Raw genomic sequence first — 57,671 nt, forward strand, 5'->3', positions numbered from 1 at the left:
GTACTAAAAAATGGGACTGGGCCATATCCGGGGATTTAACCGGTGGGCCTCAATCCCATTTTGGTGTCATTTAGAAGAGCACGATGCGTTCATCAATCTTTGGTAATTACTTTTATTAGTAACGACTATCTTGGAATTAACCAATCGTTTGCCACTATTCTTTTTTAGATTTAAATAAGGGGGGAAGAAATCGATACACGACATATTTTAAAATAGGTCGTGTCATCTTTTTGAGGGTAACCGTTTGTAAAAAGTTTTCCGAAATTCAGTCCACGAGGCTAATATAAAAAATAACCTCACTCTTGATGAAAGAATGAGGTTGCTTTTGAAGATTAAGTTCCCCTATGGATAATTCATGGGGTCCTGTATAATTGTTAATGTAGGAAGTTAGTGACGGTTGGCAAATCTAAGTAAGAAGGTGATGCCTATGGGATAACAACTCGTAGAACACAGTCTGATGAAAGGAAAAGCCATTTTGAGTGATCTTGGATCAGTCATTGTAATCGTTAGTGGATTGACGGCATTGATTCTGGCAGTTTCGACACTGCTAAATGCGGTTGCTAAACTAATGATTGCATGGCGAAAATTCAGGAAGCACAAAAAATAAAGACCATTCCACTAACTTTGACGAGTTTGGAATGATCTTATAGTTCCACACAATGTCACCATCTTTAACGGTTCTACATCGGAGCGCTGTTCCAGCAGTGCTCCTTTTTCATACTCAAATTATAGCATGTTTAATGCATAACAACTACCAAGACTATTTATTTTTGTAATTTTCATATTGGCGTTTGGTGGTTAATATTATTATTTTGTAAACTATGGTGCGGGCGATGATAACGTGGTGGGTCCTAAGAGATTTGCTGCACTGCTGAACCTAACTAGATAAAACTGGATACGCTTAGTTTGATAGATTCAATTGCTCTTATCATAAATGACATTTAAACAACTAGGTTAAAGTCATTTAGCAGCCCTCTTAATCGTGCTATAATTAAAAAAGGGATTGGAGGATTTCAAATGAAAACTTTGAATGTACCGACTACAAATATGACGACGTTAAAGAAGTCACCAACTAAAGCCTTTGAAGAAGCTCGGAAGCGTAAAACGGGGCTTTATGTTTTCAACAGGGATACTCCTGCAGGGGTCGTTTTGTCTGTGGAAGACTATGAACAACTGGTTAATGATAATAATGCATTGCAAGATAAGTTATATGGTTTAGAAATTAAAAGCCGCCTTGATGAGAAAAATCCCGATTTAATTGATGAGGACAAAGTTGATGGTAATACTTTAAAAAAGATTGATTTTGATGATAATGACGGGTGGGAATGATGGTGCCTACTGACTACCACCTAAAATACTTTCGACAAGCTGCCAAAGAAAAACGTCATCTTGATGGTTCACAGCTGAAAATTGTTAATAAGGGGCTTAAGCGAATTAAAGTTCAAGGTATGAAAGCAGGGAAGCCTTTGAATAGTGATTTAAAAGATTGCCGCGAAATTAAACATCGTGAATTGGACCTTAGAATTATTTTTCGTCAAAATCCTAACAATAAGAAGCATATTGATATCGTTGGGATTGGGAAACGGGAAGCCAAGCTGGCCTATAAACAGGCCAGTTATCGTTTGAGCTATCATAATGCTTCTTTAAATGTTGATGATATAAGCCAAGACTAGTACTGTACGTTTACATTAATAGGACACCCCTCAATACTACCTAGTTAGGCATTGAGGGGTGTTTTAGTGTGGTAAATTTTATATAAAGATTTGCTGCTAGCTATTTTAATCTTGTGAAATTAAGTTAGGATAGTTGCATCACTTATTAAGAAATTGGAGGTATTCGGTTTGAATAAAGCCACCTCAAGTAGTCATCAGTATTTTTTGAAATGGGTTCTCGTTGCGAGCTTTAGCCTGGCGATCCTTTTTGCAATCTTTTTGGCGCCATCTGCTGGGGCGAAAAAGTTGCCAGCTTTTCAGGCTAAGGAAGCCTATGTAATGGACGCCAAGACGGGCCAAGTGTTGTATCAGAAAAACGCGGACACAAAACGCCCTATTGCGAGTCTGTCGAAATTGATGACGTTATATCTAACTAAAAAAGCGATCGATCATCACAAAATAAAGTGGAACCAAAAAGTTCCAGTTGATGATGAATTAATTAAGATGAGTAAGGATCCGACACTGGGCGGGTTTAAGATTAAGCGCTCTGGCGAATTTACCGTTAGGCAGCTGTATCAAGCAGCCTTAATTGCCTCTTCAAACTCAGCGGCAATTGCTCTTGGCAAATTGGTAGGTGGCGGCAATAACACTCAGTTTATTAACATGATGAATCGACAAGCTGAAAAGTGGGGGATCGAAGCCACCTTTGTCAGTAGTTCTGGCCTCGATAATACCGACTTAAGCAAATATCACTATCAAGTGCCGCATACAACTAGCAAAGCCCAGAACATGGTGAGCGCGTCAGCAATTTCTAAGGTCGCCGCGAAGGTTCTTGGCATTTTTCCAACGATCACTCAGTGGAGCAATCAGTCGACAATGAAGGTTGGCAAGCAGTGGTTGGTTAACTCCAATAACTTATTGAAAAATAAGGTCTACTACCGGAAAAGTAATCATGTAGATGGCTTAAAGACTGGTTACACAATTAACGCTGGCCTGTGTTTAACCGTGACGTTCTGGCATAATGGCCGCCACTTGATTGCCACGATTATTGATAGTGACTCGGTCTTTACGTCAATGGATCGGTTGATTCAACAAATTGATAAAAATTATAATAAGGTCAATGTGTCCTTAAACACCCATCGATTTAGGCTAGATGACCAGTCAGTAACGGCCACCCCCGAAGAACCAAAGACCGCCATTTGGCGCCAGAATTCAGCACAAAAGCCGCAAGCTGTTAAGTATGTCTTAACTAAAAAAGCGACGCCGGTTACCAAGGGACAACCAATTGGTTACGCGGAAATTAAACTAACAAATAGCCGTGGGATGGCAAAAGTTCCGATGCTGGCAACTAAGGATGTGGGTGCAAAGCAGCAGTCTAAACAAAAGAAATCACCCCAACACAAATCTCTGTTAGCTTCAATTGGCAGCGTCCTACTAGGCTTTTTTGACGGGATCTATCACCTAATGGTTAATTTTGCTAAGTTTATGGCAAGGTGAGGGTAGAAATGATGTTATATTCTTACACTTGCCTTTCCTGGTGACCGGATGTGTTTTTAATGTAAGGAATAGTAGGGGGGTTCATTGATATGGTAGGACGTCCAAATAGTAGCGCTTTTTGGCTAGTTGTTGATGAACAAGAGAAAAAATATGGCAGTGTTAATACACCAGAAGTTGATTGGGACTCAGATGTTGGTTCGGAGGATTTTGACTAATGCCATTACATCAAGCTGATATCCTCTTTCAAAACTTAATAAAACGAAGTGATCAATCATGCAATCATTCTGTATAGGAATGATTGTTTTTTTGTTAAATACAGGCGATTAAGCATCGAATATGATCTCAATCAAGCTAGAAAAGCTTTTAAACGGAACAATTGAAGATGAGTGTATTAACTGTCTTGGATTGTGCATTGAAGCGAACTGGAAATGGTGGCAGCTCCTCGTTACTTTGACTATTTACAATTTTTACACTTTCGAAACAAAAAATTTGCCGTCGTTTTACATCACCTTGTTATCCTAAAATTAATCGCAAACAGGGAGGATTATTTCATGATGAACTTTAGACACGGTTTCAAGAGGTTAATCGGTCTGCTGTCAATTGCTGGGGTGGCACTTTTATTTGCTGGGTGTTCCAAATCAGCGGCTACCAAGACAACGCATATTACATACTGGCACGTTAACGCGGAAACCCAAGGTGGGGCGTCCGTTAATAAGCTGGTGAAGGAATTTAACAAGACCCACAAACACATCAAGGTGACTGCCAAGTTTAACCCCAACATGTATCAAGGGTTAATGCAGAATTTGCAGTCTGCTCAAGCTTCAGGCAAAGTTCCTGATATCGTTCAAGTCGGTTGGGCGTTTACCAACTACTTCTCTGATAACTTCAAATACATGACACCAACCGATGCCGCTCAGAAATTTGATAAGAGTAAGCGTGCCATTACTAATAACTTCTCAACGCAATCGCTGTCGTTTGCAAAAAACGCCAAGGGAAAATTAGTTGGCCTGCCATATTCACTCAGTACGCCAATCCTATTTACCAATGACAGCATGCTTGCTAAATACGGGATTAAGAAGAGCAGCTTAGGTACCTGGGAAGGGGTTCAAGCCGCTGCTAAGACGATTAAACAAAAGAGTGGCAATTACGGGCTCTATATTCAAGAACCAGCCGATACATGGGCCCAACAAGCCATGATGTTAAGCAACGGCGCCCAGATTAAGAATGCTGCCGGTAAGGCTGCATTTGCCAGTGCACAAGGCGTTAAAGCTTACCAACTTTATCAAAACATGGTGCTTAAGGATAAGACCGCCATTCACACACCCTGGGCTCAGGGGATGGATGACTTTACCAACGGCAAGGTTGCCATGGCGTTCACCACGGTTGCCCAAGCATCACATATTAAACAAAGTGTCAGTTTTAAAGCTTCGTCACAGATTGCACCAACCTTTAAGGGCAATAAATTAACCGTTCCAGTTGGTGGTTCAATGTTGGCCTTGACTTCTCAAGATAGTGCTAAGCAAAAAGCTGCTTGGACATTTGAAAAGTGGTTGTACAAAAATGACTCGCTGTTAACTTGGGATAAAGGGACAGGTTACTTACCGCCAACTAAGACTGCTCTGGATTCACCACAATTTAAGAAATACTTGGCCGCCAACCCAATGATTAAGCCAGCTACCGAAGAATTGGCGAATGCCGTTCCTTGGACCTCATTCCCTAAGAATGGGTTGGATGCAGAACAGGATATGATTGATGCCCGTGACAAGATATTAACTGGTAGTAACGTATCCCAGACACTAAAGGCCGCTCAGGAGAAAATCAATGCTCAACAATAACTCACAAATTGAAGAAGCTGTTAATAGCCGTTATGGCCCGCGGGCTTCCCGCAAGCCGAGAAGACGGCTTTTGCCGTTTTTATACCTATTACCATCCGCACTACTACTATTGGTGTTTATGATTATTCCAATTGGCTACACCTTTTATCTGAGTTTCTTTAACTGGAACCTGATCGCGCCAACCAAGGAATTTGTCGGGCTTGCCAATTACGTCAACGTGTTTACCGACCCAACAAACCAGAAAGTTATTTTGAATACCCTGGTATACATTGTGCTGTTGGTTATCTTAAACTTCATTTTGCCCTATTTCATTTCCCTAATCGTTAATTTCTTCATTGGCAAAATGAAGGGGCCTTACAAAATCCTGTTCTTCATTCCCAGTTTGTTTTCATTGGTAGTTGGGGCAATGCTATTTTCTTGGATTTTAAACCCGGTTTCTGGCCCACTGGCGCTGTTCCTAAGAGACTTCGGAATGAAAGTGCCGCAATGGACCAATTCTGGGGCCATGGCGATTGTGGTGATTTGCCTAATTACCAACTGGAAAGTCTTTGGGTACAACTTTATCCTGCTGCTAACAGGATTAGGAGCGGTTCCTAAGAACATTTTAGACGCGGCTGCCCTGGATGGTGTTCCCAAGTGGCGGGTCATTTGGAATATTGTATTGCCGCTTAACCGTGGGGTTGCTATTTACGTCTTCATCTTAACGATCGTCCAAGGACTCCAGTATGTCTTCACGCCCATCAACGTGATTACGCAGGGTGGACCATACTATGGGTCTTCAAACCTGTTGTATCATACCTATTTAAATGCCTTCGTCTTGTATAAAACCGGGAATGCATCGGCGTTGGCAACCGTCACGTTTGTCATTTTCTTGATTCTGTTATTCATTGAAATCAAGTTTGTTGAGGGGAGGCACAAGGATGCTGACTGAAAAACGGAACTGGGGCTGGCACGTCTTGTTGATCCTGATTGTCATGGCCATTATGCTGCCGGTGTTGTTCATGATTTCAAATTCGTTTAAGACGCTCCAGGAATCCTATCACGCCATTTTACAGCTCATACCTGCCAAGCCAACCTTTAGCAACTACCTAACCTTGAATAAGCAGATCAATTTATTACGGATGGTGTCAAATACCTTCTTGATGGCAATGATCGTCACGTTGGGAAAGGTGGCAACCGGGCTCCTGGCGGCCTACGCGTTTCAAAATTTTCATTTTAAAGGGAAACGGTTGGTTTACTTTATCTTTGTTGCCACCATTTTTGTCCCCTTTACGACCGTCATGATTCCCAATTACTTGGTTATCGCAAAGATGAATTTACTGAACAACGTGATCGGGGTTGCATTGCCACAAATGGCTGATGCGACGGGGATTATGCTGTTTATTAAAGCAATGGGGAAAATTCCAGCGAGCCTGACTGAATCGGCAAAGGTGGATGGCATTCCGAACCGGAAAATATTTATGAACCTGATTATTCCGCTACTGAAGCCCAGTATCATCAGTGTTGGTGCGATCTTTTTCATCAATAGCTGGAATGAATACGTTTGGCCGACGCTGGTTCTTAAAGATAAGAGTAGTTTCACGCTGCCACTAGCCTTACAAAACTATATTTCCAGTGAGGGTGGCACTAATTTCCCACTGGCAATGGCGCTAGCGGTAATTATGATTGTGCCACCGTTGTTAATTTACATGATCTTTCAGCGGTATATTTTGAATAGTATCAGTACTTCAGGATTAAAGTGAGGATGATTCGATGGCAAATACAGGCTTTTCAATTGAATTGGCAAAAATGTCTAAAAGCTACAACCAAAAAAACAACGTGATTGATAAGATGGATCTGTCAATTGTTCCGGGTGAATTTTTGGTACTGTTGGGACCTTCTGGGTGTGGTAAGTCGACGACACTCCGGCTCATTGCCGGGCTAGAAGCGCCCACTGGTGGTAAAGTTTTGATCAACGGTAAGGATGCTTCTAAGATGAACGCAATCCAGCGAAGCATTGCGATGGTATTTCAAGATTATGCACTTTACCCCAACATGACCGTTTATCAAAACTTGGAATACGCACTGCGGGTTCACAAAGTGCCCAAACAAGTTCGCCAGCAGCGGCTTACAGCAATCTTAGCGTCTCTCAATTTGAGTAACTATAAAGATCGTTACCCGAGTCAATTATCCGGTGGTCAAAAACAACGGGTAGCGCTTGGTCGGGGAATGGCGAAAAAAAGCCAGATCTTTTTACTAGATGAACCGTTATCAAACATTGATGTTCAACTACGGGAAAAGGCCCGGGATGAAATTCAGAAGCTGCATGAGCAAAATGGCCAAACAATTATCTACGTCACTCATGACCAACAAGAAGCCATGGCACTAGGTGATCGCATCGCCGTGATGAATAATGGCAAAATTCAAATGATTGATACGCCGGAGAACCTTTACCATAATCCAACCAATTTGTTCGTGGCCCAGTTCGTGGGTACACCACAGATTAACGTGTTCAAGGCGAACTACTTTAATCACCAGCTGCTAGACGAGAGCGGTGCGGTGATTGCTAATCTGACGGCTTATCAAGATGATGGGCTACAGGAAGATACCGACTATTTAGTCGGAATTCGGCCAGAAAACGTTCAATTAACCACGGATGCAACCAAGGGGGACTTCCAGGTTGAAATTGAGAGCATTGTCGATTATGGCCGCTATAAGCAGTTAACGTTGAAAGTGTTCGACCGATTGGAAATTAAAGCGGTGGTCAGTGACTGGCAAAGGCATGGTAATCAGGCGGTTTACGCGAAGTTGACGTCTAAAGCAATTTTATTATTCGATGCGCGAACCCATGAACGGATTCAGCCCAGTCGTAAATTGGAGCCAGTACTGGAGTGATAAAAAATGACCTATAAAATTGTGCAAATTACAGATACGCCCCTCACCCCGGCTGGTGCTGAACCAGCCAATAATCAACAAGTTGACCCTGCCGATAAATTGCAGGCGGTGTTTGACGACATTTATACAACTAATGTAGCGCCTGATTTGATTGTGATTACCGGCGATTTGATTCACGAAGGCCATGCTGAGGATTACCAACGCTTTCACGATGTTTTAATGGCCCAACAGGAACGGTTAAAGGCACCAATTAAGGTTATCCTTGGCAATCATGACCGAACCAAAGCGTTTTATGAAGGTTACTTAAAGCGACCATATCAGAGCCGGTATTACGACAAGCTCGCAACTGCTGGGTGGGATTTTTACTTTTTGGATACAACTTGTGGTAACTTAGAGCCCGGCTACCTTGATCAGGATCAGCTGACCTGGTTGCAGACTAATCTCAAGCAATCGGCTAAACCAGCTCTGTTATTCATGCATCATCCACTGGCTGGACCGCCCCTAAGAAATATGGCCTATAGTATTTTACAGAATGGTGATGATTTAGCGAAGGTGATTCAAGGTAGTACCGTGAAAGCAATTTTTTCTGGTCACGTTCACTTTGCAAATATGTATCAGGTTGGTGGTATATTAAACGTCGTTGCTGACTCAACGGCTTACCACATTAATTGCACCAACCCCCATCAGCATTTTGTGGCCGATGCAACTGCGTATAACGTTATTTATTTAGACAATCAGGCAGTTGGGGTTGAGCAGCGGCCATTAAGGCTTGGAACCAAAACGATTAACGCCTTTAAAATTCCCAATACCGATTTTTGGGATCCTAAATTGATTGTGAATGAGATGAATCAGGTGTTGAGTTAGAAACTAATTATTAAATAGACGGCTCGCCGTTATCTGTATGTTACTTAGTCAGTTGCAGATAATGGCGGCTGTTTTATTGGCAATCTTAGCAGTAATCGTTTATTATATTCAGGTATCAAAAGACTGAGATGGGTCCAAAAGTAGGGATTCTCACGTAAGCACGCCGTTTTAGGACAGCAAAGGGCTACGGCTACATATAAGCATTATAGTTACAAATCGCCTGTTAAAGGCTTTCTGATTTATAGGCGCTTATAGCTTTGCTCTTGAGATGCTTGCTGCGGACACTAATATAAAGAAGGCTGATTATGGAAGAGAAACAAATTGGGGCTTATGAGCGCCTTTTAAGTGGTGCTTTGTTGGCAATGGCCGCTGGGGCGTTAGATTCATATACTTATCTCGAAGACGGGGGCGTTTTTGCAGGGTTGCAGACTGGTAACTTAATCCTAACTGGGTTAAGGGTCGGCCGCGGTGATTACGGGGATATCTTGCAAGCCATCGTTTCGCTATTGATGTTCATGGTGGGTGTCGCAATTATTCGGACCATTCAGTATCATTACCCGGTTGAACGAATCGTGAGGCGGCGGGTGATCACTTTGGCCTTTGAAATATTGCTGTTCATTGGCGTTAGTGTGATTGCTAACCGGGTATCAGAACTTGTGACGACGGGGATGTTGGCGTTAGCGGCGGCTTCTCAATTGCAAGAGTTCCGAACCATGAAGAACGGACCGTTTACGTCGTTAATGATGACTGGCAACGTGCGAACACTTGCTGAAAGTGTGCTGGATTTCTTTGCCCAAAATGATAAGCAGGCACTCAAAAAGGCCGGTGATATTGCAACAATCATCGGCGCTTTCTTTGTAGGGGCATTGTTAAATGGGTACCTCGTTCAATATTTCCACGGGCAAACCATTTTGCTTTCGGCGGTCATTTTATTAGTCGTGATCGTGGTTGGAAAGTGATGATGGTTTCAACTTTGAGTAGAGAACCATATCCCTGAAGCCACCGTTATAAAATGCATATTGCTTCAAGAGACCATCTTGATGGAAGTCACAGCGTTCCGCAACGTTGCGGCTTTTTTGGTTTTCGACGTCGGCCAGAATTTCTAACCGGTTAATCTGGAGGTCGTCAAACGCAATTGTTTCTAGTTTTGCTACTGTCAGGTGCATAATTCCTTGTCCCTGAAATCGGCTGGCCAGCCAATAGCCAATTTGACAGCGGAAATGATCATGGTGAAATTCATGAAGATCGACCATCCCAGCAGGCTCGCCATTTACCAGAATGATTGCAAACCAGAAATCACCGCTTGCCATCTTTTCAATCCCATATTGGAGGAATTGTCTTTCATCACTAGCAGAAAGAGTGGTCTTCGCCCATGGCAGCCACTTGCCGAGCTCTTGGCGGTCTTCGTCAATTAAAGCGAGTAAGTCAGCCGCGTCACTTTTACTTGGAAGCTTCAAGGCAATTTTGTCGTTAATTTGGTCAATGAACATGGTTTAGCCTCCGTTCTAACTGTTAAAATAAGTATATACTATTTGATTATGGCGGAGGAAGTTAAATGTTTGAATTAGTTGGTGATAAAGAAAATAAACCGTTTATGGAACGGTATATGCGTAATCAGTTTTCCTTTTTAGGTCTCAAAACGCCAGCTAGAAAGAGGCAATCAAAAGCGCTTATTCAGGCATCAAAAAGATTGCCATTAAATGATGTGCTAGCTGAAATTGAAGCACTTTATCGCCGTGATAATCGGGAGTACCAGTACGTTGCGATTGATATGGCTTATGCAAACGTAACCCGGCTTAGAATGGTAGAAATTGAGAAGCTGTCTGCCTACATCCAGATTAAGTCTTGGTGGGATACCGTGGACACTTGGCGGAAAGTATTTGGGAAGTACGTTAGCCTGCATCCAACAGAAAAGGGGAAGGTATTTGACTTGTTTTACCGCCATCCCAATTTTTGGATGCGACGGGTTGCCATTACGTTGCAACTATTGGAAAAAGAAACGTTAGATAAAAAATTGCTGGCTCAGGCAATTGACTATGATAGCCAAACAGACGAATTCTTCATTCAAAAAGCAATTGGCTGGGCGCTTCGAAACTATAGTAAGTATGATCCCGAGTGGGTAAAGACGTTCATAGCGCAGCGGTCACTGTCGAAGCTAGCGGTTAGAGAGGGCGCTAAGATTATTAATAAGTTGACCCTCTAATCCATTATGAGGAGGAAACGGATCTTCCATGAACGATGTTGAACTTAAAGAAGCTACCGTTAAAATCCAGAAATGAGATTTTAACGGTAGCTTCTTTAGATCAAGACTAATGCCTTGGGGTCATTCGATGACCACCACGACGGTGATCGCTAAGTCTAAAGCCAATCACCACAATAACAGCTGCAATGAGGAATGATATCAGTCCAGGAATAACATCAGTAAAGCCAAAGCTGGCAATAATTGATGCAAAGATAGTTCCAATAAATAATGTTAACAAACCGATTAAGGTGATTTTTAAGTTCTCATCCATAAAATCGCTCCCCCATAACTATCAATCAACAAAATTGCAAACAATTTGCGGCATTTTAAGGACTAATAAGCCTTTCGTTGGCACAAATTGGTTGCGCTTTCTTTACGTCTTCATTGTAACGCATTTGGCTTGTAAATGCCTTAATTACGGGGAGGTAATGAGTTGAAACTAAAAACTAAAGAAGTTATTGGCCGTTGTTTATTTAAACGTATAAGGGATTATAAAATTATGGGGCATGATAACCGTTGATAACCGATTTTCCCTGAGGTTTTCTTATGATATGACGATCGTTTATTGGAACGACTTACGCTTGAGAATGTTGAAAAATCAAATAAACAATGTAGCCGATAGTTAAGATTACCAGCGGCAAAAAGAAAATAGCTGAAAATGACAGCACAACCAATAGAATGGTCGCGATGATGCCAACAGCCAACTTGAGTAAGAACCAACTTGTTTTAAAGATGAGCGTGCCAAATAAGATGAGCAGTAGTAATAAAAGAATCATTTGTGATGTCCCTTCGAATGGTTATTGTTGGTCTAATGATTTAACAATGCCACCCCACCAGCAAGGTAGGGTGCAAACAGTAGCCAGGCCAGATAAGGGCCAAGCAGCCAAGTGGTAATCTTATTGGTTGGCAGCAAACGATACATTAAACTGGCAACCATGATGTCCATGACGATAATGATGATCAGACCAATTACAAATAGACTACCGTTAAAGAAAACGATTGTCCAGACAAAGTTTAACAATAATTGGCCTAAAAAGAAACTAAGGTTAACTAAAATGAACGGCGTGGCTAATCTGAAGTTGGGCTGAAATGATCAGTTATTAATTTAGGGTTCGAGACTACTGTTTTATAAAATTAACGTAAAAAGTAAATTAATTAAATTATTGCATTATAAAGTTAATGTGTTACGATAATTTTATGAGGAGATGAAAGATGATGAACCAAAAATATGAAGGCTGGTTTATTCAGCTACTGTCAATTGGAAGCCTATTAGCTTCTATTGTCCAAGCCTTACTAGCACTTTTTGTGGGTTTCGGTACAATTGCAACGCTGATTATCGGCAATAACCCAAATTTTCCGCTTATTGCTAAGCTAGCGGTGCGCGCTCATTCAGCGTTTACTGAGTCGTTGGTGACAATCTTGATTGTGATTGGGGTGTTAATTTTCCGAACGATCATCATTTTTGCTTTGTATAAGCTGTTGCGGCAATTTCACGCCAATGATATCTTCAATGACCGGAACCTTAGTTATATCCGTTGGTGCTCGTACTCGTTTGGGGGCTTGGTGATTTTTGATGGTATGTTGGCGTTAATTTGGAAATTTCTCCATTTTGAGGCTGCCGTTTCCTATGGCCAGTCATTGTTTGTGGAAATTCTAGCGTGGTTTACTGTCTACGTGATTTACATCATCTTCAAACGGGGCTTGGCACTTAAAAAAGAAAATGAAGACTTTGTCTGAGAGGGGCTGGTGGAAATATGATACAAGTCAATCTGGACCGGGTCCTAGTGGAACGAAAAATGACGTCAAAAGAATTGGCCGCCAAGATTGGAATTACGACGGTGAATTTATCAAAATTAAAAACTGGTAAAGCCAAGGGAGTTCGTTTCGAGACCCTTGGAAAATTATGTGCAGTTTTGGATTGCCAGCCAGGCGATCTGTTGGAATATGTTCCTGACAAGCCGACTAAATGAGAGAAGGAGAATCGATCATGGTAACAACATCAAGTAAGCGAGTGGATCTGCAGTTTGGGATTGAATGTTTGGTGTGCATTGGGTTAACAATTTTGTTTCATTTTCTGCAAGTATCATATTTAAGCAGTTCAGGGCTTTTTATCTGGACATTGGTTGGCGGGCTTACCTGCTGGCTGATCTGGCTGACGAATTTTTGGCGGGCTCGCAATACTTTCCGGTCAGTTATTAAGGTCAGTCTAAAATTAGTCAGCTATGCCTTATATTCGTTGGTATTAATTATGGTCGTTAATGCCCTGTTGGCGATTGTCTGGCAGGGGACCCATTTCTGGGCTCAAGGATTGCTATCATTAGGGACCATCCTCATTATTGGCCTGTCATTGCCAGGCTTTTTCAAGTTGGTCGTAAATGAAACTAATCCCATTTTGAGAATGGTTTCAATCTTCTTTTATTATCTTGGCTTCGGGCTTTTCCCCCAAAGTTTGGGCTTTGGTAACCACTATGTTAACGACTATGGCGCCCCATATTGGCTTGCATTTATCTCAGCGACACTTCTGGTGATCTACGCCATGGTTCATTGGGGGTACCAATTACCCCAATTGAAATTCAATCATCATTTAAACTATTGGTGGCTGGCGTTGCTGGTTATACCCAGATTTTTAGTCATGGGCTTTTCTGCTGGTAGTTGGTCCCGGTTTTTTTCCTTACCACTTCAAATTAGGTTGGTCATTCCTAACAATTCCTTAACGACTGCAACTATCTATGCGGTCTTCACAATTGTTACCGTCTGTTTCAAGGAAGAATTGATCTTTAGATACCTGTTTCTTGCCCAGATTTTAAACGCGGTGAAGGGATCTGTGAGAACTCGGATATTAAAGACCACATTGATTACTGCGACGCTGTTTGCTGCTTGGCACTTGCATCACATTTTTTATCAGCCATTTACAACAACTTGTTTGCAGATATTGGCCGCCTTTGGGATGGGGGTGGTATTCGCAATCATCTATTTATATACCGGAACAATTTGGGTAACGGTTATCATGCATAGCATTTTTGACTTATTTTCGGTGGATATGGCTGGGAGTGTAACCCCATTTGTGAGCCAGCCGACATCGTTTTTGGTTGAATTTATATTGATCACCACGACAGCTCAGGTTGCCATTGGCCTGATTGCGATTTACACCATGAAAACGGGTCCATTTGAGCAAACCATTCGCGCAAATCAACGCAAACAAGTCTTGCGAAGACCGGCTCTTAATCGGTTAGAAAACTAAAGGAGATATTGATGATTAAATTAAAACTAATTGGCCTCACAGTGTTACTGTTGACACTAACCGGTTGTATGTCACAACGGGCTTCAATGCATCAATTTATCAAACATTCTCACGATTGGATTGATGTTTACAGTCCATCAGGTAAAAAGATTAAGACTTTGACCAGTAAAAAGACGATTGATTATTTTTCTGATAAGATTGGTGATGGTGCCGGAAACGCAACCAAGCACCACGTTTCCCGAAATTCTAAATTGAAATTCAAATATGTGATTCACCAGAAACGGAGGAACCACAAATTTTCTTGTTATGTCTATACTAATCGTCAGGCTAAGGCGGTTATGGGGACGACCTTTCCCGCTCAAGCCTGGAAACTGACGAACCGGGAATTCGCGGTCTTTGACAAACCCCAGAAATTGCAATAAATAGTTAATTGTTTATTAAAGGCTTATAAAAAACAAGAATAAAGTTCATCGATTTAATTGAACTTTATCTTGAACGACATTTGAAGCAAGCAATTATTTGTCTAATATGCAAGACAAATTCAGGTGCATGGAAGCAATTGATGGCTCAATTGCGACTGATTAAAAGCCTTTCTTTTTTATTTTTTTCAACGCGCCGACAGTTCTCATGGGGAGTCGCACTAAGGCAAGCGTTAATCAGGAGCCCGACCAATGGCCACCTAATTACCACGGGTAGTCAAGGGTCGCAAAAATTTTTCTAGAAACGTGCCAACGATACCAAAAAGTTTTTGGCTCACGAGCACCAGTGCCCCTTGACCGCCTCACAATTCCCGTGAGAATGACTTGAGCGTTTTCAAAAAACAAAAAAAGTTTTGAAGCAGCGGTGCTCCTTCAAAAACTAAAAAAAGAAAAGGAAGTCCTAAGCATGAGCCAAAAAGAATGTTTTAGAATTGGACAACGTGTACAAGTTGTTAATTTAGATGAGGAATATCAAGGATTAGTTGGAACTGTTACTGATTACATTCCTATTGGTTCAAAGTTGCATGATTCTGGGAATTTAACTGACGACGTTGTAATTGATTTTGATGAATGGCAAAAAAGGGCGTTACTAAGAAAACCAACTTATAGAGATCTTGTGGAATCTTATAGTGAGATAAACGATGTAAATTTGGAGCAATTATTAATTGCTCCAGAGGATTTAAAGGTTATTGAATCTGAATAAATTCCGCTATAACTAAGGGATCTCATAGAATGGTTAAACAATATAGACAAAGAGGGTTTCGTCATGAAATGGGTACAAGAATATTTAAACGAAGTTGAAAAAGAGAATTATGCGCCGCAGAAATATTATGTTGATGAGTATCATCGGACAATTGTTAACTTTAGTAATTGAAATCACAAAGTATATTGGAAAGCAGAAGTAATAGAGGATAGTAAACTATCTGGGAAGTTCATCACTTATGTGGAGATGGGAGATATTTATAATGCTGGAATCAAACTATAAGTTGATAACAATCCATTCAGGATAGCTTTCCAAAAGATTGTTCATATATAACAAAGAAAAATATGATCCAACACATGAAATAAAAAATGTTGGCTTTATGTTCGCCCTGCATCACAGCAAATATTTTTTGATCAACATGGCGATTTAAAATCTGAATCCGATGTAACATGTTTCTCGGACAAAGAAGTGTATCAATTGCTGTTAAACAACTTAAGAAAATTGAATATTAAACTATAGATCTTAAAGATTTTCGATGTTAAAAACGCAATCCGAGATTGCAAAACATCGAATTTTTTAAATGATAGAATAACTGGACAAAAACGAGCTTTTATGAAAAGATGTTAGGGAACACTAGGTATATTAATTATTAATCGAAATAATAAGGGATGTGGATCGCATTGAAAATTGCTAATCGTTAATTCAGAATTTGATAGAAATCACTGCTTCATTAGCAGGGGTTATTCTGTGCGATTTAGTAATTTTTGTGTGATCTAGAAAATGGGATGGTTGGATAGTTCAGCTAAGTGGTGTGATGACGCCGCCAAACAACTACTGCATTCTAAATCTCAAATGTGTTTGTCTAAACAGACGGCGGCTTAATTGGTGTCTGTTTAAAACACGGCTATCACAAAAGAATTAGCTCAGAAGGCCTGCTGGCGGAAATTACTCCGCTTAGCAGCTTTTTGTTCTCTGAATAACCCCAACTTTTGAGTATTTCAAATGATGAGGTGATCAAATGGGAACAATTAAAATTCATAATCTGTCATTTAGATACGATGGGATGCCGTCAGCTCTTTTTGACCAATTTAGTCTCAATATTGATGAAAGTTGGAAACTAGGATTGATCGGTCGCAATGGTCGGGGCAAGACGACATTTCTGCGACTCTTATTAGGGCAGTTGGCTTATCAGGGGCAAATCACGGCGAACGTTAAGTTTACGTATTTTCCCCAAGCTGTTACCGATTCAAGAGCGTCAACCGCGACTGTTTTACGACAGATCGCTGGCCTGGATGAAAGTGAATTTTGGCAGATTCAGATTGAAATGGATCAACTGCAACTTGATGATGAGGTACTCGACCGACCGTTTATCACCCTAAGTCCTGGTGAACAGACCAAGGCCTTGCTAGCGGTCATGTTCAGTGAGGCAGGGACGTTTAAGCTGATTGACGAGCCGACTAATCATTTGGATGGGGCTGCCAGGGACGTTGTAGCTGACTATCTGAGAAGCAAGACCGGTTTCATTGTCGTGAGTCATGACCGCCACTTCATTGACCAAATCATCGATCATGTGTTATCGATTGATCGGGCTAAAATTCAGTTGTTTAGTGGTAATTATGAAACTTGGAAGGCGGAATTTGATAGGGCCAATGTGGCTGAGCAGGCCAATAAAAAACAGTTACAAACTGAAATTAAACGGCTAGACACCTCTGCTGGCAAAATTAAGCAGTGGGCTGGAAACGCAGAAGCCAAGAAGTCTCAAAAACATTATCAGCATCAGGGACATGTAAACATGGACAAGGGCTACTTGGGCCACAAGGCTGCCAAAATGATGAAGCGGTCAAAAAATACGTTGAAGCGGACTGAGACAGCAATTACCGAAAAGAGGACCCTCTTAAAAAACATTGATGAGAAGCCCCAATTGACGATGAATTATCAGCGACCCCATCAGCAATGGCTTCTCCAGGTAACCGATTTGCAGGTCATCCAAAATGGCGTGATTCTCAATCAACCCATTACATTTGAGTTAAAACCTGGCCAACGACAAGTCTTGATAGGCCCAAATGGGTTTGGCAAAACGACTATTTTTGAGGCGATTTTAGGAAAATCTGATTTGATCGCTGGTGGCGGGGTGGCACTTAATCCAACCCTAAAAATTTCCTACCTAACGCAAAATTTTGAACACTTACAGGGGGCAATTGAAAGCTATGCCCAAGAATCTGGGATTGAGTTAGCTGACTTATTAAATATGTTAAGAAAACTTGGCTTTGAGCGGTCAGCGTTTTCTGAAAATCTGAGTAATCTTAGTATGGGCCAAAAGCGCAAAGTGTCCCTTGCCAAAACGTTGTGTGAACCAGCGAATTTGTATGTTTGGGATGAACCATTGAATTATTTAGACGTCATTACCCGCCAACAGGTAGAAGATTTGATTATAAAGGAGCAGCCACCAATGCTGGTCATTGATCATGATCAGGATTTCGTTCAGGCAATTGCGAACGTTCCGATGATTGAAATCAAACGTCCTTAGGGCAACTCTGACGGCTTGTTAGTGCTTGGCTTAGGGTGTAAGATACATCTTATAGTTTTATTTAGGATAGCTGTACAAGGCAGTGATCTGCACGTAAGCACCTGTAACCAAAATCCCAAAACCAGGATTTCCGTTACAGGCGACTTACGCTCCGATCCCTAAGCGCTTTGTTCCGCTCACTGCTTGAAGGGATGCGTGAAAAGATGATTAAACCAAAACGGTTACTAGTATTGGCTGGGTTGTTACTGACTGTAATTGTTTCGAATCCAGTGAATGCTAAGTCGGTAACCAAAGAAGTTCATGGCAATACGACGACCACCGTTTCAACGACGTATAATGCAAAGTTAAAAAACGTTGGTGCTCAGAAATTAGTGACTAATAAACGGGTGCGGCTATATGCTTTTGTAAACGGAACTCCCAATTATGACGCGTATATTGCCGTACCAAAGAACACTGTGTTGACAATAAAGGCTAAATTACAGAACCACCAAGGGTATGTCGTGACGAAAGCTGGTAGTCAGGGCGATTTTGAGTTTGTTAACCCCGAAAAGGCTACCTATTCAACGGTCGGATTGAAAAATAACAAGCAGGTCAGCCAGCGCTTGAAATTGGCTTCTAAGAAATGGGCGAAGGGTTTAAGCAAATCGGATATTAAAGCGATCCGGTATTACACCAACAAGGGTTATGACCAGATCAATACGACGTTACGAACGCCAACCACTAAGGCAACGAAGAAAGTTATGACCAGTATCGCCCAAATTAATTCAAGTATTGCGCGCTTCAATTTAACCAAGCCGCTAACCGTTTATCGAGGGACATCTTTGACTGGATTAAAGAAATCATTGGCTAATCAATCGATTAAGGTTGGCCGTTCATATCGTGATCCCGCTTATTCTTCCTGTACGCTGAGCCAAATGATTGCGTTAGGCTTCTCTAAACAGTATGTGGTTTTGAAGATTAATTTACCAGCAGGAAAGCACGGTGCTTACATTGACCCAATTTCTACTAATATTGGGGAGAAAGAATATTTGCTCAAAAGTGGTACAAAAATGATCGTCACCAAAGTTCAAAAGGGAAAGTCAACAACCAAAACGGTGACGAAGGTGAAGCAAAAGGGAAAGAAAGCAAAGAGCCAGGTTACGAATACCAGGATTAATTACACGTTGGTAACGCTAAACTTAAAGTGAGCGGAGCAAAGCGGTTAGAAACTGGAACATAAGTCTCCTCTAACAGAAATCCCCGGTTTTGGGATTTTTGTTAGAGGTGCTTATGTGGAAGTTTCTGCTTTGCGGAGCGGTCCTAGGAAAAGTGAGCATAACAAAGCGGTTAGAAAGCGGAGCCTAAGCTACTCCTGCCGAAAGCCATGGGCTTGGGCTTTTGGCAGGAGTAGCTTAGGTGCAGCTTTCTGCTTTGTGGAGCGATCCTACTCTATATAACAGAGGACAGCCACTAAGTAACTGGGATTGAATCGAAAATTTCTTAAGTATAGCTTTATTGCTTTGCGGAGCGATCTCACTCTATGTAAGAGATATTAAGCACCGATAAAAGCGGTTAGAGACTCATGTTCCTGTCTCTAACCGCTTTTTTGATCCTTATTTTTGATCCTTATTGGATTACCATTTCTGCTCCTCATACGCCATTTCCCAGAAATGTAATTCAAAGTAGCTACTTCGGACAAAGGCCGTAATCATTGCCGCCTTTTCGTCTGGATCAGCATCCTTGCCTAGTTGGTCGACGATCGCAATCATCGTATTGGTGGCCTCAGTAAATTCAGGGCTATTGTAGGTTTCAATAAATTCTTGATAGAGCTTAACTGGTGATCCATTGCTAATTAACTGTTTACCCAAGTCGTTATACAGCCAGTAACATGGAAGTAAGGCAGCGCAGGCCCGCCTCGGTGAACCAACGTATAGTTCGTGATACATATGGCTCACGTAGTTGTAAGCATTCGGCGCAATTTGGGTTTGCTTAATCTCAGCTGGGGTAATTGCCAACTGCTGGAAAAATTCAATTCTGACTTCCTTTTCGCTGTCATCTAAGCCGGTTGCCCCGGCATATAGGAATTGTTTGATTGCGGGATCCGTAAGCTGCTCAGCGATCTTGCCATGTAATGTGGCGAAATTTTGCAGGTAGAAACGGTCCTGTTTTAAGTAATACCGAAATTCTGTCATTGGTAATTTCCCGGTGACTAATTCTTTGATGAAGGGATGATTGAAGCTGGCTTGCCATAACGGTTCAGCCTGATGACGCATTTGTTGGGTGATTGTCGACATGATAATAGAGGCTCCTTTGGTTGATAATGACGGTAACTGATATTATTTTAGCATGAGCAAGGTTAGCAAGGCGCACAAAATATTTGTGAAGTTAAGAGCAAATCAATTGCTATTAAAAATGCCACTCTGTAAAATTAACTTGTAATGACAAATAAGAAGGGGAGCGGTTAATGATGGATCGATTAAAGGATAAGGTTGCGTTAATTACTGGTGGCGTTGCTGGTATTGGTTTGGGAATTGCCGAGTGTTATGTTCGCGAAGGGGCAAAGGTTGTCCTGACCGCCAATCATAATGTTGAAGGCGGCAAGAAGGCCGTTGAAAAATTTGGGGCCGATAAAGCACTATTCGTCCAACAAAACGTTGCCGATGAAAAGTCCTGGCAAGATACGATGGCTAAAACCATTGATAAATTTGGTAGGCTTGATATTTTAGTTAATAATGCCGGGGTTGGTGGTGTCAATGGCCCGCTTGATGAGTTAAGCCTTGAAGACTGGCAACAGGTGATCGATATTAACTTAACTGGTAATTTTCTTGGTGAAAAATACGCGATTAAAGCAATGAAAAAATACGCCAACGGGAAAGGATCAATCATTAACATTTCTTCGGTTGCCGGGTTAGTTGGCCTTCCACTGAGCCCTGCATATTCTGCAAGTAAGGGTGGCACCCGGTTGTTAACCCACGCAACGGCTCTTTCATTGGCGCAACAGAAACTTAATATCCGGGTTAATAATGTTCATCCGGGCTGGATTAACACTGATATTGTCCCGAAAGAATACGAACAACAGCTTATCAGTACGATTCCAGTTGGGCATATGGGAGAACCAGTTGATATTGGTGAAGTTTGTGTTTACCTTGGCAGTGACGAATCTAAGTTTGCCAATGGGGCTGATTTTGTAATTGACGGTGCCCAGCGAGCTTAGCAATAAAAGTTTGATTGCTAACTGGAAAACAATTTCTCTATTTTTTAAGCCAGTTACATTTTAAAAATAGATGGGCTCGATTAGAAACGGTTATTAGTTTTTAATTGAGCTTTTTTGATGCACCAGAGATTAGAACAAAATTTATTCTTCTGGTTACAAAATTCTAATGTAGGCAGTAACTATTATTGCACTACGGTTTTAGTAAATGGATGATTTTTGATTTGAAGAAATAGCTCAATCATCGATGTGAAATGAATTTCACTTTTTAGAAAAACGATGTTATGATGTGAAGTGAACTTCACAGTAGATAGAAGATGATCATTATTTTCATTAACAACAATGTACTAGAACGACGTAAACGATTAGGACTAACGCAGGCACAATTAGCTTCCTCTGTTAATGTAACGCGAAGAACGATTATTTCAATGGAGAAGGGGAAATATACGCCATCATTGCTTCTGGCCCTGCAACTCGCTAAGGTACTTGAAACTGATATTAATAACTTATTTTGGTTAGGAGGTGGTGAGAGTGAAAAAAGTAATCATTGAACAAATTGGTAATGGTATTTTGGTTGGCCTTGGAACGTGCATGCTGGTATTCATGGTGGCTAATTCTCATTGGGATGTCAATGGAACGTCATCCTTTCAATTTGGCCCGTTTGGAATCTTATTCCTTGCTTGGTTGATTGTCTTTGGCATTATCAGGTTAGGGTTGTCAAAGCTAGATCAGTCGTATCATACTGGCGAGGGTGAATTGAGTGCGGGCGATGAACGTGAAAGGAAGATTTCTCAGCGGGCACTGGGATGGACTTATCGAGTGGTTTTTACTTTGCTGATCATTGAATTGTTTGGTGTACCCGTTATGAGTATTGGTTTTGGGTCACGACTGGTTTTGTTTCGGCAAGCGGTTGTGGTTGTGATTGGTAGTACTTTGATCATTGGCTTTTTGACCTACTTAGTTGGCTGGATTTACTATGATATAACGGAATAGATTTTTTGGTTACATAACTAAAAGGAACTGTTAATAATGGATGGTCAAATTCATTATTAATAGTTCCTTTTAGTTTCTAATGTTATGGTTCCGGAACCTTCATCCCCCGATCAATGGTAGATCGGCCAGTTGCGTAGTCGAATTTGACGTTCGGCTGGACATTAAACAAGTACACGTTAAAATTTAAGGACTTATCAGTGCTGATTGCCTCTAAATGAATCCCTCGCGCCATCAGTTCGCTGCCGCGAAAGATTGGCCTAGAAAAGAAGATGACCCGTTTGCCATCCTTCAGGGCATCGCGAATCTTTTGCTCAAAGATGGTTTGGATCCGTTGATTGGAGAAAGCCGTTTGGGTGAACAAATTTTTGGGGTTATTTTGGTCACCAGAAGTATCGTGAGGATTATAAGAGCCATCAGTGTTAATTCCCTTTGAGATTGAATAGGCAATTAAATGCCCGCGGTTGATGATTGGTTGGCGGTCAATGAATTTCTGGTGCCAACCAGTTGGCTCTACGTACTGGCGAACTCGATTTTCATCAGAAGCCAGATTGCGAGATTCCAGATAGGCAATGTTACCCCGACTTGTTCGGTTAGCGTTATCTAGGTCGGAATAGACGACATGGTTGGATTGCCATTTTGTTGGGTTGAGAGTGGCCTTATTATGATTAATTTCAATAAAGCTTTGTTCGCCAGAGTGATAGTCAAGCTTAGCGAGTTCACTCGTGGCGTTGACATTTTTGGTCTGGTTCAACGTTGATCGCGAAATATTTTGAATCAATGATGTGATGTCGTTTGGTTGGCTGCCAGTGAAAAACCAGCCACCAACTAATATTATTATTGCGACCACTAAGCTAGAAAATGTGTATGATTGACGACGCTTGCGTCTGCGTTTAGACATAGTATCACCTCGATTATGTTAGGAATGTCCGCTATCAAAGATACCAGAAAATGATAATAAACGGCAAGTAGTTACGATTGTTTTGTTGACATTGAGTAGAAGAGGAAATAGTATGTAGTTGTTCAAAAGATAGTAACCACTCACTACTTAGGAAGTAATTACTACCTTTCATGAACAGAAAGAGGGTAATATGATGTTTGCAGGGACATTTTGGGTTTTAGCAGTTTGGTTTATTGTTAACGTTATTTGGATGTGGTTTGCACTTGATAATCAGACTCTGCAGAAGACATTTGCCTGGATCAACGTTGTTGCGGTTATCGTTGGCTTTTGGGTATACTTCGCTTCATCTTCAGTAGGTGGAATTTCAACTTGGTTTAATGTACTGAATTATGTCAACATTGTCTTGGCTTGCGTTCAGTTCTACTACGGCTATCGTAAGCTTGGTCACCCAAGTGCTCAACACTAATTAGCAGGTTAGGTTTAAGTGAGATTTACTAATTGCCAAAAATGACTGGAGCTTTTGCGCCAGTCATTTTTTTGTAGGCGAACACTGAGTTATCGACTATAATTAATAGAAGGAGGTGGCACAATGCAGCGCGATTTGACGAGTTTATATGCTAAGTCCCCAGAGACTAAGAATCTAACTGAAAAACAAATGAAGGTATTAAATGCCGCAATTGATTTATTTGCCAAGAAAGGGTATGCCAATACCAGCACTAAAGAAATTGCGACAGCCGCCGCGGTGTCTGAAGGAAGTATTTTTAAGCATTTTACAAGTAAGCGGGGTCTCCTGAGCACGATCTTAAGGCCATTGACTGATTCGTTACTGCCAGACATTCTTCATGAATTTTCTCGTAAAACGTTGCTGACTGCCTATCCGTCACTCCATGATTTTATTCAGACGATTATTTTAGACCGGATTCGTTTTCTTGAAGATAATATCTTAGTTGTTAAGATATTTTTAAATGAGGTTTTATATGATTCAAATGTCCGGGCTGATCTTATTAAGGCGTTTCCAGCGGAATTTATTCAGGATTTTAATAACGAAATTTCGCAAATGAAGGAACGCAAAATTATCGTTAATTGGCCGAATCAGCAGGTGATTCGCTTTTTGGCATCAAGCCTCGCTGGATACGTTGTGGAACACTATATCTTTTTTCCAGAGCAACAATGGAATAGGAAGCTAGAATTGGCTCACTTGATTGATTTTATAGAGAAGGGGTTAAGCCCTCGATAAACAAAATTGGTCAACGGCAATGGAATTGTGGTTATTTAAAATGGAGGTATCTTTCAACACAGTAGTTTAATGGTAAAAAACTTTTGCTAAAATGACGCTTATTAGGCAACTGCATGGAATGGTATTCCGAGAAGCGTCTAACAATATAAGAACAACCCCTTCAAAATCCAAACCAGGATTTTAAAGGGGTTGCTCTTATATTACCGCAGTTAACCGCTTCTCTTCGCACACTATTTTATGGTAGATCATTACCCGCTGCAAAGTACAGATCATACCACTCTTGCTTAGTTAGCTCGACATCAGCACCGGCAGCGCTGTCCTTGATGTGATCAGGGTTCATCGTTCCCAAGAGAACTTGAACGTGAGCTGGGTGGCGGAGAATCCAAGCGACTGCAATGGCATTCTTAGAAACACCATACTTCTTAGCTAATTCCGCCAGTTTGTCATTTAATTTACCAAATTTAGGATCATTAATATACATGCCGTCGAACAGGCCGTAGTTAAATGGTGACCAAGCTTGAATTGTCATGTGTTTGCGGCGTGAATATTCAATGATTTGGTCGTTATGGTCGTTGCTATCATCACCGGCTTTATTGACGTGCAGGCCAGCTTTGATCATTCCTGAATGAACCACGTTAAATTGTAATTGGTTAATGAGCAGACGTTGGCTTACCCATGATTGAACCAGTTCAACCTGTTCTGGATCAAAGTTAGATACCCCGAAATGACGAACTTTGCCTTCCCGTTGCAGGGTGTCAAACGCATCGGCAATCTCGTCTCCTTCCATCAATGGATCTGGACGGTGAAGTAGGAATGAGTCTAGGTAATCAACCCCCATTCGTTCCAAAATACCATCAACTGATTCAATTAAATGCTGTTTTGAAAAATCATATCTGGCACCAAAAACCAACCCATCATGGCTGCGGCTTGGGTCAAGGACAATCCCGCCCTTTGATTGGATAAATAATTTATCCCGCGAGATTCCGGAGGCTTTTAAGGCTTCCTTAAATGTCTTTTCAGAACCGCCTTCACCATAGATGTCGGCTGAATCAATATAATTAATACCAGAATCGACAGCAGTTTGGAGCGTCTTTGCAGCTGCGGCGGTGTCCATACCAGCCATCCGCATGATCCCTAAAGCGACTGCAGAAGCTTCAAAGTTGGTGTCACCAATTTTTAATGTCTTCATGTTCATCCTCCTTTGATAATTACTTTTATTATAATCCTAATGAACTGGTATGTCAGGAAAAGTGAGCGGATCAAAGCGGTTAGAAGTCGGAGCATAAGTCTCCTCTGGTAGAAATTCCTGGTTCTGGAATTTTTACCAGAGGTGCTTATGTGTAGACTTCTGCTTTGAGGAGCTGTCCTAAAAAGTGAGCAGACCAAAGAGGTTAGAATTAGGAATCTGAGGCAGATAGTATCAAAAACACACCATCAAGTTTAAGGTGGCAGGCTCCTAGAAATATTAGCCGCTTTTATTTTGTGAAGTGGCTGAGAAACCGAATATGGTATAATCATCTTACTAAAAATGAGAAATGAGGAAATTAATTGAGCGAAAGTACAATTACTGAATTAATTAATCAATATGGTTATTGGGGAATTGCCTTTTTAATTGCCTTTGAAAACATTTTCCCACCAATTCCCTCGGAAGTTGTTTTGGTGTTTACTGGGTACCTTACAATTTCGAGTAAAGTGACTATCTTCGGCGCAATTTTAGCGGCGACGGCTGGCGCATATATCGGTGCTGTCGCTTTGTATGGCATTGGCCGGCTATTAAGCGTGGCGCAATTAGAACGGCTGACGGCAGGAAAGGTTGGGAAAGTCTTGCGTTTAAAACCAACTGATGTTGAAAAAGCCGGTGCCTATTTTAATAAACACGGTGGGGTGGCCATTTTAATCGGCCGCTGTATCCCAGTGGTCCGCAGTCTGATTTCGATTCCAGCAGGGATGACGGGATATTCGTTTGGAAAATTCAGTGGCCTGACCATCATTGGTACTTTGATCTGGAATACGGTACTGATTATGGTTGGTCACTTTGCAGGGCAAGCTTGGGAACGGCTGCTTAGTCAACTGGATCAATGGCTGATGGTTATCCTAGTGGTTGTGGTCGTGCTTGTGGCCTGCTATGTTTACTATAAATTTTCAACTAGAGCTCGAAATGATAAATGAAATGAGTGGGGCCAATTTGATGGTTCCACTCATTTTTTGAAACGATTTGTGAGGTAAGGGTTTCTACAATATGAGGAATTATATTATTTTTGTAAATTGTGAAAGTTGCTGTTCTGAGCAGCAGAGTGGGAACGGTTGAAATAAGTAAGGATCTGTGTATGAGCGCGATAACCGGAAAACTAATTTTGCTAAGTGGTTTTTCTACTTTTATATAGATTAGGACCGCTCCGCAAAGCAGAGACTTGCATCTAAGGAACTTCCGACTTAAGCCCAAGCCCGGGACTTAAGCCGAAAGCACCTTAGACTCCAGTCTCTAACCGCTTTGCTCCGCTCACTTTATTTTCTTAAAAAAGCATAAACATTTCCCAAATATTCTTATAATAGTCACAAATCCCAAACACAGCTTTGTTATACTTGTTATAAGTAATTTTTACGAAACAGATTCCAACTTACAAGGAGGAACCCGATGAAATGGTATAGTCAAAGTGAAAAATCAGTTTTAGAAACGCTCGAAACTAGCCGGATTTCTGGGCTTAATGAAGAAAAAGTCCAACTACGTCACCAGGAGTATGGACCAAATAAGTTACAGACGGCCAAGCAAGAACCGGCCTGGAAACTATTTATTAAGAGCTTTAAAGAGCCGTTAATTATTATTTTACTGGTAGCGACGGCATTAGCTTTAGCCAGTGCAACGTATGATTTTAAGGTGACCGGTGATCAGCAACACGCAATGGCTTCAGTTTATGAGGCGGTTGCAATTTTATTGATCGTCATGATTAATAGTGGCCTGACCTTTCATCAGACGAGGTCGGCTCAAAAGTCGCTTGAGGCTCTGTCAAATATGCGTCAGCACCACATGCATGTCCTGCGGGATAGCAATTGGATTTCCGTGGCAGCCAGTGAGCTTGTTCCCGGGGATATTGTGAGTGTGAAATCCGGTGACTTTATTGATGGCGATTTGCGATGGTTAAAAACCGCTGAATTACAGATCAACGAATCTCATTTAACTGGTGAATCTGATGCAATTAACAAGGATACAACGGTCGTTGCTGACGATACGGAATTAGGCGATCGGACCAACATGGGCTATTCCGGATCAACGGTGGTCAATGGGAACGGAATTGGCGTTGTGGTTGCCACTGGCATGAACACTGAGTTAGGGAAAATCTCTAACTTGATGCAGGGAATTGATGATCAAAAAACACCAATCGAAAAATCAGTTCATGGTCTAAGTAAAAAATTAATGATTATTGCCGGTCTAATTATTCTATTGACGATTGGTTATGATATTGCCAAGCAACTACTCCAAGTTGGGGCGATTTCAATCGATAGTTTGGCGGGAATTTCATCGACGTCAATTGCAATTGCGGTTGCCTCTATTCCAGATGCCATGCCAGTTGTTCTTTCAATTGTGCTGACCATTGGTGCGAAAATGATGGCTGACCAAAAGGGGCTGGTGAAGTCGCTTAGTAGCGTTGAAACCCTGGGGGCAACTACCTACATCGCGTCTGATAAAACCGGGACGCTGACCAAGAATGAAATGACGGTTACCCGGTTCTGGGCAAATGGAAAGGTTTATGATATCGAGGGCAATGGCTATACGCCAGTGGGCGACTTTATCCGTGAAGATGGTCAAACAGTTAATAATAAGGACTATCAGCGTTTCTTAGAAGTGGCTGTACTAAATAATGAAGCCGAAATTAAGCCAGATGATAAACAAAATTGGCGGCCGTTTGGAAATCCAACCGATGTGTCACTGGTGGTGCTCGCCGCCAAACAGGGGATTAAACGGGACGCGTTACTTGAGGATCAGGGCAGCCGGGATATTGACATCGTCAGAATCTTGCCATTTGACAGTACCAGAAAGATGATGACGGTGGTTATCAAGGAAAATGGTGACTATTATAGCTTAACCAAGGGGGCTCCAGACGTTGTGAAGGGCCTAACGACTTCGGCAATGATTGATGGCAATGCCCAACCGATTTCTGAGGTTGCCGATAATATTGAAGAAACGATGTTAAATTTTGCCAACAATGCGCTGCGGACAATTTCGATTACCCAGCGAAGGGTGACCAAACAACAAGCGCTAAATGCCCCAAGTAACGAGCTGGAACAGGATCTGTGTTTCTTAGGCCTGGTGGGAATTATTGATCCACCACGAGAAGAAGTGCGGGCTTCAGTTAAGAAGCTAACTGAAGCAGCGGTTAATGTTGTGATGATTACTGGCGACCATGCGGCGACCGCTAAGGCAATTGCTAAACAGTTGGGGATTATTAAGACCGATGATGCCAGGGTTATCACTGGCCGCGACCTTGAAAACATGACCGAGGATGATCTAGCAACCGCGGTGTTAGCGACACGAGTTTACGCGCGGGTGACGCCTGAACATAAGCAGCGAATTATCAAACAGCTCCAAGCGCATGAGCAAGTTGTCGCAATGACTGGTGATGGGATTAACGATGCACCAGCATTAAAGGCGGCTAACATTGGGATCGCCATGGGAATTAACGGAACAGAGGTTACCAAAGACGCTGCCGATTTGATCCTGTTAGACGATAAGTTTACGACAATTGAAAAATCAGTTGAATCGGGGCGGACGATTTTCGCCAATATTTTGAACTTTATGCGTCACGAATTAACGACGAACGTTGCCGAAGTATTATCACTATTGTTAGGGGTATTTTTAATTACCTCACCAATTGGCAGAATTACGGAAGTGACGCCCACTTTAACTGCCTTGATGGTCCTGTGGGTGAACATGATTAGTGATTCGTTGCCGTCGTTTGCGTTAGGGTATGATGAACCGGAGGCTGACGTTATGAAACAAAGGCCTAGAGATGCGAACCAGTCTATTTTGGCAAACGGGATGCTAAGACGGGTGCTGATTCGAGGGGGTGTAATGGGCGGCGCGGTGTTCATCGCTTTCATTTGGGCGGCAAGTCAAGGATTCTCAATTGCCCAAAGCCAAACAATCGCCTTTTTAACGTTAGTATTTGGTCAGCTCTGGCACGTGTATGATGCTAGAAGTGCAAGAACGTTGTTTGACAGAAATCCGTTTACCAATTCCCGCCTGACGCTAGCCGTTGGGTTTGCGGCGACATCGTCAATACTGGTAACGGTGATTCCGTTCTTTAATCAGGTGATGGGGACGGCACCGCTTTCGATGGGGCTGTACGTTGGCATCATTATCCTATCAGCGTTACCAACCTTTATTCTCTCGGGTATCAAAGAACTGGTTTGGTGGTTACGGGACCGCCGGGTTAACGTTGTAACTGAGTGAAAAATATTAATAATGAAAAAAATCGCACAATCATTTCCTAATTATTGAAATGATTGTGCGATTTGTCCTGAAGTCATGATCAAATTACCACAGCCTGCAAACACGGACTAGATTTTAATTGAAACGATTTTGATTTTGTAAGTTAAATTTGGCGCGGCGACCGTCACAACGTCCCCAGAATGGTGATTTAATAAGGCAGAACCAATTGGGGAGGCAATTGAAATCTTCTTGTGTTCAATGTCGACTTCGGGGGTACCCACTATTTGGTAAGTTTGAGTGGCGTGATCATCCATGAACTCAAAGGTAACGGTTTTGCCCACTTCAACCGTATCCTGGTTAGAAGGGGTGTAAATTTTTGCGTATTGAAGTTGTTTTTTTAGAAAACGCATTCGACTTTCTAAATGGCGGAGGTCACGTTTGGCGGCACTGTATTCAGCGTTTTCAGATAAATCCCCTAAAGCCCTTGCTGCTGATAAAATTTTGATTTTATTTGGTCGGGCAGCTTCCAAGTCACGAATTTCGGCTTTTAAATGATCGTAACCAGCCTTAGTGATCTTATTAAAATTTGGTTCCAACGACAATTCCCCCTTACAGTTCTTTATTATACTCAGCATAACTAACAATGAACTAGGAAGGCAATTAATTATCCAAATCGTGAACAGGACGTTTCAGATCCCCTTGTTACGGGGAGAAAATTAACTTATGATATAATTAAATAATAATTTATATATAAGTGGGGATAATGATGAAAAAAGTTCGGATACTATTTTGTGTGTTGACGGTTATGACGTTTGCAATGGCGGGTTGTTCCAGTAAATCTGCCAGTACAAGCGACAAACCAACCATCAGTTCTAAAACCCGGGATAAAATTTCGGAGTATGAAGGAACTATTAAATCTGCCCGTAATTTGAATGAAAGTGGCGATTACAAAGCTTCAAACAAAGCGCTAAATGGCATTCGGGTTGCCGATCTGAGTAACCATGGCTTTGGTTCTTTAAAGACTGAATATTTCCAGTTACAAAAAAGTAACGATGCTTTCCTATTAAAGAAGGCGAAGAAACAAAACCAAGCGACGGGGACAAATACGGGCAGTGGCACCACGGATTTGAGTACGAATAACAGTTTTTCGAGTTATCCGAAATTTGCTGGCGATTATGAGTTTTATAACTATGATCCTGACCGGCTCCAAAGTGATTTAGTGATTGACTCTGACGGAACCGTTCTGCAGGAGAATACGGATGGCAGCAGTTTTCATGGGGTTGCAACCATTAGTGGTATCAACGAAGGCAATGTTCTTTCTTACGATGTCACGACAGATACCAATAAGACCAAGAAGATTACTGCCAACGTCAAGGTGACTGTGACTTGGAGTAACGGGGAAAATGAAACGTACTATGGTTATATGTCTTACGATGGTAACGCTGTTTTAACGGATGGCAAATCCTATGATGGTGATTTAGTCAATGAGGTTTGGGTGAAGTATTAGCATTCTATGATAAGCCAGTTTTGAGTGCGTGATTGGGAAAGTAGCTGGGGCGATCTTGACCAAGTGGCTTACGAGTCAGATTGGGGCAAAAACGTTTCAATTGAGTGATTAAAAACGCCCAAAAATGATCGATAACCAATATTTTTCAAATAATTTATATTAGAATTCCATAATCTAAAATAAAAAGGTTGTGGAATTTTTTGCTCAAAAAGCTGCTGCAATAGGCTAAGTCAGCGGTGATTACTAATTTCGCTTGCTAATATTACTAACATGACAACGGGTTTAACACGCTTGTAATTTTCCGGCAACCTGTCTGTAAATACCGGAGTGTATATTCTATCGTGTTGAGTAAATACGAGGGAGAAATTAATTCACAATGAAATTCAAAAAAATCATCATGGTCCTAATGACCGCATTAACTTTCTATGGCACATTTAACGTTGCCACATCCACTGAAATCGCAAGTGCTAAAACAACTAAAGTATACAAATCAGACTTATCAAAGGCTAACCAAAAGGCCAAATCATGGATTGCCTATCATGAATCAAGAGGGTCATATGGCGCCCGTAATGGTCGTTACGTTGGTAAATATCAATTAAGTTCATCATATTTACATGGTGACTATTCAAAAAATAACCAAGAAAAAGCTGCTGATCATTATGTAAAAGCTCGTTATGGCAGCTGGGTTAATGCTAAGAAGCATTGGAAAGCATACGGCTGGTACTAAACGGCAATTAGGTTTAAACAAAAATAGGCGCAATCATTCCAGAAATCGGAATGGTTGCGCCTATTTTTATATTGGTGGCGAAATGAACTACGTAGTTGAAACACATGGAAACTGGGTTCTGATGGATAATGAATGGGATGAAAAAAGAGGCTGGAATCTAAACGTTTCGTTCCCAGTCTCCTAATAAAAGTTGATTATTGATTTGTACTTTTAGCAGTTGGAACTCCGGCAACGGCTTTAAAAACGTCAGCGAGAGAAACCTGCATGTCAGCGAATTTCTTGTTCAGGATCAATTGGCGAAATTGTTCGATGGACATTTTTTCTTTTTGCTTGAATGGTAAAGGTGCAATAGGTGAATTGACAGATTGATTGACGCCGGTTGTTAAAGCGATGATAATACCGTCTCGGCTGTCGAGATGAGCGGTGTAGTATTCATAATATGAAGGAACCTCATACTTACCGGTTAATTCCTTGTGTTCTTGGAAATATTTGGTGATGAAGTTTTTGAATGAGGCCTCTGATTGTAATGAGTCCTTCCAGCTAGTTGTGTCGTTAATTGTCATTGAATAATCTCCCCTTTTGAAGTAGTGAGCAGATCCAAGCGGTTAGCAATCGGAGTGTAAGTCTCCTCAAACAGAAATCCTGGTTTTGGGGATTTTTGTTTGAGGTGCTTACACGCAGATTGTTGCTTGGAGGAGCTGTCCTACAAATATTGACGTGAGCGCTGCTAAATTGAAAGCAGTAACTCGTTGATAGCGACTAGAACTGATATGTTAGTTCTGAGTGCTAATGTCTTCTTTACTGTTAAACAGTCTAACTGCTTTTAATAATAAGTCAAGTGAAAATAGCTATGAAAACGTTTCATATCGGTAATTAAATTATTTTTTAAAATGAAAACGGTATCGGCATTGATTATTAATAGCCAATTAATTCGAACGACTCTTGCATATCAGTTTGTAAGTAAAACTGATATGGCTATTCAGGGTGTGATCATAATGATGAAGGTAGTCAGTCGGCGAGATTATTCGGAAATGAAATTGTTTTTAACCCTCATTCGTGTTAATATTTAAATATTACGTTAAACACGAATAAAGAGGAGAATATTATGAATAATGTTTCTGTTTCGAAAGAAAAGTCGCCAATCCGGAATGCAATTTTAGGCTTTCAACATTTGCTGGCGATGTACTCCGGCGATATTTTAGTCCCCTTGCTAATTGGGGCGGCTTTGAAGTTTAACGCGGCCCAAATGACCTATCTGGTTTCGATGGATATCTTTATGTGTGGGGTTGCAACCTTGCTGCAAATCCGTCGAACACCAATTACTGGAATTGGCTTGCCGGTGGTCTTAGGGTGTGCGGTTGAGTACGTGGCGCCGCTACAGTCAATCGGTAAGAACTTTGGCCTGGGTTATATGTACGGCGGGATTATTGTGGCTGGCGTGTTCATTATTCTAGTTGCAAAACCCTTCGCTCACATGCGGCGATATTTTCCGTTGGTTGTAACCGGATCGTTAATTACATTAATTGGTTTTACATTGATGCCAGTTGCCTTTCAAAACATTGGTGGCGGTGACACAGCGGCTAAAAGTTTCGGTGATCCAACCCATTTATTCCTGGGCTTTTTTACGGCACTGATTATTATCATATTAAACATTTGGGCAAAGGGATTCCTGAAGCAAATTTCAATTTTAATTGGAATTTTAGTTGGAACAGTCGTCGCAATTTTGATGGGGCAAATTGATTTTGCTGCGGTTGGACAAGCGCATTGGGCCCAATTGCCGCAATTCTTCTATTTTGGAACGCCTAAATTTGAATGGTCCTCGATTGCAACCTTAATTCTAGCTGCATTTACCTGTATGATTGAATCTACTGGTGTCTACTTCGCACTTAGCGACATCACCGGTAGAAAGTTGGCAGATCGTGACTTGGAACACGGGTATCGTTCAGAAGGGATTGCTGCTATTTTGGGCGGTGTGTTCAATACATTCCCATATTCAACCTTCTCACAGAACGTTGGGATTGTTCAATTGTCAGGAATTAAGAAGTTAACACCAATTTATTATTCAGCGTTTATGTTGATGATTTTAGGATTGATTCCAAAGTTTGGCGCAATTGCTACCTTAATTCCAGCATCGGTACTGGGTGGGGCAATGCTAGTCATGTTTGGAATGGTTGGTGCCCAGGGGATCAAGATGTTGTCTAAGGTTGAACTGAATAACAAGAACCTCTTGATCATTGCTATTTCAGTTGGACTGGGCCTAGGAGTTACAACCCAGCCAGCACTATTCCAGTATCTGCCTGCTACGGTTCAAGTCATTATGAGTAACGGAATGGTTGTTGGGAGTTTTACGGCAGTTATTTTGAACATCTTGTTAAACCATACGAAGTTGCAGGATAAAGTTGAAGAATAAGTCAGCAGGCTGCTTTTTAATAGATGACAGGAATTTGTTAGAAAATTAATATGTATATGTGAAACTGTCGTTTAAGCGACTCAGTAGAATCCGTAATATCAAAAATAAGGCCATTCAATTAACTCCCATTTAAAGGGGCAATTGAATGGCCTTATTTTGGTTGCAATTCGGCTATTGCTTGTCATGTGCTTACCGTTTTGGCGTGTATTCATCCACATACTCAGTGATGATATCTAGCAAATCAGTAACCGGTTCAGAAGTTTGTTTGTTTTTGATGTACGAAATACCAAAGTTGGCGGTTAAAACATCGGTTGGGATTTTAACGATATTAATGCCAGCCTTTTGATCTTCAGTTAAGCGTCGTTCACCAGCAAATGGTTCTGGGGTAACAATTGCCCCAACGTGCTCAATGGCTAGGTCAGATGCAAGATGTAGGTCTGGTACTTCAATGCTGTATTCAGGGGTGATGCCAACGTCACTAAAGTAACTATTAATGAGTCGTTGGTAGTTATCTTCCGGTGGTGTACCAATGAATGATTCGCCTGAGAGCTTTGTAAGATCCAAATCTTCGTAGTTGGTGTATAACTGTCCCGGAACAAATAATTTGGAGGTCTTTGGAATAATCAAAACTAATGGCAAGCGGGCTGCTGGTTGGTAATCAACTTTATGGCTTTGGAGCGCGTGACCAATGAAGAAATCAAGCGTTCCAGACAAGAGCCGTTTTTCAGCATCCCGGCTGGTCATCCTGGTGATCTGGGCGTGAATGTTCGGATATTTATTGTAAAAACGGACAAGTACGGGCTTATATAAATCATTTGTGACAACTTCATTAGAAGCAATTGTTAAATGACCATATTTAAACTGGGATAAATGGGTCATTTCGCGGTCAAGATTAGACCTTAACCGATTTTCTTCCTGTAAGTAGGCGAGCAGCCTGTCTCCAGCATAAGTTAACTGGATGGGGTGGGATGACCGGTCGATTAACTTAACTCCAAAGTTAACTTCAGCATTTTTAATAACCCTACTAATATAGGGTTGCGTAACGAATAATGCTTGGGCCGCTTTGGACATATTGCCTTGTGCCTTTATCTCTTCAAGAAACGAAAGTAATTTGCTGTTCATATTGCTATTCTCCTTTGGGACCCCTCATCAAAATGTTATCCGACAACCAGATTATAGGATATTCCAGTAATATATGCATGAATTATGACTCGTATGTGATCATTTATTTCGAAGCCTACTTTTAAGTATACCAATTCGTAATTGACTGGTAAAGGGTGTTCATCTTTTCATAGGTGTATTAATTAATTCTTAACAATTATCAACAGGGTAATCATATTTTTAACATTAAAAATATAAATATTTTGACATACCAAAATTAAACTTATGCTGTCCTAAAATGGTAAACTGATATCAGACAACTTTCAGGGGGTTATTAAATGAGGATTGAGTAGACACCGGAATTTCAAATCCATTTACAGAACCTAAAGAATAAGGATCCACTGTTTCTAGAGACAATTTATAATGTTGGCAATGGCCACATTGGTGTAAGGGATTCTAACCCGCTGCAAGGAAATAATGTCGACTACATTGGGTCGCCAGGCTTGTTTATTAATGGCTTTTTTGATTATAACCAAGTTTCATATGGTGAAAAGTATCGTGGCTACCCTGATAACGACCAGGTTATTAACCGCCTTTTTGATCCCCGATATATTCGAATTAAAGTCGAAGATGAAGACTCAGCGGTTGATCATTTTCAAGTTGTTAACGTTGATAAGAATTTAGATATGCAAACTGGATTAGTCCATGAACTTTTCAGCATTACAACGCCTGAGAATCGAAACTTTAATTTAGTTGTGGAAAGTTTTGCCAGTCTTAGTAAGCAAAATGTGTACGGGGTTAAGTATGCAATCATCCCGACGAATTTTGAGGGAGACATCGAACTCATTAAGCTGCATGATTACGTTAACCAGTCGACTCATCAGCAGTCTGAAGATGTGCGGGTTAACCAAGATGTTGGCCAAATGCAACTTGATTTTATTCCGGATAATGGGCAGCCAAGTTATCTGGTGACCACTTTTCGAAGCCAGCAAGGAATTATTTTAACCTATCAAGCTGATCAGGCCACCGATTCAAATCCAGAAATTGATTACTTTGAGGATGACAATCACCATTATGGTTATCACAGTAAGTACCATGCAAAGCCGGGTAGTCAAAAGGAATTTGAATTTCTATTTTCAATTGGTGACATTCATCCATTGGTTAATGCCAGGATGTATGCTGATCAATATTTGGCGTCCCTAGATAATTACATTCGCAACACGTCGTTTAATTCAGAACTTATGGCTTCAGCTCAAGTATGGCAAACCTTTTGGCTTCACAGTGACGTCAAAATTGATGGTGACCCGGTCATTCAGTCCTGCATTCGTTTTAACTTGTTTGAACTCAACCAGTCAGCGGGACGTGATGAATTTACGAGTATTCCCGCCAAAGGATTAACTGGTAATGGTTACGGCGGCCAGTTTTTCTGGGATACCGAAATCTTCATGCTGCCATTTTTTGTTTATACCGAGCCAACGATTGCTAAAAAACTATTAATGTATCGGTATCACACGCTGCAAATGGCTAAGGAGCAAGCAAGTGACTTTGGCCTTGAGAAGGGGGCAATGTATGCTTGGCGGACAATTAACGGGTATGAAGCAAGTGCTTATTGGTTAGCTGGGATGGCTCAGTTCCACATTAACGCCGACATTGCGTTTGCTGTCGAACAATACTACACGATTACGAATGATGAAGATTTTCTGAAAAAGGATGGCTTTGAAATCATTCTGGAAACTGCTAGATTTTGGATGCAGTATGGCAACTTTGCTCAGGTTAATGGCAAGCGTCACTTTGTAATTAACCGGGTAACTGGGCCAGATGAATATAGTGCCTTGGTTGATAATAACTACTATACGAATGTGATGGCGCAATTTAACCTGCGTTTGGCGGCTAAATATGCCGAAAAATTTGGTGATACGGATATCCCTGTTCAATTAAATGTGACTGGCGAAGAGATTGCGGAGATGAAGGAAGCCGCCGATTTGATGTACCTTCCCTATGATCAAGAAAAGAACGTCAAGCTGCAGTTTCAAAACTTTGAGCAGCTTCCTAAAATGTCGATTTCATCAATTGATCAAAGCCGGTTTCCATTACTATTGCATTACCATCCATTAATGCTGTATCGCGCTCAAGTTAATAAACAAGCGGACACAATTATGGTAGATTACATGTTTCCACAGGGGAATACCCAGGATCAATTAAAAGCGGATTATGATTTTTATGAGCCGATTACCACTCACGATTCGAGCTTGTCCAAGGCAATTTATGCAATTGTGGCGGCCCGGATTGATCGTGACCAGCAAGCTTATGATTTCTTCTCCCAGGCAGTAAAAACCGATTTAATTGACCTTCATCATAATACAAAAAATGGGATTCACGCGGGAAGTTTGGGGGCTGCTTGGTCCGGGATTGTATATGGCTTTGCCGGCATTGTTAATAATGCTGACCACTTTTCACTAGAGCCCCACTTACCTGATGCCTGGAATTGCGTGAAATTCCGATTACAGTTGCATCATTGTGAGTTATTATTTACCATTTATCAGGATCAAGTTGAAGTTGAATTAATGAGTGGTAAGGGAATGGCTCTTTCGGTTTATAATAAAAAAATCAAGGTAACCCCAGAGGATCCTAAACAGATTTGCCAGTATTAAAGTGTGTCACCATTGGTGGTTTAGGGCCGTCATTTCTGAACTCGTTTTGATTGTTGCTGGTTTTTCCAATCGTAATTTTAGAAAAAGCGCGCTCTTTGTATTATTATTTGCTATGATGGTGTTATGCAGACAGCTTGTTAAATGTTGAATATTTAAACAAGTTTTGAAAAGGCTATGGGCTAGTTGCCATAGTTTCTTGAAAGGAATGGGTCCGATGAAAAAAGAAGCGCGCCAATCTAAAATTGAGCAAATCATCAATCAATATACGATTACAACTCAAGATGAGTTAATGGAGAAGTTGAAACTATCCGGAATTAACGTTACCCAAGCGACACTGTCTCGGGATATTCGGGAGATGCAAATTGTTAAGCAGCCTGATAGCTCAGGCAATTCACGGTACATGATTTTTAAGTCAGGTAATCAAAATGAATTGGAACGCATGTACCGGATGATTAACGGAACGGTGACGGATATCCGCCAAATTCAGTTCGTTAATGTGATTCATACGCAGCCAAGTTATGCTAATCCTTTGGCGGCTGTAGTTGACGATTTGCATTTAGACGACGTTGCTGGGACACTGGCTGGTTACGACACAATTGTCTTATTCAGTCCTTCAGTGGCATCTGCTAAGAGTATCAATGATTTGTTTACTAAGCATTCAAACCCAGATTTATTAGTATCATCCATTCAGGATTAGTAGCTAGTAATTCCGAATGGGATGACCCCATATTTATGTGGAGATTAAAATGATAGGTATGTTGATCCCAGAGTTTATCAAAAAATCACACTCATTCCTAATTTTGGAATGGGTGTGATTTTTTGGTAAATAGCAGGATTAGTCGCTTGTTGTACCTCCTGTCAATATAGACGTGGTGCTCAAAGTTACGATTACAACTTTGAGCAGCTTCTTTTTAATTAAAGCCCTCAATGAGTCTTCTTATAGATATGGCGAACACCGCTTATTAATGTAAAACTAAGGAACCAAATTAAGCCAATAATGGTTAATTTAATGCCAACTGTTAATCCAGGTGTTTGGTATTTTAAGCTGACAAAATGTCTACCAGCTGGAATTCGAGCGCCAACGAAGCCCTTGTTAGCGACAAAGGTTTGACTGGGAGTGCCGTCAATCTTTAGATGCCATCCCTTGGAATATGGAATTGAGGTTGTCATAATTCGGGCATGACCCGCAGCATTCGTGTTCCCACTAACCGAGTTGTTCGTGACGGTTTGTTCTTGTAAGCCGGCTTGCTGCAACCGATGAATTTGGCTGTCATAATTTTTGCTAAATGGCACGGCGACAAGTTTAACCTGTTTGAAGCGTAATTGCTTCACCCCGTTGAAATGGAGGGTCATCGATTTACGAAGTTGGTTCGAATAACCCAAATTAAGAACGACGTGTTGCCGATTTTCATAATCCGAAAGGTTATTCATAGGTAATTGCCTAAAATAGGTAAAGTTAGTCGGCGACTGGACCGATACCGTAAAGCCACCCAAATCTGGATGCTGGCTAGCAGTTCTTAACCGGTCTATTTTTTCCAATTTAGAAACGGGGGTTCCATTAATGATCGAGTTTGCCCGCAAATTGTTTAACCGGTCCATCATTGTGTGACGGGTTGCTGAAATACCGTCGATCACTAAGTATAGTTCACTATTGCGGTATTTTTGTGGATTGGTTATTTTTAATTGATAAGCTAAATGGCGTCCCTGGGCATCGTTGTCCATGATGTGAAGCCCGGAACGGTTGAATTGCTTATTTCGAGCCAGCACGTCTTTATTTTGGTTAAGTACGTTTTGTAATGGCGTGCTGGTTGGCCTTAATCCAGTTGCCTTTTCCCAGATTTTAATTTTATTTTTTGGTAAGGTAGTCTGGTATTTTTGGGCAGTTTGGCGATATCGGCTGTTAGGCGAACGTCTTAATCGTGATAAAACCGCCTTAACTGGTGTGTCAACAATGTGTTGATCAAATAAATGCGCCGTGTAACTAACTGGTTGGCTGGTGCGTTTGGGAACAATATTATTGACCCCGGTGATAGGTTTATCAACTTCGGTACCAGTAAGTAGTGATTGTTCACGATTAATTGGACTTAGCTTATGATAGTCGGAATTTGAAATCGTGTTATTTTGCGTATAAACCAGCGGCAGGGCCAACTTATTTTCTAGCAAAACAGTGCCTGAATGGTTACTTAAACCACTGACCGGCTGTTCTGGGAAGTCGACGATCCGACCATTTTGACGGACAAAGTGGTAACCATAAGGAATTGTTTGGGGATGCTTAACAATGTCGGTTTTGGCGAACATGTAGCGAACGCCCAGCTGATTAAGCAGCGTCGTCCGGCCGTCTGCTTCACCGATAACTGAATTAACGACGGCTTGGGAATTATCAATTGAACGGCTGTATTTATAAACGTAACCATCTTGAATGGAGTAGTAAGCTCCTAAATCATGAGTGCCGAGAACCATTGGAATGTTATTTCCCGCTGTTCGATGGGAATAGTAGTTATGAATTGTGGTGGTTCGGTAAAAGCCTTGATTATGAGCGAGGCCATTTTGAGCGCCATCATAATATTTGTGAAGCCATTGAGAAGCTGTACCAATCATTAAATTAGAATTGATGTTTTTGCTGTTGTTGGGACTAAACCAGCCCTGACCATTGCTTATCAGATTTAACAATACTAAGCCGGTTAGCGCAACTGCCACGGTGTGGGCAGAAAGTTTGAGTGAAGATTGGCAGGCAAATAATAGTAGAAAACAGCTTGCAAAACCATAAGCAACCAAGTCATTTTGCGGTAACTTCAGGGTAAATCCCTTCGTTACCCAAACGAGGCCGACTAAAATTGCCAGGGATGAAATGAGCCATTTGAGATCACCTTTGGTCAGTTTAGGAAGTTGATCTATAAAGATCATGGTTGCTAATTCAAGTGGTAGGACAGCGAGAAAGAGCCAGCGATTAGATGGCGTCGATAGGCCGTTGGTTGTCGCACTGACTTGTGGTAATAAAATGCCAACTATAATTAGGACAAGGATCGTGGCCAGTGAGCGGTATTGTTTGAAATGACGAAGGACGTAAATTGCAGCTAGAAACGTGAGCCCGCAGAGATTTAGAACGAGCCAGTAATCTTTGGTCGTTGTGCTGGTAATCAATTGGTTAGGCAGGGCAAGGTAATACTTGGCGGGATATAGCAAGAGTCCGTTAGCGAATTTAGCATGATAAGCGATCCGGGTTGATTGAAAGACCGATAGCAGCGTTGGAAACAAAACAACGCTGGCCATTAAGAGCCCCGTGATAATGGCTTGAAAGAGGCAATAGACGATTCTGCTAAAGGGTAAGCGGTTTGGCGTTATGTGATAAATATGTAGGTAACGCGTCAGTAAATAAACGAATGTCCCTAAGGCGAGCATGTAAGCAAAGTAAAAATTGCTAATAAGGGCTAACGCGATGGCGAGGGCTAATGGTAACCAGTTCTGTTTGTGAAGGACTTTTTCAATCCCCATAGCAAGTAGTGGAAAGAGCATCATCGGTAATAAGAAGAAGGGGTGATGCATTGATACATAAAAATTATAACCAGAAAAGGTGTAGATTAAGGTGCCAATTAATTTGCTATGACGGCTAAATGTTCGTTCGTTTGCCCATGCAAGAAAGGCGCAACCGACACAGTATAGTCTAAGTAATATGAGCAGCTGATAGCCAAGCTCAAGCTGACTTGTGGGAAAGAGCGCAATCAGGTAGCTGAATGGGTCACCAACAATGTAAAAAGCAAAGGTTGTCAGCTGGTCAGCTCCAGCACCAAGATTCCATGACCATCCAAATAGTGATTGGTGGGCGGTTCCCTGTAAGATAGCCTGAAATTGGGCCAAAATTGGAAAATGCTGAGCGATGCCATCAACGTTCCAAATTAAAGTTTTACCAGCGAGCCAAGGAATTGAGTAGGTTAAGAGACATATGAAAATAAATGTAACGGTATAAATCAAAAAAAGTGGCAACTGAAACGAATGTTTTCTTAAGTGATGATTCGTTTGCATGAGAGCCTCCTAAAGTAAAGTGAGCGGAGCAAAGCGGTTAGAAATCGGAGTGTAAGTCTCCTCCAGCAGAAATTCCCGGGTTTGGAATTTTTGCTGGAGGTGCTTATGTGTAGATTTCTGCTTTGCGCAGCTGTCCTAGTAAAGTGAGCGGAGCAAAGCGATTAGAAGCCGAAATATAAGTTCCTTTTGGAAGAATTCCTGGTTTGGGGGAATTTTTCCAAAAGGTTCTTATATGTAGGCTTTTGCTTTGCGCAGCTGTCCTAAGTAATTATCTTTATTGTCGGTGCTAGTTATCGATAAAACAAGGGATGAACTAAAGCTTAATGATATTGAAAAAAAGAACGACTAAGTAGAGGTAAAGTAAACAAATCCAGCGGAAAAGGAGACTCGTGAAAATAAATTGTAAGATATGAATTTTTTTGTTTCTAGATATGAATATTTTATGAACGTTAAACATATTTATACCGAATAAATTAGAGCTGAACCGCCTTTTGATAAGGAAAGTGGTTGTTTTCGGGTTTTGAACATTCTAATCAAAACGTTATCTTCTAACCTTATTAATAGACATTGTATAAAAAACCGTTTATGCTTATTTGTGAAGGGATTATTAAAACAAAAAATTAATAAATAAAGCCCTTTATACTTTTTGCCCTAATTTTGTTAGAATTCTCGCATTTTCAATGGCAGAATTTGTACGATAGCGTTTTCAAAAAAGATTATTATATAGTTGTACTCAAAGGAAGAGGAGGTAACAAGAATGACAAGTCCAATTCATGTAACATCTGAAATCGGTAAGCTCAAAACGGTATTACTGAAACGACCTGGTAGGGAAATTGAAAACTTCACCCCAGATATGATGCCACGCTTATTGTTCGATGACATTCCATATTTACCAATTGCTCAAAAGGAACATGATTATTTTGCCGACACACTTCGCGATAATGGGATCGAAGTTCTGTATCTGGAGAAGTTGGCCGCTGAGGCATTAGATGCTGGTGGTGACAAAGTCCGTGATGATTTCTTGGAGCAAATGTTAACCGAATCCGGATATGCGACAGGCACAATTCATGATGCCTTAAAAGAATATTTAGGCAGTATGAATAACCAAGACATGGTTAATAAGATCATGGAAGGGGTCCGTAAGAACGAAGTTGATTTTGTCCCAACGGACTTAGTAAGTGCTGCTGAAACTGAAGATTATGAATTCTATATGGATCCAATGCCTAACCTTTACTTTACCCGTGATCCATCGGCATGTATTGGTGAAGGCTTAAGCATTAACCACATGACATTCGCAGCTCGGCAACGAGAATCACTGTTTAATCAAATTGTGATTGATTACCATCCACGTTTTGCCAATAAGGGTGTCCATGTATGGCGTAACCGAGACCACGATACTCGAATTGAAGGCGGCGACGAGTTAGTATTGAATGATCATGTGATGGCTATCGGGGTTTCACAACGGACATCCGCTGATGCTATTCAAGACATTGCCAAGAACTTATTCAAGGATGGTCATTTTGACACCGTTATTGCCATTAAGATTCCACATAACCATGCAATGATGCACTTGGATACTGTGTTTACAATGATTAATTACGATCAATTTACGGTTCATCCAGGAATTTTAGGCGAAGGCGGCCACATTGATACTTGGACAATTACACCAGGTAAAAATGAAGGTGAACTTCACTTAGAACACCGGACAGATTTAAAAGCTGTCTTAAAAGATGCGTTGAAACTTGACGATCTCGACTTGATTCCAACTGGTGGTGGCGATCCAATCATCGCTGGCCGTGAACAATGGAATGATGGTTCAAACACATTAGCAATTGCACCAGGTGTTGTGGTAACTTACAACAGAAACTATGTATCTAATGACTTGCTTAGAAAACATGGTCTTAAAGTACTTGAAGTTATTTCAAGTGAATTATCAAGAGGGCGTGGGGGTCCACGTTGCATGAGCTGCCCAATTGTTAGAGAAGATATCTAAAGTGGGCGGAGCCAAGCGGTTAATAGCCGAAGCATAAGTCTCCTTATTTGAAGAATCCTGATTTTGGATTCACAGATAAGGGGCTTATGCGCAGGCTGTTGCTTGGTGGAGCAGTCCGGCATGACACTAACTTAAATTCACATTTGGTACCCAAAAACAAATAATCAAGGAGAATCGATTATGATAAAAGATTTTAGACAAAATGTATTTCAAGGGCGTAGTGTGTTAGCCGAAAAAGATTTTACGGCAGCAGAACTTGAATATTTGATTGATTTTGGATTGCATCTCAAAGCATTAAAGAAAGCAGGCATTCCTCACCATTATCTAGAGGGTAAGAACATTGCTTTGCTATTTGAAAAATCATCAACGCGGACTCGTTCAGCATTTACCACTGCATCTATTGATTTGGGTGCTCATCCTGAATATTTAGGACAAAATGATATTCAATTAGGCAAGAAGGAAACCACTTCAGATACTGCTAAGGTTCTTGGCAGCATGTTTGATGGGATTGAGTTCCGGGGATTCAAGCAAAGTGATGCTGAGATTCTCGCTCGAGACAGTGGCGTTCCAGTATGGAATGGCTTAACTGATGAATGGCATCCAACCCAAATGTTAGCTGATTTCATGACCGTTAAGGAAAACTTTGGTAAACTCCAAGGATTAACGTTGACGTTTATGGGTGATGGCCGTAACAACGTTGCTAACTCGTTATTAGTCACAGGTGCTATTCTGGGTGTTAACATTCATATTGTTTCACCAAAAGAATTATTCCCAACTGATGAAATTCAAAATATTGCCAAAGGCTTTGCTGAAAAGTCTGGTGCTAAGTTATTAATTACTGACGATCTGGATAAAGGTATGAAGGGTTCAAACATCGTTTATACCGACGTTTGGGTATCAATGGGTGAGAGTAACTGGGAGCAACGAGTTAAGTTGCTGACACCATATCAAGTGAATATGGCAGCGTTAAAGAAGACTGGAACACCCGACGATCAGCTAATCTTCATGCATTGCTTACCAGCATTCCATAATACCGAAACAGCCTATGGTAAGGAAATTGAGGAAAAGTATGGTATCACTGAAATGGAAGTAACTGATGAAGTATTTACTAGTAAGTATGCTCGTCAGTTTGAAGAGGCTGAAAACAGAATGCACTCAATCAAGGCAATGATGGCCGCAACTTTGGGTAACTTATTTATTCCGAAAGTATAGCGAGTGCAGTATCAAATGGTTAACAACTAGCATACAAGCCATTTAAAACCGCAATTATGGGTTTATAAATCCAGACCTGTGTGCAGAGCGTTACCTGTTGGAACACAATTACGTGTGTGATCCTCCAAGAAAACTAATTTGAACACCGGAAGGGACTGGCAGCAAAACAATTGTTTTGTCCCAGCCCCTTTTATTTTTAAAGAAGAAGGAGAATGACTATGGGACGGAAAATAGTAGTCGCTTTAGGCGGCAATGCAATTCTATCGAAGGACGCTTCCGCCGCAGCTCAACAGCAGGCGTTGCGTGACACAGCAGAACATTTGGTTAAATTTATTGAAAATGGTGACCAGCTGATTATTTCCCACGGGAATGGTCCTCAAGTTGGGAACTTACTGTTACAGCAAGCGGCAGGTAGCACTAAGGATAATCCAGAAATGCCACTTGATACCTGTGTTGCAATGACTCAAGGTAGCATTGGTTACTGGATGCAAAATGCAATGAACCAAGTAATTAAAGAAAAGGGCCTCGACAAAACGGTTGCGACCGTTGTCACTCAAGTAGAAGTAAGTGCTGATGATCCGGCATTTACCAAGCCAACTAAGCCAATCGGTCCCTTTATGAATAAGGACGAAGCTGATTTAGCAAAGAAACAAAATCCTGACTTTACGTTTGTCGAAGATGCTGGTCGTGGCTATCGGCGGGTCGTTCCTTCACCAAAGCCGATTGGAGTTGTTGAAACTGACGCGGTTAATACGCTTGTCGATGCTGGAATTGTGCCAATTTCAGTTGGTGGCGGTGGGATTCCCGTTGTTCGCGATGGCAATCAATTGTTGGGTAAAGAGGCCGTTATTGATAAGGATTTCGCTAGTGAAAAGCTAGCTGAATTAGTTGGTGCAGATTCACTAATTATTTTAACGGCGGTTAACAACATTTATGTCAATTTCAATAAGCCAAATCAAAAGAAGCTTGAAGATGTGACACTTTCGGAACTCGATAAGTTTATTGAAGAGAAACAGTTTGCTCCTGGCAGCATGTTACCAAAGGTTCAAGCTGCAATGGATTTTGTTAAGGCAACCGGAAACGAGGCCGTTGTGACGGCCTTGGATAATATTGAAGGCTTTATCGACAACGGAAGTGGAACGGTCATTAAGCCTGAGGGATCAAAAGTATAACAATTTAATTGTAAAAAATGAGTTGTTATTTAAGCAATTATGAGCTCATTTAATGTTTACCCCATCCAAATGCGTTACACTTTTCTTGATAAGACAATTATGTAACCGTTTTTGGGGAGATTACAATGATTATGAAAGATAGAAATGCGTACCATGAGTATGCAGATAATTTGCGAACGCATCCTGAATTTGGCCCGTTAAGTGATGATGATATTGAAAAAGTAATTTCCACGATGAAAATCAAGCGTTATCACCGGGGACAGGTCCTGTTTGACCAAGGTGATTCCCGAGCTAATTTCTATTATTTAATTGATGGCGTTGTTAAATCGTTTCACTGGGACGAAGACGGTGAGGAGCAGCTTTATCTTTACATTCGTCAGGATAAGGCGTTTCCATACATCGGTCTATTTGATGATGATAATTATGCTTATACGGTTGAAAGTATGACTGAGGTGAAGTTGGCTGAGATTCCAATGAGCGTGTATGAAGAAGTTTTACAAAACACCCCAGAATTAATGGTCAATGCCATTCGAGAGATGAGCCGCATTATTAACATGGCTGAAACTCAACTTCAAAAAATGGTTACCACGAGTGCTAAGTGTCGGGTTTGGAATGCCATTTGGTTTTTAGGTCAGCAGATAGGAGATGATCAAGAGGATGGCACGATCTTGGTCCCTTATCCAATGACGTTAGTTGAATTGTCCAAGGTAAGTGGCACAACGCGGGAAACCACTAGTCAGATGGTTCAGCAGTTGGTTAAGGAAAACAAGATTCAATATAATCGGAAGTATTTCAAAATTTTAGTTAGAGATGAAACATCTACCTAAAAGGAGTGAGTGAATATGGAAGAAAAGAAAGATGGTAAATTAGGCTTGCTCGAGCTTATCGGGTTAGTTGTTGGTTCAATCATCGGTGGTGGTGTATTTAACTTAATGCACGATATGGCTGCCGGTGCGGGCCCTGGTGCGATTATCATCGGTTGGGTGATCACCGCTATTGGAATGGTGATGTTAGCTTTAACATTCCAAAACTTGATCATGAAGCGCCCCGACTTGGATGCTGGGATTTATAGCTACGCGGAAGCCGGTTTTGGCAAGTACATGGGCTTCAACTCAGCTTGGGGTTATTGGCTGTCGGCATGGCTAGGTAACGTTGGTTACGCAACGTTGTTAATGAGTGCGGTAGCATACTTCTTACCAGTTTTTGGAGATGGTCAAAATATTTGGTCCATCGTTGCCGCATCATTTATTTTATGGGCTTGTCACTTTATGATTTTACGGGGTGTTGAATCCGCATCATTTGTTAATGCGGTCATCACCATTGCTAAATTGATTCCAATTTTCTTGTTTATTTTAATTGTCTTATTCGCATTCAAACTGAACATGTTTACCAGCAATTTCTGGTTTACACCAAGTGGTAATTTCCAATTTGGTGATGTTATGGCCCAAGCTAAGAGTACAATGCTGGTAACCGTTTGGGTATTTATCGGAATTGAAGGTGCGGTTGTTTTCTCAGGCCGGGCTCGGAAACGTTCTGATGTTGGTAAAGCAACTGTTCTTGGAATTATTACTGTTATTTTGATTTATATGTTAGTAACGTTGCTTTCGTTTGGTGTTATGAGCCGTGCGGGCTTATCACACTTAACGCAGCCAGCAATGGCCGACTTACTTGAAAGTATTGTTGGTAAATGGGGCTCGGCTGTTGTTAACCTCGGCCTAATCATTTCCGTTGTGGGGGCTTGGTTATCATGGACCATGTTTGCCGGCCAATTGCCATATGAAGCCGCAAAAGAGGGCTCATTCCCCAAAATTTTCGCCAAAGAAAATAAGAATGGGGCACCGATTACGTCCTTAACCGTTACGAACGTATTAGTTGAATTGTTTATGTTCACTTATTTGATTACCGCACAGGCTTATAACTTCTTCTATTCAATTGCCAGTGCTGCGATTCTGATTCCTTACGCGTTTTCCGCTTTCTATCAATTGAAATATTCTGTTCAAAGTGATCACGGCAAGGGTCGGAGTGGTAATATTATTATTGGAATTATCTCGAGCGTTTATGCCTGCTGGCTACTATTTGCCGCCGGTGTTAACTTCTTACTGCTTATGTCACTGCTGTTTGCTGCAGGAATTCCAGTCTTTTGGATCCTACAAAAGCGCGATAATCACGCTAAGAAAGTCTTTGGACCAATAGAAATGACACTTGCAATCGTCATTGTAATTGCTGCCATCTATACGATCTATGGATTACTGGTAGGCAAGATTACATTCTAGCGAGTGATAATTGACTAATCTTTATTACGAGTATTTAGGGGCTTTTAGCTAAATTCCAACTTGGGGTTTGGTTAGAAGCCCCTAAATGCTAGTGCCAATCATCGGCTAACAGGGTGGTTAGTTTGGTGGTTAGCTTTGATAATGATTTGTGGCTGTTCCCTTGATTTTAGGACCCAAACCAGTGATAATGAACCAATATCATTATTTTATGAAAGTGGGAATAGTATTCATGACAGATCTATTTTTCGATTTTGATGGTACGATTGCAGATTCTGAAATTGGGATCGTTAAATCAATTAAGTATTCCGTCAACAAAATGGGGTTACCTGATCTTTCGACTGACCAATATCGCAAATTTATTGGGCCAGCGTTAATTACCAGTTTTCGGAAGTATTACCCGGATTTGTCTGACGGGGATGTTACTAGTGCGCTTCGATATTATCAAGAATATTATCACAAGCAGGGAATTTTTCAATTGACAATCTATCCAGGCATTTTGGCTGAACTCTCGACGCTTAATGATGCGGGATATATGTTGCATATTGCCTCAGCTAAGCCGGAGCCAATGATTAACGAGATTTCTGAACATTTTGGCCTCGGCCGGTATTTCGATGGGGAATTTGGTGCGACGTCAGATGAGAAGACCCGGGTTACGAAAACAGCTGTTTTAAAGTATGCACTAGAAAAAGCGAACGCCAATCCACAACAAAGTGTGATGATTGGCGATCGCGATACCGATATGCTCGGTGGTTATAATAATAAGGTCAAGACATTAGGTGTCACCTATGGGTTTGGTGATGTGCCAGAACTTGCGGGTGCTCACGCGTCAGAAATTGTTGACAAGCCAGAACAAATTCAGGCGGGTGTTAGTCGTTTGATTGGTTAATTTTAAGGCTTGATGTACGAATATCCAGCTTCTTGTAATGAAATGAGATCAGCAACACCCGCGGGAACGACTTCAACCCCTGCTGGGAGCTGATCTTTTTTGATTGTATGGCTATTCATAGCGTTTTGGCAGGCATGAAAGCTCACTGACTTGGCAGTTAATTGTGCAATTGAATCTTGGAGACTGCCAACCAGATAACCTAGAATCGCATCACCATTTACCAAGACAATGACTTTGTACGAAGTGCCGGTTTGATCACCAAATGCTAGCAAATTGCTAACGTTTCCCAGAGTATGAGCCCATTTCTGCATGTCGTCGATATGGAAAACCACTTTATGAGTCATGTGATACCTCCTTCGCTAACTGATCTGTATCCAGTGCTTGTAAAAAGCGGTCGTAATCTTCGTAAACTTGTTGCGAATAGGCAACTGCCCAGTCGACCAGGCTGTTAGCTAGCTTTTTCTTTTTACCTACATAGCCGCGGACAATAGCAGCCGTTGGACTTTGAGCATGTCCCCGGGCCAATAATAAGGCACAGATTTTCGCATAAGTTTCAAAGTCATCCTGGTCCATTTTACTAAGGTTCATTGACTCCTTCATATCCCAAAATTGGCGAACGTAATAGCTTCTATTTGTGTCTTCGTTATGGTAGAAACCTAGTAGCGGATCGGAGGTGCGTTGGAGAACTTGTTGACAGGTGATGATTCGTTCCCCGTTATCTGGTCCATTTTGACTATACGGTGTGGTGACATCAAATCCTTGAAACCGTCGAGTTTGTAAAGCTTCCTTAATTTGAAGCACCAGGTGGCTGCCATCAATGGCGGTTAGTAGTACCAAATAGCATCTCGTCCCAAAACTCCCAACGCCGACGCTGTGACGAACAATATCGCTAATGTGAAATTGAGATAGTAACACAGTTACATCCGGGCTAACCGTTTGATCGTATTTCACCAGATGGGCACTGATTTCTTTAAACCGTTTGGGCGACACATGGACGGTTCGCGGCGCATTTTCTTTGAAGACTAAGTGACCGTGACTGTCAATCGTGGTGAATTTTTTGACAACTCGCTCGGAATCACGTTGGGAAGCGCTACTTAAAATTTTACGCCATAACTTTGGAAGTGGCTTATCGTCAGCTTCTGACTTCAAGAAATTCTCCACTTCTGTCGAGAAGTAGTAACGCTCCATTGCTGAGTGATCATCGAAGCACTCACAAAGAATTTGCTGGTAAGTTTCAACGGCTGCTCGCATAATTTCCTTATTCTGGTTCGCATCAATCCCAAGCTGTTCTCCGGCTAATAGAATACTGACCAGCAAGCGGCGAACGTCCCAGTCCCATGAGCCAATTGTTGACTCGTCAAAATCGTTGAGGTCAAATAACAGCTTGCGTTCAGGAGAGGCATAGAAACCGAAATTGCCGATGTGGGCATCGCCAGAAATCACGACGGGGATATTGGTAGATACTTGTTTTGAAAGATCAAACGCCATTAGTTCATCAGTTCCACGGAAAAATGAAAATGCTGAAACAGCTAACCGCTTGTGACGTAAGGGCAGCAGTTCAGAAATTAACTTGTGTTCAACATGCTGGATTCCTTGAACGACATCCCGATTAACCGGTTTAAACTTGGCTAACTTTTCAAACGGTGTTTTATCTCGATTTGCTTTGCCCATTTGAACTAATTCGTGGATGGATTTATCAATTCTAATTTGACTGAGATCATATCGTAAATTATCTGAAGCATTCTTTAAACTTAGCGCCTGATTGATTGGCATTACTGATACTCCTTTTTGTAAGTGAGCGGATCCAGGCGGTTAGAAACTGGAATATAAGTCTCCTTGGCCGGAAATTCCTGGGCTTGGAATTTTTGGCAAAGGTGCTTATATGGAAGTTTCTGCCTGACGCAGCTGTCCTAAATAAGTCCATTGTGGTCATGGGTGTGGAGAGAGTCAAGGCAAACGTGCTACAATGTGAACAATGAGTATAATGGAGATTTTATTTATGAAAAAAATTTATTGGGAAAGCATTGAAGTTGACGACCAAAAATTCTTCTTCACAGTTACCGACAAGGGCCTAAATTTTGTTTCCAGCCCTGGGCGTTTTTTGTCGGAAATCTTTGATTTTTATCCTGAAAACCGCTATCGTTATCAATTTATTTATAATGATACGATAACTGAGCCTTACCTTGACGAATTAACGGATTACTTCGATAAGAAACGGCAGGACTTTGATCTGCCCCTAGACTTTGGAAACCTGGGGACACCGCTGCAGCAACGAGTTTGGACAGAAATCCAAAAGATTCCCTATGGGCAAACAATCACTTACAAGCAGTTGGCTGAAAACGTAGGGAATAAAAAAGCGGTAAGAGCCGTGGCAACCGCGGTGGCTCAAAATCCGCTATTAATTGTTGTTCCTTGTCATCGGGTGATTAAAACAGGCGGTGATATTGGTGATTATCGGGGCGGCAAAGAGGCCAAAAAGGCCCTCCTTCAGTTTGAAAAGGAGGCAGAACCCAAGCGAAATTTGATTAAGAGGTTGCCGTTGCCAAAGATTAGTCAATTAGGTAAACCCGGTCTTTGATGAGGTCAAACGGTTGGTGATGTCGATTTAATTTCTTAGTAGCTTCTGGCTCGATGTAATTAGCAGCCTGCCAAAATTGGGTTGAATTTGTAGCACCGTTTTTTTCGCCGACAACGATTAAGGTTAGCTGATCGTTGTTGGCACTTCTAACGGCATTTAAAACGGCGACATCAATGGGGCTTTTATCTGGCGACCAACTCATAATGACGTATTTAACTTGATTTTGATATTTTTGAATTGCAGCGAGCGCATCTAGCTTCTCCACTGGCGTCATTTGGTGTTTCCCGGTTTGATTTTCAGCTACCCAACCCAAATTATCCGTTGGGTAAACGGTGACGCCGAGGTCCTTTAAGCCCTTAGAAATGGCCCCGTTCCCAGCCATTATTTCAACGGCAGCGTTAGGCTTAATATAGTCAGCAAGATCCTTAACGAACGGTGCCGAGATATACGCCCACATTCCGTACTCAGCCTCTAAGTAATCGCGGTATGAACGGAGTTGCTTATCAAGTTTTGGTAAGGCGTCGGTTAATTGATTCCACACTTCGTCACCTTTAGGGTCATTTTTGTCAAAGCGCTGGTTAATCTGATTAAAAATCTGATCTTGAATATCGTCTGGCAGTAATAATTCCGGCAGGTCTTGGGGTAGTAATCCGGCCTTAATGAGGTGATCACTTTCGATGACGTTATTGATAAGAAATTTAATTTGTGGAAAATCCGAAAAAAGTGTCCGGTAGCCTAGCATCTGATCAATGTAGCTAGTTTCCAGAGATTCTTTATGGGGATGTTTAGTCTTAAGTAGTTTCTTTTTTTGCTTATTGGATAACATAAAAGCTCCTAAAATAATTGATGTATTGGAAAGGGGATTGATTTTGTCTTTGACAAGCTTATTAATGTTGGGGCTGATGGGGTTAATTATTTGGCTGATTATTGCAGTCATGCATCGGAGTACCAAACAAATTGTCCTAAGCAGTGTCATTATTGTTGGCTACATAGTTGTGGCTTTTTTTGGGTTATTAGCTATGATTGGTAGTATGTGAATAGGTTGGAGCTAGGGGATGACGATTGTCATTGCTTGTGGGGGCTGGTGACTAGGGAGTGTTTTTTGTCAACATAGTGGAAACGTGCATAACCAAGCAGAAACCTGCACCTAAGCCCCCTCACCCAAAAACCCAAGCCCAGGATTTCTGGATGAGGGAACTTAGGCTCCGGTTTCTAACCGCTTGGTTGCGCACTATTTGTAGGACAGCTCCGCAAAGCAGAAGTCTGCACCTAAGCTACCTCGCTCAAAAATCCCAAACCTCGGGATTTCTGAGCGAGGCAACTTAGGCTCCGACTTCTAAGCGCTTTGTTCCGCTCACTACAAATCTAATTCCTCTTGATGTACCTGTGGTCCCGGCTTTTCTGTTCTGCCGCCCATTCCATGAACGTAACCGGAAATGAGCTGGTAGATTTCGTATCGGTCTTTTGAATTTAGTGCTTCACCGTTAAATAGCAGGGTCTTGTCTGAAATGAATAATTTTGCCAAGTCGTACGTGTTATTTTCTGCTAGGCCAGTTAAGTAGTCCATTGTGACGTCAAAAAATTTTGCTAGTTTTTGAACTTCTACATAAGAAGGGGTTCTGATACCACGCTCCCAGTTACCAATTTGGGAGGCGGTATTTTTGCTGGCCTGCCCCTCCTGGTTAAATTCAGCGTTCATATCTTGAGCTAAATCAGATAAAGTGAGATGTTGTCCCTTTCTTAATGCTCGTAATCTTTCTGGAAACATGTAATCACCGTCCTGTTCATTAATTTCATTATACTTCATTTTTTCAGTTGACAAAATGGACAGCCCTTATTTACCAATTATGTTACGATTATTCACAATAATACTTTGTAGGGTAGCTTTGCAAAGCAAAACTGCATGTAAGCATCGCTAACAAAAATCCCAAGACTAGGGATCTCAGAATTCTGTACCATTGCAGCTTGGCAACCTAGTGGAAACGTGCTACACCAAGCAGAAAGCTGCACCTAAGCCACTCCGTTCAAAAATCCAAACCCAGGATTTCTGAACGGCCTAACTTAGGTTCCGCTTTCTAATCGCTTGGTTCCGCACTCTAAATAGACAGGTGGATTAATTAATGAAAAAACGAACAAAAATCATCATTACATGTACTTCTGTGGCATTCTTGATTGCCGCGGGTCTGTTTGGGGCTGGTAGCTACTTTTATAAAGTCGCAGTTGTGCCGGCGCCTAAGTCGTTTCTAAGCAAGCCGCAAAAGATTACTCATAGCAACCCATTATATCCCGCTCACGAGTGGTATCAGCACGTGAACAAGAAGCGCTGGTATGAAGTATCGGCAACCAGGCATCTTATTTTAGACGCTAATTACATCCCTGCTAGCAAAGCAACGACAAAATCAGTCCTAATCGCTCACGGGTTCATGGGCAATAAGGATAAGATGTTTTCGTACGCGTACATGTTTCATCAGTTAGGCTATAATGTTTTGTTGCCAGACGCTCGGGGTCATGGTGATAGTCAGGGTAATTACATAGGTTACGGTTGGCCCGATCGGCTTGATTACGTTAAATGGATTAAGAAATTAATTGCTACCAATGGTCAAAATTCAAAAATTGTCATGTTTGGGACTAGTATGGGCGGTGCCGCAACTATGATGGTGAGTGGGGTTAAGAACGTCCCTCGTCAGGTAGAAGCCTACGTTGAAGATTGTGGTTATACGGACGTCTATGATGAAGTTGCTTATCAAGCTAAGGAGCTGTACCACTTACCGAAATTTCCATTAGTTGGGATTGTGAGTCTGATTAACCATGTTAAAAATGGGTATTCATTCAAAGAAGCCAGCGCCCTCAATCAAGTTAAGAAAAATCAACGGCCAATGCTTTTTATTCATGGGGCGAAAGACCATTTTGTGCCGACCCGAATGGTTTACTCGTTATATCGGGTAGACAAAGGGCCAAAACAGTTACTTATTGTTCCGGGAGCTGGTCATGCGGATTCATATCAAAAGCAGCCAAAACTTTATGAAGCAACGGTTAAAACCTTTTTAGAAAAATATGTTAAGTGAAATGAGATGATAAGTACTAATAGGTAGTGGCAAGTTTTGCGGCGGCAATTCTTTGAATATGTTAAACTACTACTAGGACTATTTTAGAAGGGAGGTCCGCACTTGATTTATATCATACTTGGGGTGATTGCCTGTATCATTGGGGCGATTACCGGAGTTCAAGTACAAAAGCGGCGGCATCACGCAGAAATTACGCATGCCAAGGCAACTGCCGAGGAACTCGTTAATAAAGCAAACGTCGAAGCAAAAGAAAAATCTAATAAGATTCTTGCTGATGGTAAGCACCAGACGCTAGATTATAAAGAATCGATTGAAGAAGAACTCGATAGTTACCAAGCGGATAACGTCACTCGTCAAAACCGAATTGATCAACGCCAAAATGGGTTGACCCAAACGTCTGAGCGGCTTGATGATCTTCATAAAAAGTTGGCTGAAAAACAGGCTGATTTAAATGAGTTAAAAGATGGCATTGAACAATTAAATCATCAGGCAGAAGAATTGGCTGGGCAGCGGGCCACTACTTTACAACAGCGAGGGAGTCTTTCCGTTGAACAAGCTAAACAGCAGGTTTTAGATCGGCTTAAGATTAGTTTGGACCGGGAGAGAGACGTCGAACTAAAGTATCAGGCCGATGAGGCTCAGGTAAGTGCACCTAAGATGGCCAAGATTATGGCCGTTGACGCCATTCAGCGCGCGCCGTTGGATATTCCTCGGGAACACATTGAGCACGCCATCCAGATTTCAGACGTCAACACCAAGCAAAAGTTAGTTGGCCGGGAATCCCAAAACATTCGCTATATCGAGACCCTTACTGGGGTTGACTTGGTATTTGATCCCGATGATCCTTGTTTACTACACGTTGTTACGCAGGATCCATTGAGACGTGAAGTGGCTAAAACAACCATTTCAAATTTATTAGTAACCAAACAGATTAATACGCAATCCATTGAGCATCAGGTTGACATTGCGCAACAGGATCTCGGCAATGAACTGCGGCGAACCGGTGAAAAAGTCGTTGGGTCGCTTCATATCGGCTGGATGCATCCGGACTTACTTAAAATTGTGGGCCGCTTAAAATATCGAACGAGTTATGGTCAAAATGTGCTGAACCATTCGGTGGAAGTGGCTGACATTTCTGGGTTAATGGCTGCCGAACTTGGCTTGGACGTTAAAATTGCTAAGCGGGCTGGATTACTTCATGACATTGGTAAAGCAATTGATCGTGAAGTGGATGGCACCCACGTTGAGCTTGGGGTTAAGATTGCCGATGCTTATAATGAGGATCCACAAGTGGTTAATTCAATTGCTTCTCACCATGGTGACGTCGACGTGACAACGCCGATTGCCCATTTGGTAGCTGCTGGGGATTCTATTTCTGGTGGGCGTCCCGGTGCTCGTAGTGAGTCGGTTGAAGAATACGTTAACCGGCTTAAGAATTTGGAACGGATTGCGAGTGAGAAAAAGGGTGTTCGGGAAAGCTATGCGATTCAAGCTGGCCGAGAAATCCGAATTATCGTCGATCCTAAGCAACTTGATGATAAGCAAAACCAACGACTGGCTGAACAAGTCAAAGACCAAATTGAAGATGAGTTGACGTATCCTGGAAAGATTAAGGTGACGTCAATTCGTGATTTTAAAGCGGTTGCCTACGTTGGTGCTGAAAAGAAAAAGAAAGCCAAAAAGGCAAGTCGAGGCGCATAACGCTTGAATTGAGTGTTTTGCTTTGCAGGCTACCGTTGAACGACAGAAAGTCACCACCATTTCCCATTTGTGAGGAATGGCGGTGACTTTCTGTCGTTCAAGCTATTGGCAGGTCAATCTCTTACTTGCCGAGGGCTCTTGGATAAATTTATCATATTAATTGCTGGAATCTAGGATTAATGAGAAATAATTTTAAAATTATGATTATTAGTCGCTGTGACAACGGGATGCTTTTGTAAGTATTCTAGGATAACCTGACTGATGGTGGTATCGCTTGCTGCGACAATTTTATCTCGGGTAAACATTGGATAATGACCGCCACCACTTGCCCGGTACCGGTTCAAGGCAACGTAAAGGATTTGGTCATCCACAACATCCTTACCTTGGTATTTGAGTTCAGTGACGCGACTGCCTACTGGCTTGGAAATGTTTAAGGTATAGTCAATGCCCTCGTACATATCATAGTTATAAAATCGTTCCTTTGGAAACATAAACTGCTCGTTTACGACTACTTGTCCGTGCTTGACATCGAAATATTTCGCGCTGACTTCCAAAGCAGCTCTCAAGTCAGCTCCGGTAATTCTTGATTTCACTAAAGTATTTGGATACACGTAATTGGTAATGATATTGCGCATCGTAATTGGATTTTCAAAGCCGTGGGCCTCATTGTTATAGAGGGCAGTGGCGGAGATGTCGGTTCCCATTTTAGCCATCT

Annotated in this window: 57 protein-coding genes (1 of these 57 running past the window's edge); 41 read left to right on the top strand and 16 right to left on the bottom strand. The window is 41.5% G+C overall.

Translation table 11 applies throughout. The annotated features are described in order from the left end of the window. Nucleotides 1-457 precede the first annotated feature (457 nt). The 11 genes from FC98_RS14975 to FC98_RS04260 all read left to right on the top strand — a co-directional run bounded on the left by FC98_RS14975 (nt 458) and on the right by FC98_RS04260 (nt 9,681). Nucleotides 458-607, top strand: coding sequence for a hypothetical protein (locus FC98_RS14975; protein WP_169788686.1), 150 nt, complete (start codon nt 458-460; stop codon nt 605-607). 410 nt (nt 608-1,017) lie between these two features. Beyond that, nucleotides 1,018-1,329: a type II toxin-antitoxin system Phd/YefM family antitoxin gene (locus tag FC98_RS04215; protein WP_008858387.1), complete on the top strand. Its 312-nt coding sequence runs from the start codon at nt 1,018-1,020 to the stop codon at nt 1,327-1,329. Beyond that, nucleotides 1,326-1,673: a type II toxin-antitoxin system RelE family toxin gene (locus FC98_RS04220; RefSeq protein WP_008858386.1), complete on the top strand. Its 348-nt coding sequence runs from the start codon at nt 1,326-1,328 to the stop codon at nt 1,671-1,673. Before FC98_RS04215 ends, FC98_RS04220 begins: the two co-directional genes overlap by 4 nt. Nucleotides 1,674-1,841: 168 nt before the next feature. Further along, entirely contained in the window at nt 1,842-3,149 is a 1,308-nt protein-coding gene (locus FC98_RS04225; protein WP_235803578.1) for a D-alanyl-D-alanine carboxypeptidase family protein, read from the top strand. Nucleotides 3,150-3,238: 89 nt separating this feature from the next. After that, nucleotides 3,239-3,364 (top strand): hypothetical protein, encoded by a 126-nt coding sequence (locus tag FC98_RS04230; protein WP_008858384.1) that lies wholly within the window; start codon nt 3,239-3,241, stop codon nt 3,362-3,364. 336 nt (nt 3,365-3,700) lie between these two features. After that, complete coding sequence (locus FC98_RS04235) at nt 3,701-4,984, top strand: ABC transporter substrate-binding protein (protein ID WP_235803579.1); 1,284 nt, start codon at nt 3,701-3,703, stop codon at nt 4,982-4,984. Continuing rightward, nucleotides 4,971-5,915 carry a carbohydrate ABC transporter permease gene (locus FC98_RS04240; RefSeq protein WP_008858382.1) on the top strand — a complete coding sequence of 315 codons (945 nt, stop codon included), beginning with the start codon at nt 4,971-4,973 and terminating at the stop codon, nt 5,913-5,915. The genes FC98_RS04235 and FC98_RS04240 overlap by 14 nt, the downstream gene beginning before the upstream one ends. Further along, nucleotides 5,905-6,726 carry a carbohydrate ABC transporter permease gene (locus FC98_RS04245; protein ID WP_008858381.1) on the top strand — a complete coding sequence of 274 codons (822 nt, stop codon included), beginning with the start codon at nt 5,905-5,907 and terminating at the stop codon, nt 6,724-6,726. The genes FC98_RS04240 and FC98_RS04245 overlap by 11 nt, the downstream gene beginning before the upstream one ends. Before the next feature lie 10 nt (nt 6,727-6,736). After that, the gene (locus tag FC98_RS04250; RefSeq protein WP_008858380.1) at nt 6,737-7,858 is read left to right on the top strand and encodes an ABC transporter ATP-binding protein; all 1,122 of its coding nucleotides are present in this window, start codon (nt 6,737-6,739) and stop codon (nt 7,856-7,858) included. 6 nt (nt 7,859-7,864) lie between these two features. After that, complete coding sequence (locus tag FC98_RS04255) at nt 7,865-8,722, top strand: metallophosphoesterase family protein (RefSeq protein ID WP_056949243.1); 858 nt, start codon at nt 7,865-7,867, stop codon at nt 8,720-8,722. A gap of 305 nt (nt 8,723-9,027) precedes the next feature. Continuing rightward, on the top strand, nt 9,028-9,681 hold the full coding sequence (locus FC98_RS04260; protein ID WP_008858378.1) for a YoaK family protein: 654 nt from the start codon (nt 9,028-9,030) through the stop codon (nt 9,679-9,681). On the opposite strand, the gene FC98_RS04265 is transcribed toward FC98_RS04260, so the two are convergent. Further along, nucleotides 9,655-10,212, bottom strand: a complete 558-nt coding sequence (locus FC98_RS04265; protein WP_008858377.1) for a GNAT family N-acetyltransferase — start codon at nt 10,210-10,212, stop codon at nt 9,655-9,657. The two genes, FC98_RS04260 and FC98_RS04265, sit on opposite strands and share 27 nt — an antisense overlap. A 65-nt stretch (nt 10,213-10,277) precedes the next feature. On the opposite strand from FC98_RS04265, the gene FC98_RS04270 reads away from it, so the two are divergent. Beyond that, entirely contained in the window at nt 10,278-10,925 is a 648-nt protein-coding gene (locus FC98_RS04270; protein WP_008858376.1) for a DNA alkylation repair protein, read from the top strand. 106 nt (nt 10,926-11,031) lie between these two features. On the opposite strand, the gene FC98_RS04275 is transcribed toward FC98_RS04270, so the two are convergent. The 3 genes from FC98_RS04275 to FC98_RS14125 all read right to left on the bottom strand — a co-directional run bounded on the left by FC98_RS04275 (nt 11,032) and on the right by FC98_RS14125 (nt 12,021). After that, complete coding sequence (locus FC98_RS04275) at nt 11,032-11,235, bottom strand: hypothetical protein (RefSeq protein ID WP_040472039.1); 204 nt, start codon at nt 11,233-11,235, stop codon at nt 11,032-11,034. A 304-nt stretch (nt 11,236-11,539) separates the two neighbouring features. Beyond that, nucleotides 11,540-11,740 carry a hypothetical protein gene (locus FC98_RS04280; RefSeq protein ID WP_054654785.1) on the bottom strand — a complete coding sequence of 67 codons (201 nt, stop codon included), beginning with the start codon at nt 11,738-11,740 and terminating at the stop codon, nt 11,540-11,542. 32 nt (nt 11,741-11,772) lie between these two features. Next, nucleotides 11,773-12,021, bottom strand: coding sequence for a tryptophan-rich sensory protein (locus FC98_RS14125; RefSeq protein ID WP_081467849.1), 249 nt, complete (start codon nt 12,019-12,021; stop codon nt 11,773-11,775). 155 nt (nt 12,022-12,176) lie between these two features. On the opposite strand from FC98_RS14125, the gene FC98_RS04290 reads away from it, so the two are divergent. From FC98_RS04290 to FC98_RS04320, 7 genes are all read left to right on the top strand, one after another. Then, nucleotides 12,177-12,701 carry a hypothetical protein gene (locus tag FC98_RS04290; protein ID WP_008858372.1) on the top strand — a complete coding sequence of 175 codons (525 nt, stop codon included), beginning with the start codon at nt 12,177-12,179 and terminating at the stop codon, nt 12,699-12,701. A gap of 17 nt (nt 12,702-12,718) precedes the next feature. Further along, nucleotides 12,719-12,934 (top strand): helix-turn-helix domain-containing protein, encoded by a 216-nt coding sequence (locus FC98_RS04295; RefSeq protein WP_008858371.1) that lies wholly within the window; start codon nt 12,719-12,721, stop codon nt 12,932-12,934. A 17-nt stretch (nt 12,935-12,951) separates the two neighbouring features. Further along, entirely contained in the window at nt 12,952-14,205 is a 1,254-nt protein-coding gene (locus tag FC98_RS04300; RefSeq protein ID WP_054654789.1) for a CPBP family intramembrane glutamic endopeptidase, read from the top strand. Between the two features lie 11 nt (nt 14,206-14,216). After that, the gene (locus FC98_RS04305; RefSeq protein WP_054654791.1) at nt 14,217-14,627 is read left to right on the top strand and encodes a hypothetical protein; all 411 of its coding nucleotides are present in this window, start codon (nt 14,217-14,219) and stop codon (nt 14,625-14,627) included. A gap of 463 nt (nt 14,628-15,090) precedes the next feature. Beyond that, complete coding sequence (locus tag FC98_RS04310; protein WP_040472033.1) at nt 15,091-15,387, top strand: hypothetical protein; 297 nt, start codon at nt 15,091-15,093, stop codon at nt 15,385-15,387. A 1,018-nt stretch (nt 15,388-16,405) separates the two neighbouring features. Continuing rightward, on the top strand, nt 16,406-17,914 hold the full coding sequence (gene abc-f / locus FC98_RS04315; protein ID WP_008858364.1) for a ribosomal protection-like ABC-F family protein: 1,509 nt from the start codon (nt 16,406-16,408) through the stop codon (nt 17,912-17,914). Between the two features lie 203 nt (nt 17,915-18,117). Beyond that, nucleotides 18,118-19,101: an ADP-ribosyltransferase gene (locus FC98_RS04320; RefSeq protein ID WP_054654831.1), complete on the top strand. Its 984-nt coding sequence runs from the start codon at nt 18,118-18,120 to the stop codon at nt 19,099-19,101. 426 nt (nt 19,102-19,527) lie between these two features. Here FC98_RS04320 and tenA read toward each other — a convergent pair whose 3' ends face one another. Further along, nucleotides 19,528-20,187 carry a thiaminase II gene (tenA, locus tag FC98_RS04325; RefSeq protein ID WP_008858361.1) on the bottom strand — a complete coding sequence of 220 codons (660 nt, stop codon included), beginning with the start codon at nt 20,185-20,187 and terminating at the stop codon, nt 19,528-19,530. A 170-nt stretch (nt 20,188-20,357) separates the two neighbouring features. On the opposite strand from tenA, the gene FC98_RS04330 reads away from it, so the two are divergent. From FC98_RS04330 to FC98_RS04340, 3 genes are all read left to right on the top strand, one after another. After that, complete coding sequence (locus FC98_RS04330; protein ID WP_008858360.1) at nt 20,358-21,107, top strand: glucose 1-dehydrogenase; 750 nt, start codon at nt 20,358-20,360, stop codon at nt 21,105-21,107. Nucleotides 21,108-21,421: 314 nt separating this feature from the next. After that, nucleotides 21,422-21,655, top strand: a complete 234-nt coding sequence (locus FC98_RS04335; protein WP_008858359.1) for a helix-turn-helix transcriptional regulator — start codon at nt 21,422-21,424, stop codon at nt 21,653-21,655. Further along, a complete protein-coding gene (locus tag FC98_RS04340) occupies nt 21,636-22,097 on the top strand; it encodes a DUF2178 domain-containing protein (RefSeq protein ID WP_056949244.1) in 462 nt (153 codons plus the stop codon). Before FC98_RS04335 ends, FC98_RS04340 begins: the two co-directional genes overlap by 20 nt. An 82-nt stretch (nt 22,098-22,179) precedes the next feature. Here FC98_RS04340 and FC98_RS04345 read toward each other — a convergent pair whose 3' ends face one another. After that, a complete protein-coding gene (locus tag FC98_RS04345) occupies nt 22,180-22,995 on the bottom strand; it encodes a DNA/RNA non-specific endonuclease (RefSeq protein ID WP_040472031.1) in 816 nt (271 codons plus the stop codon). A 193-nt stretch (nt 22,996-23,188) separates the two neighbouring features. Between FC98_RS04345 and FC98_RS04350 the strand changes: the two genes are divergently transcribed. Continuing rightward, entirely contained in the window at nt 23,189-23,461 is a 273-nt protein-coding gene (locus FC98_RS04350) for a hypothetical protein (protein WP_054654799.1), read from the top strand. 123 nt (nt 23,462-23,584) lie between these two features. Beyond that, nucleotides 23,585-24,232 (top strand): TetR/AcrR family transcriptional regulator, encoded by a 648-nt coding sequence (locus tag FC98_RS04355; protein ID WP_008858355.1) that lies wholly within the window; start codon nt 23,585-23,587, stop codon nt 24,230-24,232. A gap of 235 nt (nt 24,233-24,467) precedes the next feature. Here FC98_RS04355 and FC98_RS04360 read toward each other — a convergent pair whose 3' ends face one another. Then, nucleotides 24,468-25,421: an aldo/keto reductase gene (locus FC98_RS04360; RefSeq protein ID WP_054654801.1), complete on the bottom strand. Its 954-nt coding sequence runs from the start codon at nt 25,419-25,421 to the stop codon at nt 24,468-24,470. A 359-nt stretch (nt 25,422-25,780) separates the two neighbouring features. Between FC98_RS04360 and FC98_RS04365 the strand changes: the two genes are divergently transcribed. Continuing rightward, nucleotides 25,781-26,401 carry a DedA family protein gene (locus FC98_RS04365; RefSeq protein ID WP_008858353.1) on the top strand — a complete coding sequence of 207 codons (621 nt, stop codon included), beginning with the start codon at nt 25,781-25,783 and terminating at the stop codon, nt 26,399-26,401. Between the two features lie 466 nt (nt 26,402-26,867). Next, on the top strand, nt 26,868-29,681 hold the full coding sequence (locus tag FC98_RS04370) for a cation-translocating P-type ATPase (RefSeq protein WP_056949245.1): 2,814 nt from the start codon (nt 26,868-26,870) through the stop codon (nt 29,679-29,681). Between the two features lie 107 nt (nt 29,682-29,788). Here FC98_RS04370 and greA read toward each other — a convergent pair whose 3' ends face one another. Beyond that, on the bottom strand, nt 29,789-30,256 hold the full coding sequence (gene greA, locus FC98_RS04375) for a transcription elongation factor GreA (RefSeq protein ID WP_054654803.1): 468 nt from the start codon (nt 30,254-30,256) through the stop codon (nt 29,789-29,791). A gap of 167 nt (nt 30,257-30,423) precedes the next feature. Here greA and FC98_RS04380 point away from each other — a divergent pair, with 167 nt between their 5' ends. Continuing rightward, nucleotides 30,424-31,167 (top strand): hypothetical protein, encoded by a 744-nt coding sequence (locus tag FC98_RS04380; RefSeq protein WP_082602765.1) that lies wholly within the window; start codon nt 30,424-30,426, stop codon nt 31,165-31,167. 376 nt (nt 31,168-31,543) lie between these two features. Further along, nucleotides 31,544-31,894, top strand: coding sequence for an aggregation-promoting factor C-terminal-like domain-containing protein (locus FC98_RS04385; RefSeq protein WP_008858348.1), 351 nt, complete (start codon nt 31,544-31,546; stop codon nt 31,892-31,894). Nucleotides 31,895-32,088: 194 nt separating this feature from the next. Here FC98_RS04385 and FC98_RS04390 read toward each other — a convergent pair whose 3' ends face one another. Next, nucleotides 32,089-32,457: a hypothetical protein gene (locus FC98_RS04390; protein ID WP_054654805.1), complete on the bottom strand. Its 369-nt coding sequence runs from the start codon at nt 32,455-32,457 to the stop codon at nt 32,089-32,091. A 542-nt stretch (nt 32,458-32,999) separates the two neighbouring features. Here FC98_RS04390 and FC98_RS04400 point away from each other — a divergent pair. Beyond that, the gene (locus FC98_RS04400; protein ID WP_008858345.1) at nt 33,000-34,304 is read left to right on the top strand and encodes a nucleobase:cation symporter-2 family protein; all 1,305 of its coding nucleotides are present in this window, start codon (nt 33,000-33,002) and stop codon (nt 34,302-34,304) included. Nucleotides 34,305-34,493: 189 nt separating this feature from the next. Here the strand turns inward: FC98_RS04400 and FC98_RS04405 are convergent, their stop codons facing one another. Continuing rightward, nucleotides 34,494-35,426, bottom strand: a complete 933-nt coding sequence (locus FC98_RS04405; RefSeq protein ID WP_008858344.1) for a LysR family transcriptional regulator — start codon at nt 35,424-35,426, stop codon at nt 34,494-34,496. Between the two features lie 347 nt (nt 35,427-35,773). On the opposite strand from FC98_RS04405, the gene FC98_RS04410 reads away from it, so the two are divergent. Next, nucleotides 35,774-38,056: a glycoside hydrolase family 65 protein gene (locus FC98_RS04410; RefSeq protein WP_420805280.1), complete on the top strand. Its 2,283-nt coding sequence runs from the start codon at nt 35,774-35,776 to the stop codon at nt 38,054-38,056. Nucleotides 38,057-38,270: 214 nt separating this feature from the next. Continuing rightward, on the top strand, nt 38,271-38,753 hold the full coding sequence (locus FC98_RS04415) for an arginine repressor (RefSeq protein ID WP_040472023.1): 483 nt from the start codon (nt 38,271-38,273) through the stop codon (nt 38,751-38,753). Nucleotides 38,754-38,980: 227 nt separating this feature from the next. Here FC98_RS04415 and FC98_RS04420 read toward each other — a convergent pair whose 3' ends face one another. Next, the gene (locus FC98_RS04420) at nt 38,981-42,076 is read right to left on the bottom strand and encodes a YfhO family protein (protein WP_056949247.1); all 3,096 of its coding nucleotides are present in this window, start codon (nt 42,074-42,076) and stop codon (nt 38,981-38,983) included. Between the two features lie 757 nt (nt 42,077-42,833). Between FC98_RS04420 and arcA the strand changes: the two genes are divergently transcribed. The 6 genes from arcA to FC98_RS04450 all read left to right on the top strand — a co-directional run bounded on the left by arcA (nt 42,834) and on the right by FC98_RS04450 (nt 49,612). Then, nucleotides 42,834-44,069, top strand: coding sequence for an arginine deiminase (arcA, locus tag FC98_RS04425; RefSeq protein ID WP_054654809.1), 1,236 nt, complete (start codon nt 42,834-42,836; stop codon nt 44,067-44,069). 180 nt (nt 44,070-44,249) lie between these two features. Further along, nucleotides 44,250-45,281 carry an ornithine carbamoyltransferase gene (argF, locus tag FC98_RS04430; protein ID WP_008858339.1) on the top strand — a complete coding sequence of 344 codons (1,032 nt, stop codon included), beginning with the start codon at nt 44,250-44,252 and terminating at the stop codon, nt 45,279-45,281. A 218-nt stretch (nt 45,282-45,499) separates the two neighbouring features. Then, nucleotides 45,500-46,453 carry a carbamate kinase gene (gene arcC, locus FC98_RS04435; protein ID WP_054654811.1) on the top strand — a complete coding sequence of 318 codons (954 nt, stop codon included), beginning with the start codon at nt 45,500-45,502 and terminating at the stop codon, nt 46,451-46,453. 131 nt (nt 46,454-46,584) lie between these two features. Next, nucleotides 46,585-47,280, top strand: coding sequence for a Crp/Fnr family transcriptional regulator (locus tag FC98_RS04440; RefSeq protein ID WP_235803580.1), 696 nt, complete (start codon nt 46,585-46,587; stop codon nt 47,278-47,280). Nucleotides 47,281-47,295: 15 nt separating this feature from the next. After that, nucleotides 47,296-48,726, top strand: coding sequence for an arginine-ornithine antiporter (arcD, locus tag FC98_RS04445; protein ID WP_056949249.1), 1,431 nt, complete (start codon nt 47,296-47,298; stop codon nt 48,724-48,726). A gap of 229 nt (nt 48,727-48,955) precedes the next feature. Continuing rightward, entirely contained in the window at nt 48,956-49,612 is a 657-nt protein-coding gene (locus FC98_RS04450; protein WP_054654813.1) for an HAD hydrolase-like protein, read from the top strand. A gap of 2 nt (nt 49,613-49,614) precedes the next feature. On the opposite strand, the gene FC98_RS04455 is transcribed toward FC98_RS04450, so the two are convergent. Both FC98_RS04455 and FC98_RS04460 read right to left on the bottom strand, forming a co-directional pair. Next, nucleotides 49,615-49,956, bottom strand: coding sequence for a DsrE family protein (locus FC98_RS04455; protein ID WP_008858334.1), 342 nt, complete (start codon nt 49,954-49,956; stop codon nt 49,615-49,617). Then, nucleotides 49,946-51,385 (bottom strand): DUF2252 domain-containing protein, encoded by a 1,440-nt coding sequence (locus FC98_RS04460; protein WP_056949250.1) that lies wholly within the window; start codon nt 51,383-51,385, stop codon nt 49,946-49,948. Before FC98_RS04460 ends, FC98_RS04455 begins: the two co-directional genes overlap by 11 nt. Nucleotides 51,386-51,611: 226 nt before the next feature. On the opposite strand from FC98_RS04460, the gene FC98_RS04470 reads away from it, so the two are divergent. After that, nucleotides 51,612-52,190, top strand: coding sequence for a methylated-DNA--[protein]-cysteine S-methyltransferase (locus FC98_RS04470; RefSeq protein WP_056949251.1), 579 nt, complete (start codon nt 51,612-51,614; stop codon nt 52,188-52,190). Here the strand turns inward: FC98_RS04470 and FC98_RS04475 are convergent. After that, nucleotides 52,162-53,016, bottom strand: coding sequence for a hypothetical protein (locus FC98_RS04475; protein WP_040472016.1), 855 nt, complete (start codon nt 53,014-53,016; stop codon nt 52,162-52,164). The genes FC98_RS04470 and FC98_RS04475 overlap by 29 nt on opposite strands. 49 nt (nt 53,017-53,065) lie before the next feature. Between FC98_RS04475 and FC98_RS14620 the strand changes: the two genes are divergently transcribed. Then, on the top strand, nt 53,066-53,227 hold the full coding sequence (locus FC98_RS14620) for a hypothetical protein (protein ID WP_155805201.1): 162 nt from the start codon (nt 53,066-53,068) through the stop codon (nt 53,225-53,227). 320 nt (nt 53,228-53,547) lie between these two features. Here FC98_RS14620 and FC98_RS04480 read toward each other — a convergent pair whose 3' ends face one another. After that, on the bottom strand, nt 53,548-53,958 hold the full coding sequence (locus tag FC98_RS04480) for a helix-turn-helix domain-containing protein (RefSeq protein WP_040472067.1): 411 nt from the start codon (nt 53,956-53,958) through the stop codon (nt 53,548-53,550). 352 nt (nt 53,959-54,310) lie between these two features. Between FC98_RS04480 and FC98_RS04485 the strand changes: the two genes are divergently transcribed. Together FC98_RS04485 and rny are read left to right on the top strand one after the other, a co-directional pair. Beyond that, on the top strand, nt 54,311-55,255 hold the full coding sequence (locus FC98_RS04485) for an alpha/beta hydrolase (protein ID WP_008858326.1): 945 nt from the start codon (nt 54,311-54,313) through the stop codon (nt 55,253-55,255). Nucleotides 55,256-55,357: 102 nt separating this feature from the next. Then, on the top strand, nt 55,358-56,956 hold the full coding sequence (gene rny, locus FC98_RS04490; protein WP_056949252.1) for a ribonuclease Y: 1,599 nt from the start codon (nt 55,358-55,360) through the stop codon (nt 56,954-56,956). Between the two features lie 176 nt (nt 56,957-57,132). Here the strand turns inward: rny and FC98_RS04495 are convergent, their stop codons facing one another. Next, nucleotides 57,133-57,671, bottom strand: partial view of a bifunctional metallophosphatase/5'-nucleotidase gene (locus FC98_RS04495; protein ID WP_040472012.1) — the end only. It continues 1,015 nt past the right edge of the window; only the last 539 of its 1,554 coding nucleotides appear in the window; its start codon lies beyond the right edge, outside the window; it ends in the stop codon at nt 57,133-57,135.

It is taken from the genome of Lentilactobacillus kisonensis DSM 19906 = JCM 15041, from assembly GCF_001434135.1.
Taxonomy (GTDB): domain Bacteria; phylum Bacillota; class Bacilli; order Lactobacillales; family Lactobacillaceae; genus Lentilactobacillus; species Lentilactobacillus kisonensis.

Excerpts from the sequence above, each read along its gene's own strand:
- FC98_RS14975 (WP_169788686.1), top strand. The coding sequence starts at position 458 with ATGAAAGGAAAAGCCATTTTGAGTGATCTTGGATCAGTCATTGTAATC.
- FC98_RS04215 (WP_008858387.1), top strand. The coding sequence starts at position 1,018 with ATGAAAACTTTGAATGTACCGACTACAAATATGACGACGTTAAAGAAG.
- FC98_RS04220 (WP_008858386.1), top strand. The coding sequence starts at position 1,326 with ATGATGGTGCCTACTGACTACCACCTAAAATACTTTCGACAAGCTGCC.
- FC98_RS04230 (WP_008858384.1), top strand. The coding sequence starts at position 3,239 with ATGGTAGGACGTCCAAATAGTAGCGCTTTTTGGCTAGTTGTTGATGAA.
- FC98_RS04235 (WP_235803579.1), top strand. The coding sequence starts at position 3,701 with ATGATGAACTTTAGACACGGTTTCAAGAGGTTAATCGGTCTGCTGTCA.
- FC98_RS04240 (WP_008858382.1), top strand. The coding sequence starts at position 4,971 with ATGCTCAACAATAACTCACAAATTGAAGAAGCTGTTAATAGCCGTTAT.
- FC98_RS04245 (WP_008858381.1), top strand. The coding sequence starts at position 5,905 with ATGCTGACTGAAAAACGGAACTGGGGCTGGCACGTCTTGTTGATCCTG.
- FC98_RS04250 (WP_008858380.1), top strand. The coding sequence starts at position 6,737 with ATGGCAAATACAGGCTTTTCAATTGAATTGGCAAAAATGTCTAAAAGC.
- FC98_RS04255 (WP_056949243.1), top strand. The coding sequence starts at position 7,865 with ATGACCTATAAAATTGTGCAAATTACAGATACGCCCCTCACCCCGGCT.
- FC98_RS04260 (WP_008858378.1), top strand. The coding sequence starts at position 9,028 with ATGGAAGAGAAACAAATTGGGGCTTATGAGCGCCTTTTAAGTGGTGCT.
- FC98_RS04265 (WP_008858377.1), bottom strand. The coding sequence starts at position 10,212 with ATGTTCATTGACCAAATTAACGACAAAATTGCCTTGAAGCTTCCAAGT.
- FC98_RS04270 (WP_008858376.1), top strand. The coding sequence starts at position 10,278 with ATGTTTGAATTAGTTGGTGATAAAGAAAATAAACCGTTTATGGAACGG.
- FC98_RS04275 (WP_040472039.1), bottom strand. The coding sequence starts at position 11,235 with ATGGATGAGAACTTAAAAATCACCTTAATCGGTTTGTTAACATTATTT.
- FC98_RS04280 (WP_054654785.1), bottom strand. The coding sequence starts at position 11,740 with ATGATTCTTTTATTACTACTGCTCATCTTATTTGGCACGCTCATCTTT.
- FC98_RS04290 (WP_008858372.1), top strand. The coding sequence starts at position 12,177 with ATGATGAACCAAAAATATGAAGGCTGGTTTATTCAGCTACTGTCAATT.
- FC98_RS04295 (WP_008858371.1), top strand. The coding sequence starts at position 12,719 with ATGATACAAGTCAATCTGGACCGGGTCCTAGTGGAACGAAAAATGACG.
- FC98_RS04300 (WP_054654789.1), top strand. The coding sequence starts at position 12,952 with ATGGTAACAACATCAAGTAAGCGAGTGGATCTGCAGTTTGGGATTGAA.
- FC98_RS04305 (WP_054654791.1), top strand. The coding sequence starts at position 14,217 with ATGATTAAATTAAAACTAATTGGCCTCACAGTGTTACTGTTGACACTA.
- FC98_RS04310 (WP_040472033.1), top strand. The coding sequence starts at position 15,091 with ATGAGCCAAAAAGAATGTTTTAGAATTGGACAACGTGTACAAGTTGTT.
- abc-f (WP_008858364.1), top strand. The coding sequence starts at position 16,406 with ATGGGAACAATTAAAATTCATAATCTGTCATTTAGATACGATGGGATG.
- FC98_RS04320 (WP_054654831.1), top strand. The coding sequence starts at position 18,118 with ATGATTAAACCAAAACGGTTACTAGTATTGGCTGGGTTGTTACTGACT.
- tenA (WP_008858361.1), bottom strand. The coding sequence starts at position 20,187 with ATGTCGACAATCACCCAACAAATGCGTCATCAGGCTGAACCGTTATGG.
- FC98_RS04330 (WP_008858360.1), top strand. The coding sequence starts at position 20,358 with ATGATGGATCGATTAAAGGATAAGGTTGCGTTAATTACTGGTGGCGTT.
- FC98_RS04335 (WP_008858359.1), top strand. The coding sequence starts at position 21,422 with ATGATCATTATTTTCATTAACAACAATGTACTAGAACGACGTAAACGA.
- FC98_RS04345 (WP_040472031.1), bottom strand. The coding sequence starts at position 22,995 with ATGTCTAAACGCAGACGCAAGCGTCGTCAATCATACACATTTTCTAGC.
- FC98_RS04350 (WP_054654799.1), top strand. The coding sequence starts at position 23,189 with ATGTTTGCAGGGACATTTTGGGTTTTAGCAGTTTGGTTTATTGTTAAC.
- FC98_RS04355 (WP_008858355.1), top strand. The coding sequence starts at position 23,585 with ATGCAGCGCGATTTGACGAGTTTATATGCTAAGTCCCCAGAGACTAAG.
- FC98_RS04360 (WP_054654801.1), bottom strand. The coding sequence starts at position 25,421 with ATGAAGACATTAAAAATTGGTGACACCAACTTTGAAGCTTCTGCAGTC.
- FC98_RS04370 (WP_056949245.1), top strand. The coding sequence starts at position 26,868 with ATGAAATGGTATAGTCAAAGTGAAAAATCAGTTTTAGAAACGCTCGAA.
- FC98_RS04380 (WP_082602765.1), top strand. The coding sequence starts at position 30,424 with ATGATGAAAAAAGTTCGGATACTATTTTGTGTGTTGACGGTTATGACG.
- FC98_RS04385 (WP_008858348.1), top strand. The coding sequence starts at position 31,544 with ATGAAATTCAAAAAAATCATCATGGTCCTAATGACCGCATTAACTTTC.
- FC98_RS04390 (WP_054654805.1), bottom strand. The coding sequence starts at position 32,457 with ATGACAATTAACGACACAACTAGCTGGAAGGACTCATTACAATCAGAG.
- FC98_RS04400 (WP_008858345.1), top strand. The coding sequence starts at position 33,000 with ATGAATAATGTTTCTGTTTCGAAAGAAAAGTCGCCAATCCGGAATGCA.
- FC98_RS04405 (WP_008858344.1), bottom strand. The coding sequence starts at position 35,426 with ATGAACAGCAAATTACTTTCGTTTCTTGAAGAGATAAAGGCACAAGGC.
- FC98_RS04415 (WP_040472023.1), top strand. The coding sequence starts at position 38,271 with ATGAAAAAAGAAGCGCGCCAATCTAAAATTGAGCAAATCATCAATCAA.
- FC98_RS04420 (WP_056949247.1), bottom strand. The coding sequence starts at position 42,076 with ATGCAAACGAATCATCACTTAAGAAAACATTCGTTTCAGTTGCCACTT.
- arcA (WP_054654809.1), top strand. The coding sequence starts at position 42,834 with ATGACAAGTCCAATTCATGTAACATCTGAAATCGGTAAGCTCAAAACG.
- argF (WP_008858339.1), top strand. The coding sequence starts at position 44,250 with ATGATAAAAGATTTTAGACAAAATGTATTTCAAGGGCGTAGTGTGTTA.
- arcC (WP_054654811.1), top strand. The coding sequence starts at position 45,500 with ATGGGACGGAAAATAGTAGTCGCTTTAGGCGGCAATGCAATTCTATCG.
- FC98_RS04440 (WP_235803580.1), top strand. The coding sequence starts at position 46,585 with ATGAAAGATAGAAATGCGTACCATGAGTATGCAGATAATTTGCGAACG.
- arcD (WP_056949249.1), top strand. The coding sequence starts at position 47,296 with ATGGAAGAAAAGAAAGATGGTAAATTAGGCTTGCTCGAGCTTATCGGG.
- FC98_RS04450 (WP_054654813.1), top strand. The coding sequence starts at position 48,956 with ATGACAGATCTATTTTTCGATTTTGATGGTACGATTGCAGATTCTGAA.
- FC98_RS04455 (WP_008858334.1), bottom strand. The coding sequence starts at position 49,956 with ATGACTCATAAAGTGGTTTTCCATATCGACGACATGCAGAAATGGGCT.
- FC98_RS04460 (WP_056949250.1), bottom strand. The coding sequence starts at position 51,385 with ATGCCAATCAATCAGGCGCTAAGTTTAAAGAATGCTTCAGATAATTTA.
- FC98_RS04470 (WP_056949251.1), top strand. The coding sequence starts at position 51,612 with ATGAAAAAAATTTATTGGGAAAGCATTGAAGTTGACGACCAAAAATTC.
- FC98_RS04475 (WP_040472016.1), bottom strand. The coding sequence starts at position 53,016 with ATGTTATCCAATAAGCAAAAAAAGAAACTACTTAAGACTAAACATCCC.
- FC98_RS04480 (WP_040472067.1), bottom strand. The coding sequence starts at position 53,958 with ATGTTTCCAGAAAGATTACGAGCATTAAGAAAGGGACAACATCTCACT.
- FC98_RS04485 (WP_008858326.1), top strand. The coding sequence starts at position 54,311 with ATGAAAAAACGAACAAAAATCATCATTACATGTACTTCTGTGGCATTC.